Below are 55,762 nucleotides of genomic sequence, written 5' to 3' on the forward strand. Positions count from 1 at the left end.
CAGCCTCATAGGTTGGCGCATAGCTTTCCCAATGTATTTTGTTGCCATCAGCACCGTCAACGTAATCAGTGCCCTTTGTAGGTGTTTTGCCCTGAAGCGAGGCTAGAAACTGAGCCGGCGTACCTAGGTTGCCAGCATCGCGCCACTCCTGATAGGCGCTTTTGCCAACAGGACCGGGTACTGTGCTTGCCGGGCCTATTGGGCCTTGTTTGCCCTGTGGGCCTATCGGACCGCGCAAACTCATACGGAAGTCCCAGGCGCCATTATCATTAAAGTGCAGGTCTCCGTTTGACTCATCAATATAAGCGTCGCCATCCTTGCCAATAGTAGGGTCTGGGGCGCCGGGCGCGTGTAGAATGCGCGAGCCTTCCGAGAGTCCTTCTAGGAAAGAAACTGCGGCAATAATAGGCGCAAATACTTCTAGCAGTTCCGGACCGGTCAACAGCTCATCAGGAGTTGTTGCCGGCCGTGCAGGTATCAGCCGTGTAGCTATCGATTCTATTTGTTCTGCGTACTGACCCATTATTAAGCGAAATAGGTATTTTTGAAATAGCTGTTATTGAAATACTTGGCTTGTGAAGTAGGCTGCTCAGTAGTGGTTTCTAGCTCAGTGCCCTTGCCCGTGTTGATGCGTTGTGCTCGCGCTGTGAAGTAGGCGGCTACATCTGAGCGACCTAGCAGGCTGCTAGGTATGATTAGCTGTTGCCCAGGTGTGAGCACGTCGGTTATAGCAAGGCCGTTTGCGTCGGCTAAGTCATAAGCGGCGCTGAGGTCGCCTAATTCCTGCAGGCAGATATCTAGCAGGCTTTGCCCGTCGCTTACTTGTGTCATAATCTCTCAGCGTTGATGCTGGCATTAGTGAGGTCCGACACTTCTACTTCTAGCACAGTGAAGCCATCACGGACAAGCTGAATTGTGATTTCTCGCGACAGCTGCGAAGCTTGCGCCGGGCCGTAAGGAGATTTGAGGTAACGGGTTACGCCAACGCCTACAAGGGCATCTTCTCGCCACTCACCCTGCATAGTTTGTAGCAGTAGGTCGACATGCTGTGCGTCGGACTCCCCAACGGCAAAGTCACCTTGCGCTGTAAAAGCTAGGTCAAAGCCCTCACCTAGCAGGATATCTAGTACACTCATTCGATAGTGCCGAATTGGGCCGCGGCGCTGCCAGTAGTTTTGACTAAGCCAGCTTTCACGAAGTCGTACACGGCTTTTGATAGCTTCTTAGCGTAGTTTTTGCGGGCCTCTTCTGGGTTTTCGGCCGTGCTCAGCTCATCAAGAATTTTGATGATATCAGTTTCTAGGATGGGAAGTGCTGTGCTTAGGGGCATGACTTAGGCGGTAAGAAGGTTGGGTAGGCGTTTCGCTAAAAGGTCGAATTGAGCTGAGTTGAGCAGCTTGATAGTTGGGCCGCTGTTGGTTGTGAACACCATTGCCTGAATCAGCTTTATCAAGTCCTGAAGCACCGTAAGCAAGCTTTCTTGCTCGGTAGCTAGTCGGTAGTGCGTAATCTTGTCAGCTGAAATAAGGAAGGTATCAACGAGCCTGTTTTCTACTAAGCCTATCAGCACCTCAGCACCTACGGCCGGGTAAATGCCGTTGAGTAGCGCCACGTCAAATACTTCAGCGTCAGCGCTTTGAGGTTGGACGTCGCACGTATCTTCGTCGGGCCGGACAGCGGTAACAATGCCAGAAATGACAGATACCGGTATCTGGCTATTTACCATTTGCTCGAAAAGGTCTTTTACTGAACTCATGCTTTTGGACCTAGTGTGATGTTGCGCCGGCTGCCGCCGGTGCCAAATGATTTTATGACCTTATCGACTGAAAATGAGCCCTCGCGCTCTGGGTAGTCTGGGTCTTGTATTACTACCACGTCGCCATGTTCGACTAGTGGCACACCGAACGTGGTAAGGGTACCGCGGTACCCATCGAATCTGAGCCGGGCTAGCTCTGCCTTGCCGCGGGCTTCTAAATCCTTCTCAGCGACACCCACGAAATTGAGGGTGCGTAGCTCCCCGTCTAGCACGTCGCCAAATTCCTTTACAATGCGCTTGCGGCCGTGCTTCTTGCCTTCAACGTGACTGATAGCCCGAACCTTAATGCGCACGTCCTGTGCCCGTACGTACTGCAAGTCATTGCTTATGACGTTGTGCCGAAACGCGAGAATGTGCTTCGGGGCTTTGTCCTTCGCTTTGTAAGGGTCGCCGGCAATGAGCACCCCGCCACGGAAGAAACAGCGTATGCCGTAGTCCTTCCGGAGCGCGTCTAGTGCCTGTGCACCGGTTGTTTGGTTAAGCGTGAACTTGCCTAGGCTAGATTCTCCTAGGGTCTGAATTTCGAAGCTGTGCCCAGATTCCTTGCGCACATATTCTAGTAAGCCCTGTAGCGAGATAGAGCGCCAACTTTTAGTAAGTGGCTTGCGCTTCAGCAGCCACATATCGTCTTCACACTGTATCTCAGCCGGCGGCCCGGTTTTCACGCCGACTACGTAGCCGGTAAACTCGGTGCGTAGGGCATCATCATAGCCGTACTGCACAACAACCCGGTCGCCAACCTTCACCACGTCGGGCAATAAGCCAGTGCGTAGCACCTGCACTTTCCGCGGAAGGCGAATAATGCAGGTGTCCGTAAGATTCTGCCAAGAGCTTTCTATCTGGATATCATTAACGAAATCCAAGCTCAGGCTACCAATAAGGATTTTGCAGGTAAGCCGTAGCATCAGGAAGCCGTGTTTAGAGTTACCCGGCGCGCGGCCAAACGCTCGACACTAGGCCCGGTGCTCAGTTCTATTGGCTCATCACTTAGGCAGCGTAGCTCATAGGCTTGCAGGTTCGTAAACCCTGGCAGCGCTGGCCATGTGTGCCCCTTAATAACGAGGTTGCGAATACCTAGAATCCGAAACAGCCGGCCGGTTACGGGCAAGGCTTCTGCAGCATCAATCAGCGCTTGCAGGTTTTGCACCTCGCGTGTAGGATAGCGGCGCGAATACCGACCGTCTTTAGGGTCGCTGGCTAGGATGCCCTTAATCGTAACAGCATAGTCACCATTGCTTATATACTCCTTAACGGTTCCGTCTCTGCCTTGTATGTCTGTGGCTATGATTAACTTATCTCTGCCTACTTCAACAATTGGGTCGTCTAGTACAACCTTGTCGCGAAAAGAGGTAGCCGGGAACTCGACACGCGTAAAGACGGGCAAGCCAAGTAGGTTCGTGCCTTCAATTTCAGGAGCTAGGGGCGTGCCGTACAGGTCCGAAGAAACTTCTTCGGGCTTAGGGTCCGGCGGCAACTCGAAACGCATTAAAGGAGAGTAGCCAAAAGCCTCAGTAGCTAGTGCGCGTATGTTGATATTGAACTGCATACTAGCTAGGTAGTCATGGCGTTAGCGTCGTTCAGCACGCTTAGTAGCGCCTGCCGTACGTTATCCTTCATTTGGTCAATACCCTCTTTGGTCGTGACAGCATGAATGGTCGTTTGCCCGAGCTGCTGCACATTGATTGTGATATGGGTAATGCCGCGGCCGGCGCCGGTAGCGCCACCACTCTTACCCTTGGCATCACCTAGGCCAACACCTTTGCTGCTATCAGGATTAAGGGCTGCTTCAGGCTTGGCATTGAAGCGTTCCCACAAATCCTCTAAGCCCATGGTTTTTGTGCCGTTGAAGTCGCGTACGCCTTTGGCAAAACCCTTGCGGTACTTTTCGCCGGCCTCCATCACTTGTACTAGCCCTCGCGACAGCTGCGCCGGGTCGATAGTAAATGCCCCGGCAACGATGTTGGCAATACCCTTGAAAACGGTTGCCACCGAGGCTGCGAAACCATAGAGGAAGCCGCGGAAGCCTTCAAACTTGTTCCAGGCGTACACCACAGCTGCAATCAGTGCCATTACGCCGGCAACGATTAGCCCAACCGGATTTAGCACCATGGCGCCATTGAGCAGCATTTGTGCAGATGCCCACAGCTCAGTTACTACAGCAGCTACTTTGACATAGCTGTTATAGGCCACGATGCCAGCTATAATAGGGGTAAGGACAGTACCGAGCACCTTAAAAGCGGTGCTGTGCTCCTGTACAAAACGGCTGCTAGCCTGCAAGATTTTCATTAGGCTAGTCAGCACGCTCATTACTTCCGTAATAGCAGGCAGCACAGCAGTAATGAATGTGGTTTTAGTGTCTAGCCACTGATTGTTAAAGCGGTTGATTTTGGGCTGAATGCCATTCAAAGCAGCCGACAAACCCGGCCCAAAACGCTTTTCCAGCTCAGCAGCGAACTTGGGCAAAAAGTCCTCAGATAGCACCTTGCCATCTTTCATCAGGTCCATTAGCGCGGCCGCGGGCATGTTCATTGCCTTGGCAGCAATGCCCATAGCACCGGGTATACGCTCGCCTAATTGCCCGTTCAATTCTTCAGCCGACACCTTGCCCTTAGACATCATCTGACCTAGGGCTAGAAAGGCGCCTTTCTGATTCTCAGCGTCTACACCCATTACGGTTGTCGCTGTGGCCAATTGTCGAAAGATGCGTTGTGTTGCCTCGCCTTCTAGTTTGGTGCCCATCATGGCACCTGCAAGCGTTTTGTAGCCCTCCTGAGCGCCCATGGCATCAAGGCCTAAGCGGTCGGTCGTTTGCTGAACAAACGTGTTAGCCTGGGCACCTTTGGCGCCACCACCTGAAGCGAATTCAATTGAACGCCTCATGCCCTCAACTTGGGCGGTCTCCTGCAAGGCACTCGTAATGCTCATAGCGCCGGCACCTAATGCTAAGCCACCGAGTAGGCCAAAACCTATGCCCCGGCCACCGCTTCTACCTACTCGCTCCAAGCGCTCCATTTTGCGCTCGGTTTCCTCAATAGCTCTGTTAGCTCGCGCTATGTCGCGCAAGTTCATAGATATGCTACGCTCTTTGGTAAGCGTATTGAGCTTGATTTCTAGGCTAGTGAGGCTCGTAACAGCACGGTTGCTGCTACTCGATATCTTCGAAGTAGCCGCGGCAACAGCGCTGCCCATGCCGCCGGCTTTGCTCTGCACTTTCTGTGCAGCCTGGGTTACTTTACCCAATGCCGATTCACCCACAGCAGCCGCTTTACGAAGCGGTGCGGTGAACAAATCCTTTAGCGCGAGGGTGTAAGAAAGCAGGTTTGCCATGGAGCATCCAAGTTCCCCCACCTGTGCGCGCTACGCAATTTGGGCTTTTCACCAACGGTTATAAGCCCCGTTACTCACGGCAAAATGTGCCGTTGGGTAATTGTTTGTATTCTCTTTTGTGAAACAGCCTAAACAATGCTGTAAATGGACTTAACTATTTGTTAATGAATAAATTTAACGTAAACCAGGAACTAACCTGGGCATTGTTTTACTTGGTATTATATAGGGAGGTTAGTTACTCACTTATGGTGTAATCAATCTATTCCTTGCTTGTCTCATCTTTTCACCAAAAGCAATTTTCTTATGGCATCGCGTGAAGATTTAATCCGTCAAGAGCAGCTTAATCAGAAAGCTATCATTGAAGAAATGAGGAAGTCAGATGACCAGGCACAAAGAGATCGTGCCGAAAGACTTGAACAGCAGCGGAAGAACCAAGAGGATAACTACAAAAAGTAAAAAGTACTAAACTTCATAAAAAAAGCCCTGGCAGTAGCCAAGGCTTTTTTTATTCTGCCTCATTCTTCATCCTATGAAGCCACTGTGCTTGTCCTGCCTTATCCTGCCAAACTTCGTCGGGCAAGTTCTCTGGGTGCGGAATGCCTAGGTAGTGGCTAATGAGTGCATCAGCTTTACGAATACCGTCGTAACCGTTGCGCTCGTCAACAGGAAGCAGAGTCAGTTTTTTTTAAGTTCTCCGTCTAGCAGCTCGACTAGTGCGACAGCCTGCATGCTAGCTGACATTTTTAGCAGCTCGTTTTCTAGTACTTCCTTGTCGCCACCAACAAAGCAGTTTTCTAGGATAAATTCACCGGCTTCTAGTGGCTTATTCTGAGCTAGAAGCGACATGCCGCGGGCAACTACGGGCCGGTTTGCTTGCTTCAGATAAGCTGTGGCTTTGACGTTGCCGGCTTTGTCTTTCAGCGTTAGCGTGCTGATTTCGCCGTGTTCTTTCTGCAGTTGCTCTAATTGTGACAACATAGGTAATGGGATGGGGTAATTTTATGATGTGACTTAGTTTTTTACTTCCACTGTATGTGCGTAATAATGAGGTCTAATTCTACCTCAATATTCGTGTCGCCTGATTTAGAAGCACGCTTGTTGCCTTTAAATTGGCAGTTTAACAGCTTGTGTGTCACCACCTTGTTAGATGGGTTGACATAAGAAACTGTGATAGGGAAGGGCGGAATATCCTGCACACGGCCGGAAGGTGTAGCGTCTACTAAGCGCTCTAACTCCTTGGCCTCTAGAGTAATGCTCGCTTTTGCTTCGTTCTTGCCGTAGCCGCGGCTAATAGGGAAGATACCGGCGCCGAAGTTGTCAACCATTTCTTGCATATCTTCATAAGAGATAGCCGAAATGCCTAGCACTGTGCGACCTAGCAACTGCACATTGATATCAGCCCAGGTGTAAGCCGTGCCGTTGATAAGGATTTTAGACAGGTCTGCCATAGCTTATGAAATGCTCTTTACAAAGCCGATAGTGCCGACGATTTCACGCGCCGTAGCCATGGGCACAATAGAAAATTCTACTTCTACTACTGAGGTGCTTAGCACGTCCTGTGATGGGTCTATATAGACCTCACAAGCTGAGATTTCGCCGTTTCGAGAAAGATTGGCTTCTAGCGCACCCTTGCCTTTCGCTTCTAGCTCGCCTACTGTTTGGGCCAAAATCTGACCGTCGGCATTGAGTGCCAACGGACCTTTGAGGTTGGGTAGCAGCGCTTGACGTACCACCCGAGCTGCTTTGTTGAAGGTGCGGGTGTTCTCAATGTAAGCGTAGTCACTGGCCACGTCGGTTGCGGCGTGTGAATCGTTCCAATACTGACCGTCAAAGCCAGTGTGAGTGACCGCAAACAGGTAGCCTTTCGCGTTCAAGCCTTCCAAATCTGAGGGCAATACTTGCCCAATTGGTTTGCCGTTAGCTAAGCCTGACTTCAAGAAAGAGCCATCAGAAGCAAGATTGAACTTATCTAGCCACCCGATATTCTCATGTACGCTGGCATAGCTCAGCGTACCAAGTAAAGTGCCGACCGCGGGCACCGTAGGCTTTTGCAGGTAGTCGACGCCGATTACTACAGCTACGTTCTCTGCATTCTGAGCCCGCAAGTCAAGCACGCCGGCTACGTTAGCTGATAAGCCATGGCCACCAAGCACAACAAATACGGGGCGGTGCTGCTCGAATTCCTCAGTAGCTAGTGCCTGTGCTTTGGGCAAAGCAGTTACTACGTCGGCATCTAGGCCACCTTCCATGCTGGCCACGTAATCTGCAGCTGAATCTAGGCAGATAGCGAGCTGCTTAATTTTGCCCTCAGCTTCCGTGAGTAGGCGCTTAGCGAAGGAAGCGGCTTTGTCAGCCATCAGCGACATGCTCACATTGCGACCGACTACGAATAGCCAGAGCACCCCGCCGCGGCTCATGCGGAAGAATTCGGAAGCGTGGTAATGCAGGTCGGCACTATTCGCCGTGTCATAGTCAGCATCAACGCCCAACGCCTCCAATTGGCGCAAAGAGCGGATTTCGTAGGCTGTATTGAGCTGCAAGCCATCGGCTACGGCTACACCCTGGGTCACAAGGCCGCTAATACCGTCTTCTGTCGGGCGCTGACGACCTAGGCCACCGCGGCCCTTGGCAATACGAACGTCGGGCAATTTTGCCATTAATCGAAAGGATAAAAGATAAGGGTTGATGAGGCTGAACTAGACTAGGCTTATTCCTCGTCTTTGATTTCTTCCCCGTCGGTGCCTACTCGCTTGATAGCCTTATCTGTCAGGCTTTTAGCATGTGCTTTGGCCCAGGCCTCATTCTGCGGCAAGAATGGCGTGCCATCAGAGGTCACGAGCAATTCTTTTGCTTTCGGATTTGCCTTGAAATGAGCGGCAAAAGGGTTTTTCTTAGCTGTTGCGTTGGTCTGTTCCGCCATCGTTGCAAGTTGTTTGAGCTGTTATAAGGACTGTGGTAAGCACCACAAAAGCATACTTGATGTAGGGTAGCACCTCATCTGGTATCAGGTCCGGTTGCAAGCGTAGGGCGGCAACCACGGCCAATCCTGCTAGGCAGAACTTCTGAACCTTGCGCCAAAACTTAGGCGTCTCAGAGAGTAAGCGGGTAATGATTTCGAAATTCATCGGGCGGCGCGAATAGCAAGCGAGAAAATGAAGTAGGTAAGACCAGCACCCACGATAGCACCGCAAAGCAGTAGCAGCCACCATGGCCACCCCTCCACCTCATACCATGCGTAGACCAGCAGCCTAGGACACGGTTTGAGTTTAGTAGCCACTACTGCGGTACTGGCTTTGGTTTCAATGTCCTTCCGGACTACCCAGAGTTGATAAGCGTTACCTGTGCGCCACACACGGCCGGAAACGCCTAATGTGTCAAAGCATAGGGTATCTTGCAGTGTGGGGCGGCTTTCAACCCACTGCAGCACTTTATGTCGTGCCGCGGCTCGCTGCACACTGTCGAGCGAAATTTCTACTTGGTGCAAGAGTGAATCTAGCTGCACACTGTCGCGCTGCTCACGAATCACATTGCGCACCGGTATGTACTGAGTCCGAAATTCGATTTGCGGAATTCGTACGGGTACCTCAACTCGTATGGTCTCTTTAGAGAGAATGTTAGGGTGCTCTGTCAGGAACTTCGCCACCTTCTGTTCAGGTGTTGGGCGCTGTAGTACAGCACAGCTAGTGGCACCTAGCAGTAAGGCACAGGCTAGTAAATGTAATTTCATCGGTGTGATGCTTTCGGTATGGATAAAGCGCCACGGATAGCGCCAACATCTTCTTTCAAATCGCTTAGCTTGTCAAGCACTTGCTTGTTACCATCCTCAGCACTGGTAAGCCGGCGGTTCATTTCGGCTTTAACCTCTTTAGCATCAGCTATATGCTTGTCTAGGTCGCTTCGTAATGTTGCTTGGCTATTTTCAATCGTCGTAATCCGGTTTTCGTACCGAATAGCTGAGCCCAGAGCCCCACCACCCAATAGAATGGCAATACCAATACCCCACTTAACCCACTCACTAGTTTGGCTTTGAGTGCTCACGAGATAGTAATAGTGACAGGCTCGCGCCGGTCGATAGCATCTTTTATTTGCGCATAGAGCACGGCGTATGCGTCGCGGCTTTGGCCTACAAAGTCTGTGCTTTGCGTTTTGCCGACGAGTAAACAGCCTTCAGTGTCGGCGGCGGTGTTGCCGCTGTGGATTCTTACCCCTTCGAAACCAGGCACATTGACTAGCAAGGGCATTAGCCGCTTGAAGCGGTTAGAGTAGGTAACTTGCACATTATAAGTGCCTTTGGGTATTGCAGTCTTGCCCCAAACCTTCTCGCCTTTGCGTACCACATCCTCCAACACGTAGCACTCAAATTGGCCGTTGATGGAGAGTTGCCCAATGGTACTTTGGTTGGTGAACGTAGTACGCTTTAGCGCTAAGTGCATAGCTTATTGATTGTTACGATTGGATAAACCCCACTTTGTAGTTCGACTAGCAATAGTTGGCTTGCCGGGCCAATAGCCTAGGTTGTTGCGAGGCCGTGTGCTCTGGCAACTGCACAGCAGTAACCAGAGCGACAAAGCAGCTAGAGTGGCCTTCACGGCTTAGGCCGCGGCTTGACGAATGGCTACAACGCCTTTCTTGTCGGTGCGCATTAGCTTCATGCCGAAGCGCACAGCGTTGTTCATTAGAGCACCCAGGTATTGTGCTTGTGCCTCGTTGATGTACACTTTTGGGGCACCTTCGACACGGCCAATAGCGTTTTCAACCCAGATAAGCATACTCTCATTGTCATCAGCAGCAGCGGCGGCACCTACGGCTTTGGGTGCGCCGGCGGCGGTGAACATAGCTGCCGTGCTGCGCTTGTACCATTTCACGCCCATTAGCTCACCAATGGCACCGGTCAAAAGAGCCGACGTGTTACCGGTCTTGTTGTAGTCTACAAAGTTTTCAATACCGAGCAGCTCGCTATACTGAGTAGCACCAACAAGGCCGTAGCGCTGGCCTTTCATGTCGGTGCGGTCAAGCACCTGACAGGCTTTGATAATGTCGTCTTTCGTTACGGCTTTGCGGTTGCCCGTCAAGCCAGGAAGGGCAGCAGCAGCAGCAGCACCGCTAGTCGTAATCAGAGCACGCGAGGTATCTACATTCGACATGCGATTGAGTGCCACGTTAGCTGCCATTTGGTCAAGAACGGCGCTGTGCAGCGAAAGCGTGCTAGCCCGCTTGTCGTAGCTCACTTCTAGTAGTTCACGGTCGCCTAAGCGAGTCGGATTGGTAGCTAGAAGGTTAAGCGTTACAATCTCGTTGCCACCCTCAATTTCTTCAACTGGCAGCGGGAAAGAAGCCGGGTCAATGATGCCCGTAGGCTCCTGCATTTCCTGTGGAATCTGGTAAGATGCAGCATCAAAGCTAGGTGCATCTACTGCCGTGTTGAGTTGCTTTGTGCGCTTATAGAACTCGTTATTGGGGAACAAGATTTTTTGCAAGTCCCTAGTAAAGAGTGTGGTAAGTACATCTTCGAAGGCAAGGCCGGGCATAGCCACTGGCTTTACACAGGCGCGAAGCACCTGGGCTCCAAATACGACAGCACCACACAAAACCGGGTTAGCACCCGTAGCAGTGCTGATAACAGCACCTAGCATCATGGCAACGATAAAGCCTAGAAACAGCTTGCCAACGAAAAGAAGATTTTTCATGAGTAGATAAAGAATTGATACAGAGTAGGTAGGGCGTATATTTCGCTTGTCGCTTATCAGATGGGCTTATTTGATGCCGGCAACCAAGTTTTGGTACTTGTCTGGGTTGTTGCGCTTCATGTCGAGTAGCCCGCGCTCATCTTCTTTGCTCCACTTGTCAAAGTCCCAATCATTGCGAGAATCAGCACCCGTAGTGCTAGCAATCAAGTTGGTGCGCTGAGCAACCGACGTGCGGCCGGGCATATCACCTAGGATTTTGCTAGTGTTGGTGAAGTCTGCTTTCAGCAAAGAAGTGTAGGTGTCTTTCTGAGTAGCAGTGATTTTGCCCGACGAAATAGCGCTGTTTACTAGCTGCTCAATTTGATTAGCAGTATCGTTGGCTCGCGAGTCTTTCAGCTCTTGTAGCTCGCGCTTTAATCTTTCTAGCTCGGTCTCTTCCGACTTAGGGGCGGCTACAGGCTCAGATGCCTTGTTTTGCAGCTTCTCAATAGCGGCTAACACGTCAGCCTCAGTGGCATTATCTGCCAATTTAACGCCGGCTTTGCCGAGCGCATTTCGCACTTCTTCGAGCTTCATTTCCTCGGTTTGTTTGGGAATTAGTGACATGTAGAATTTGTGCAGCTCGGTACCTGACATAGAGGCATCAGGAGCTACTAGCCCAACTTTAGCGGGCAATACTTCCGTGCAGAAGGCAATAGCTTTCGCTTCTTGAGCGCTTAGCCATGTCTCAGCTTCCATCATCTGTTCCCATTCTTCAACCGACTTGGTAGAAACGGCAACGTACATTTCAGCAGTTGAGCGGTTTAGCGCTTCCTGTGCAGCTAGCACTTTCTTGATTTCCTTTATCTGGCCATCAACTTGGCCGGAAATCTGGTGCATCATGAACTTCGCATGGGCCTGCGCTTGGCGAACATTACCCGCGGCGAAAACCAGCGTACATGCTGAGCCTACTAAGCCCTCGTTCACTGTAGTTACAGTAAGCTTGCTAGCTAGAATGCGAGCACGCATGGTCTGACCTGCCAGCCAAGAGCCGCCGGGCGAATTCAGACGAATAGTGCAGGAACGGGCACCGCTTCTTTCTAGGTTAGAAAGAAACGTGTCGAGATTGGCAGCGTGCCACATCTCTATACCTTCGAAAATTAATAGTTCGCGTTCCATTGTGCCCCAAAACTTCACTTGTGAAGCGTAGGGCGCAAATTGAGCTAGAAGCGAGCGGGTAAAAGCCCCGTTACTCACGGCAAAATGTACCGTTGCTTCCTGAGTCGAATTGGCTAAAAAGGGCTTTTAGAGCACATTTGGGGCACTTATGCCAACCAACCCCGACATAGAAAGAGAAGATAGCCAGCGCAATAGGGCGGAAATCCAAAAGGAGATTTACGCTTTCATTGCGAAGGAACTACGCCGGCCAACTGTACAGGAGTTGTGCGAGGCAACCGGTTTGAGTCCAAAAACCGTGAAAGCGCACTTGAAGCGCATTAAGCTTGGCGACGGTTCCCCTAACCCATTTCAGGCACTCACACCTAATGTGATTCTGAAGCTTTACGAGCGGGCCGTAGGGTTTTCGCACGAAGCTGTTAAAATCCTGACAGTTTCTATGGGTGAGGGCATGGGCTCTCAGGTTCAGGAAGTGCCCTATACTGAGCACTACCCACCTGACACGGCCGCTGCAAAGCTATTTGTGCAGCTTGTCGAGGGCTACAAGGAAAAGACTGAATCTGAATTGAAGGTGCCCCAGGGTATTACCTTCAACTACATAGCACCGGAGGTACAGACCGATGCAGATTGATTTCAAACCTAGCTATAAGCAGCACCTCGCCTGGGAAGCCCTAGAAGATAAGCTTACTGAGGAAGTGATGTACGGCGGCGCGGCCGGCGGCGGTAAAAGCTTTCTAGGCTGCTCATGGAAGGTGTATCGGCGGCTACGCTACCCAGGTAGCCGCGGCATAACGGCGCGTACTCGAATCAACGATATCAAAGAATCTACGCTCGTTACCTACTTCAAGGTATTGGCGGCATGGGGTCTGAAGATGGGCCGTGATTATCGTTACGTGTCGAGGTCCGGTGCGCCTGACTCGCTCATTTTCACCAATGGTAGTCGCGAGATATTTAAGGATTTGGCCTATGCACCTGCCGACCCAGATTACCAGCGGCTAGGCTCATCAGAATATACAGACGCTTGGATTGAAGAGGCTAACGACGGGGTGCCTGAGAAAGCAGCTGAAATTCTAAAAACGCGCATACGTTGGATGCTTCCAGAATTCGACCTTGTGCCTAAGCTGTTGATTACCTGTAACCCTGGGTATACCTGGGTAAGAACGAAGTACGTCTGTGACAATGACGAAAAGCCGGTTGTGCTACGTCCTGACCAAAAAGTTATTCAGGCACTCGTAACCGACAACCCAGATAAGGACTTTGTACGGCTCTACAAAAAAAGCCTAGAAGGCTTGCGCGACTACGACCGGCAACGCTTGCTGTTGGGCGATTGGAACGCTGTTGAGCGCACCGGCGGTGAATTCTATGAGTCTTTTGATAATCAGACGCATACAGGCGACTATGCCAGCACCTATGATGTTGACTTGCCGCTACACATTACACTTGACTTCAACCTAACACCGGGCGTTACACTCAATGTGCATCAGGTGCGCGGCAAAGAAGTAACCCAGATAGCCGAATTCAACAAGCATAATAACACGCCGGCTACTTGCCGTGCTTTTATGGCAAAGTTCGGGCGCCATCAAGCCGAAGTATTCATTTATGGCGACCCGGCCGGAAAGCAAGGCGACACGCGTAACGAGCAAGGGCACAACGACTTTACTATTGTCGTGAAAGAGCTACGGGCTTTGCACCGTGTCACGATGCGCGTTGAAGCGTCGGCACCTTCGGTTTCGATGCGCGGGCTTTGGATGAATGAGATTCTAGCTAAGCAACTAGACGGTATCACGTACCGGGTTGACCGCAAGTGCAACGTTACTATAGCTGACTATCAGAAGGTTAAAAAGGCTAGCGACGGTACCAAGGAAAAGAAAAAGGTTACGGACCCTGCTACCAAAGTAACCTATGAGCCCTACGGGCACAGCACCGACGCTAACGACTACTTTTTCTGTCGGTGCTTTCAGAATGAGTGGCGGGCATTCCAACGCGCCGGTAGCAGCAAACCCACAGTGGGTACTAGGGCCGATGTACAGCAACGAGCATACTAACTATGAGATTCTTAACAGCAGAAGATTACGGTATTCTTATCAAGCAAGAGCAGCTTGAAGTAGTGCTGAAAGACAACCCAACGGCGCTGCTAAAAGCTGAGGTTTTCGCGCAAGGTTTGATCGAAAGCTACCTACGCTCGCGCTATGACGTGGCTAAAATCTTTCTTGATGTGCAGCCATGGGCCGAAGCTAGGCAGTATGCCGCCGGCGCCGTAGTGTCGTACGGCACACCATCTGTTCTCTATGTGGCCGACCGGGCTACCAAGGGTGAGAAGCCGGGCGTCATCACTGAGCCAGCAGCACCCGAAGTAGCAGAGCCAGTAGCCGACCTAGAAACCGAGCCGGAAGCCACAGAGCCCGCACCGGAAGTGGAGCCCATAGAGCCAGCATGGGAAGAAAAAGATCCGCGGTCGGCTGTGCTCGTCACCTACATGCTTGATATCACTTTGTACACCGTGCATTCACGACACGGCCGGGTACAAATGCCAGAAAAGAGAATCGACCGCTACGACCAAGCTATTGAATGGCTCAAAGCCGTGTCAAATGGCAAGCTGTCAGCTGACTTGCCGCGGTTGCCACAAAAAGAAGAAACCGGTCGCTTTAAATGGGGCTCACAGCCCTTTCAAACTCTTGGTTGGTAATTACTTATCACTTGATTTATCAAAATATCCTTTGATAAATCCCATGTCACTAAGGAAAGTTGTTTGTCTGTTTTCATTTTCTTTTTTATGTATATTTTCCATTATTACTTGTTCGATTTCTTGTATTAAAGAGTCTCTCATAAAAGTGGTTCTGAATTTTGTATCATCACCGCTATTGTCAATTTCTAATGCTAGGATTCCTAGTGATTGTAGAGCAATTAATTGCCCTAATGCATACCCTGATGATATGCTCGTGCCTTCAAGTACTTTTATTATATTAAATTTCTGATTATTTATTTTTGACAAATATGCAATATATATTGAGAATAAACCTGTTACCGAATTAAACCTGAGTGAAGTAGATGCTGCTTTATCCAATATCGTATCCAACTCTTCTTTTGTTAAATTACTTTTTGTTTGATTTGAAGATGTAGATTCAATTGCTTCTAAAGATGATCTTACGTTTGAAGATGAGCTGGGTAGATTAGCTTTGCTTTGAAAAGATTCAAATTTATCTTCAAGACTTTTGATGGATGTAGGGACTGCGTCTATCTTTTTATCTAGGGTTCTGCTTATTCTTAATAAATTAGCACTAGAACTATTTATTTCGGTTGATACATTTGTTAATCTTCCTACAAGTTCACCGAAAGAAGAATTTGAAAAATATGCATAAACGATTGAGATTACAGCGAGAAAAATGGAAGTTATTGTAAGAGCAAAAGAGACGTAATCGACTAATTTTTCATTATTTCCAAAATCGATTGTTAGTAGTATGATTATGATTGTAATTAATATACCCGTGATATAAGTGAAATGTGTCTTCATTTTTATTTATTCGTTTTATGATGATTAAACTTACTTAATAATATGAATCTTCACGAACGTTTACGCGCCCAAGTAGGCGCCATCAATACTAAAATTTCCAAATTAGGCCGGCGCTCGGTATCGGAGCGTATCACGGAACACCAGACCGTACGCTTACGGGCTGACTTAGGAAATTGGCGCTTGGCACTAAGTAACGCCGAAAACTTGTATTATCCAGATCGTACCGAATTATATAGACTCTACCGTGAAGCGGTGCTTGATTCGCACCTGACTAGCGTAATGGAAACCCGTACGCTGAACCTTCTATGCCAACCCTTCAAAGTGGTAAGTATCAAGGGTCAAGTAGAAGATGAGAAGCTTACGCGCATGTTTATGACACCATGGTTTTTCGAGCTGTGCAAAGAAGCTATGGAGTCGCTTTTCTGGGGCCCGCGGGTTGTCGAGCTACAGCCGCCGGTTGATGGGGAGTTTTCAGGCATTGAGCTAGTACAGCCTGAAATGGTAATACCCGAATTCGGGCTTATTCGTGACGCACCCGGTAGCCTCAGCGGCATCAACTATCGCGAGGGCATAGAGGCACAGTGGCTCATTCAGCTAGGCAAACCTAAAGAACTAGGCTTGCTGCACAAGGCTATTCCGCACGTCGTTTGGAAAAAGAACAGCATGCAGGCATGGGCCGAATACTGCGACCGTTTCGCGTTGCCAGTGCGCACCTTGGAAATGGATTTGAATAATGAGGACCGGCGCGAGGTTGAAGATATGCTTAAGAATATGGGCCGGGCCGCTTACGCTATCTTGCCTCCTGGGGCTACTAACTTTCAGTATCATTTGCCGCAAAACTTTCAGCAAGGCGTATTTGCTGGCATGATTGACTACCCTAATACTGAGCTGTCAAAGCTCATTTTAGGGCAAACCATGACTACTGAGAACGGTAGCAGCCGTAGCCAAGCGGAAGTACACGAGCGGGTAAGCGAGAAGTACACCAAGGCTGATAAGATGTACCTGCGCAACCTCATAATGTGGGAAGTGTGGGACCGGCTTTTGATTCATGGCTACCCGGTTGCTGGCTTTGAGTTTAAGTGGGATGAAACCGAAACGCTCACCAAAAAAGATCAGTGGGATATCGTACAAGGTATTATGCAGCACAGCGGCTACCGTGTGCCTAGCAAGTACATTGTCGACACCTTCGGCGTTGAGGTTGAAGAAAAGCCAGAGCCTAAGCCCTTGCCAGTGCAGGTGCCGCCAACACCGGCGCCGGGAAAGTGATAGGCGCGGGTGTAACTGCCCTTTACGCTCGCGCCTGCACTCACTCTCACCATGGGGCCGAAGAGTTGCGCAATGATGCGCGAGAAGATGAGGCTAGTTTCTTAGCCGAATTCTTGACGCTTAGCCAGCAAGTTTACGCGGCCACGTCGGGCAATGTGGGCATACAGCTAGGCCTATTCTCGCTCACGACAAATCGATTGCTACAGGCTGTCGAAATCGGCTATGATAGAGAAGATAAGACCGCTACAGCGTTCCTACGGGGAAACGTGCATTTCTTCTCAGCGGCCAAAACCAAGCACCAAGCCATTGAGCTAAGCAAACTGCTACTTGATGAATCCGGACAGCGTAAACCCTGGGGCGAATTCAAAAAGGACGCTTTAGAGCTACACGACCAGTATAACAAGCACTGGTTGTCGGCTGAATACGAGCATGCTATAGCTAGCTCGCAAATGGCTTCTAGGTGGCTTGATTATGATGAGGCTGACTTAGTCGAGTATCAGACCGTAGGGGATGATAGAGTACGGCCCGAGCACCGAGCCTGGGACAAAGTGACCTTACCAAGTACGCACCCTTGGTGGGACACGCATTACCCGCCGAACGGGTGGCGCTGTCGCTGCACAGCTACAGTTGGCGCACCTGGGACTAGGGTAACACCTGATTCTATCCTACCTGCACTGCCTGAGCCTGACCCACTCTTTAGCGGTAACGTTGGCAAGACGGGCGTTATGTTCCCCAAAGAGCACCCATACTATGCTGAGCTTTCCGACGAGGCCAAAGCGGAAGTAGACGAGTTTACTAAGACCCAGAATGGCGAAGAATAACGATAAGGTATTTGCCCAGATTGAGCGCGAGGCGCGAGCTGTTGAAGCGTTCATGAAGCGGGCACCTAAGCAGGTCGGACAGTTAGCCGTGCGTGAATTCGTGGGCAACTTCGCTCGCCAAAGCTTCCAAAACGAAGCGGGTGTAGAGACTCGGTGGCCATCACGGAAGGTGCGACGGTACCGGCGCAAGTCAGGCAAGAAAGCAACCCGCTTGCGCCTGACTGCAGCGGGCAAAGATGATAGGGGCCGGGCTATTCTGGTTAAGTCGGGCAAGCTGCGGCGCTCTATCCGTGTCGACAGTATCGACAGCGAGCGTGTGACCATCAGCACGGACATTGAGTATGCCCAGGCGCACAACGAAGGGCATGTTTATGACAATCGGACCTTGCCCCAACGTCAATTCATGGGCGCGAGCAAGCGCTTAAATGACGAAGTAGTTACTTACCTCAAATCGGGTGTTGATAGCATCCTGAATAAGAAATAGACCATGCTGCATATCATCTTTCCTGAGCTAGCAGAGCGCTTACGCGACAAGGTGCCGGCGCTCGGTACCATTGATTTAGATATGTCACAGCTTGATTATCAAGACCAAGAGCCCATAGCTTACCCGGCCGTGTTTATCGACTTGGAGAACATAGCGTGGCATGACGTCGGGCAAGGCATCCAAAATGGGCAAGCTTTACTTCGCTTCACGGTAGCTGTTGAGGTATCAGAAGAGACCTTTAGCAACACCGGCCGCACAGATGCTATGGAACGCCTAACCATCATTCAGGAGGTGCATAAGGCGCTGCAGCACTTCGGAAATGCGAAATTGGCGCCCATGGTGCGCACTTCGTACCGTCGGGATAGGCCACAGCACCCCGAAGCGTATTGTGTCGCTATGGGCTACGTTACGCAGCTTTACGATAATGACGGGGTACCTGAATATGAGACAATCAGCAACCTAGGTCTAAAGGTGGCTAAGGGCAAACGTCCTGTGACTAATGATGAAGGCGACTTTATTCTTTAAGATTTTTACCCTCGTTTAGTCCTTCTTCTGCTATTAGTTTCTTCACTTGCTCAATTTCGAAATCATACGGATAATCTAAATGATCTATTACTATGCGTGGAAAATAATATTCAATTTGCTTTACTAGCTTCAGCATGAGTGGGTAAACAGCATCTCCCTTTTCTGTCCTGCTTAAAGCAACCCAGTGAGTAGGATAGTAGCGAACCATCATTCCCATGATGTATGCTGAGGCAAAGTATTGGCCTATCTCACAAACGTTTTCTGAATGTTCAAAAGGAGGCACAATATTAACGTCTCCTATACTGGCGAAAGACATACCGCCTTCCCAAGAAGGAACAAGTCTTAAAGGGTTAGTATCTCCGGAAATAGTAGCAGCTATTTTTACGCTGCCTGGCTCATGATGAATAGTGCAGTTAGGGAACAAGGCTGATATATCATTTTCAATATCACCTCTTAAATAAGAGGTTATTACCATATTGCCTTCGTGATTACGATCTATGTCTGAAACTTCAGCATGTACATAAGCATTGTTGCTCCATAATTGAAGTTCGCGTTTCAGGTCTGGGAAGCCAGCTGACAATGCATAAAAGTTAAATGTTTGTCCTTTTGATGGTTGGAGATAACTTATACGCCAATCAACTTTGTTAGACTTTGCTCTGAAGTAAGTCTTGTTATCAACAGCAGTAAGCAGCTCAGAGAAAGTGCCATTTTGAATGACTATTTGAAGGCTTGCAAAATCTTTACTTGCCAGAGCGCTTGGCCAGTTTTTTACTCCTAATCCATGGGAAGGCTTTAGTGCATCTTCACGTAGGTTAGGAGAAAAGATAAGAATAAGCGCTCTGCTCAATGACAAAACACCATAGTAAAGTAGTAAAGGCTTAACAGCAATATTAGAAGTAGAAGCACTTTTGAAGTATTCTCTTCCTAGCCTGAATGATGCTGCTATTTCTTGCACCTTACCGGCATTAGCTTCAATGCCATGGTGTTTTTTAAAATATCGGCTTATTAAATCTCTCGATTCAAACCCAGTTAACGCGTCCCAAGCTTCTTCCATTCTAATAGCGATTATACTTAGTTAAGCCACACATCAGCCAACAGCTCAAAACGCTGTATAGCATATAGGTTGTAGTATGGGTAAAAGCCTTCAAAGCATAAGATATGCAAAGCTTGGCTAGTCTCATCTAATCGCACCGGGTATACGTCGCCTGCTATTGGCCAATCTCCGCTGTGCTGTGCCGGCCGGTCGGCTGCATCAATGCAGCGAGCATAGGTGAGGTAGGGTAGGTGCCGTGTGGCGTCGCTGAGAGTAAGGTTAAGTACGTCGGGCTGCATCATGGCAGCAAATAAACGAAAAAGCCCCGGCCAAATAGGCTAAGGCTTTTGATTTAATGCTATTTGTTGTTGGATTAATGCACTAGTTCGATTTCTGATAGCTCGCGCCCAATTGCGCGAATGCCGTCCAAGATTCTTTCAACTTGCTTAGCTGAAGGCTTCTTTTGACCGCTGATATACTGTGCTAGCAAGCTTTGATTCATGCCGATGCGTTCAGAAAGTGCCTTGGCATTAATCACTTTGTAAAACTCAAAGAATTGGGGTAAGTCGAGTGTTACCCTAATCATATCATCATGAGGAAAGTACTTGTCTTTGCTCGTTTCTTCAATGTAAAGGCTCAATGCAAGAAGCATGTTTGCTTTTAGCTCCTGAAAAGTGGCGCCCGTTGTAGCTATGGGTAAATCCTGAGCATAAGCAGAATAGCCAGTATTCGTGCGCTCAACAATCATTTCAACCTTCTTTGGATATGGTTTCATGTACGGTTGCCGCTTAACGCTGCGGCGGCGGGTATACTATGGTTAGCAGTTTCTAAAGCGAAAAAGGAGGCCGGACTAAGATAGTCCGGCTTCCTTTAGAATCTTGGCAGCTAGTCCTTTACCGACTTCAGCGCTACCGTGACTGGGTACAACGAGCATACCGGGTTTCTCTGGGTGGCGCATTATCATGTGACTTCCTGATTGTCGTGTCACATACCACCCGGCCCGTTCTAATTTTCTGAGTAGCTCGCTGCTTTTCATGTCTCAAAGGTAATAAATTTATTACTTATTGCAAGTATTAGCCACAATTAATTTTCAACAAAAAAGCCCGCTACACGAATGCAGCGGGCTTTTGCGGCTAGACTGACTGTGGCTATTCCTCAGCTTCAGCGTAGATTATGATGTTGCCATTTGGGGCTAATGCGTAGGTCATATGAAGTGAGTTAGGAGCCTAGGCAGCGTTAGCTAGCTGCTGTTTCTGCCTAGGCTGCTTAGCGTAAATGATATCTTCAACTGTGGCAATTGACAGGTCGCGTTCCTCAGCAATTTGGGCTAGTACATACTCCCGACTGTACATGCGAGGTCGCGCTGCATCAGTGTAGCGCTTGCGAAATTCCTCTTTAATCTTGTCGTTACGTTTCTGTTTGTTAGCCTGAAGTGTGCGTACGCGAGCCGTCATAGTTTTGCCTTGTGATAAATTTAGTTAATTGTACTTTCCATATGATTCTAAAGTACAGCTGAGATAACTACAAAAGCAAATAATGTGCAGTATTGCTAACCTTTTTCTTGCATTTTTCGTAGTGGGTCGTTTTCTCGCGCCCATAGCCTTAAATGAGCCCAGAAGGAACAAATGCCAAGCACACATACTGCCTTGTCATGAAACCAAAGAGCCAGCAAACCCCAGGCTAAATGAACAAGTCCTATTATCAAATCACTGTGTTTATATAAGCGCTTCATTTTGTACGTTTTAAGTATAGCGCATTGGCTATGCACCTAGTCTGAGTGGGTTACTTTCTGGGAGTTTAGGCGAATTCAGGTAGTCCATGATTAGTTCTTTGTAGTGCTCGAAGTTGTCGACTACAGCCACTTTGTAGCCCATGGCGCGTAGCTGCTCAATACGTTTGCTCTGAATCGGGCTAAGCTTATTCTTGCCCACTTTGAATTCGAAGTAGAAGCCGTGATAAGAGGTGCCGAAAGGAGACGAGCAAGGCACGCTTAGAAACCAGTCGGGTATACCTGGGATTAGGCCGCGGCTCGTGTCAAGAGCTGCCGTGAGTGCTGACTTTGCTCCATCATTATGAATCATGAAGCCTAGGCCGCGCAAGTGTTGGAACTCTGGTAAGCTGCACAGCTCATTGTGAAACCACGTATGGCAGGTGGATTGGAGCCGTGATTCACGTTGTTTTTCGGTCTCGGGTAGGAAAGACATGTATATAACTATTTAAAGAACGAATAAGACCTTTTTAGAAGAGAGGCCACGAAGGCCACGAACGAGCCTACTTCTCTGCCTATATTTCGTTTTATTACATTTCTTAGAAATGTGATTCTAGGAATAATAGAAAAATGAAATAGTAGCCGGGAAATAAGAGAGTTCGTGGCCTTCATGGCCTGTCGAACTATTAAGCCTTTGAAAATCTGATATTTGTATCACGGAGCCCAGCATAGCCGCCGGAATCCCGTTGCTCATCAGCTGTGAGACCTTCGTAGTAAGCGTAGTCTTTAAGCCAGCCATTGAACTTGCGTTGGCTGCAAGTCTTTTCGTCAAAGCCTGTGAGGTCACGGAATAGCGTCCAAAGTGTACGTTTCCCATACCACTGACCTAGCTTGATTTCGTCCCTTGCAAAGTCTGCGAATTCCTCAGACGTCTTTTGAATAAGCTTGCGCCGGTTCAAATTGATGGGCGGTGCTTTCTTGACACCTTTTGCTAAGTAGCGTTGGCAGCAGCGTAGCATCAGGTTATCAAATAGCATCCATTCGGACTCTTCCCATTCGTCAAACAGCTCGTGCCCGAATTCGTCGCGGGGAGTATGAGCCGCTGAGAAGTAGCTAGCCACCTCAATTTCTACTTTGCGTCCTTCATGGCTCGCGCCTTCACCAACTAGGGTGTCATTGGTATTGATGAGGAACTTTGGCGCGTCGTGAAAGTCGATGTACTGTTGCATACCTCCTTTCATTTCTACTTCCATACCCGTTGTGATGATGGAAAACAGCTTTTCGAAAGGCAGTTTTTTTGCGTCCAAATCATCTAAAACAAGCATGTCAGTATCATGACGCACCCGCTGCCAAGCGAATTGCCGTGTGATATCGAAATTCTTACCATCAAGCTTTACCAGGGTCCGGAGCTTTTCGAGTGCCTGCACTAGAAGTCCCTTACCAGTGCGGCCGGCGGCGCCACCGCGGGTTATTGCCTCATCACATAGTACAACAGCGTAGCACTCCGTACGGGACTTGTGCCGGTGCATCAAGTAGCCTAGGGCACTAGTTAGGGAGTCGAGACGGGCGCTGTTGTCAGCCGTGATTAGCTGTAAATACTTGCCGAATTCGCCGTAGTTGGCCACCTCAAACGAGTTGAACAGATTGAAGCCGGTAAAGTCTCGGTCAATGCACTGAGTAGCCCAAATGCGACCGGGCAAAGCCGAATAGGGGCGCGGGGTAATAGCAGCTTTTGTCACTTCAACCCAGACGTTACGAAAGAAGAAATAGGCAGATTGCTTAGTGTCGCGTACGAAGCTTTCACCGACAACCGGCAAGAATTCTAGGGTGCCATCTTCGAACAGTTGCCGGTGTTCCTTCTGTATCCGGTCCTCTAAGATGATACGATACACGTTATCGAATTCGAATGGCAAAGAGCTTACGTAGTCGCTTACAAACTTCTTGATTTCAGCGCGGGTAACCTCTCTGACAATGTTGTTTTCAATGTGTACGGGCACATAATGCTTTCCTTGTTGGTGCATGGCAAAGCCAGCCGACGCAAGCCAGTTGATGTACTTAGCGCGGCTAATCTGCAGCACGTACACATCTTCTGCTTTCGTCTTGCCCTCTTTGTGCATCACGTCCCAGAACGTGAGCAGTACCCTATCTTCCTCAGCGTAGATAGCTTCTACGGCCGGCTGCAGCACGTCGGCGGGTATACCCTGGGTAGCAGCTAGCATGGCCACTACTTGCCCTGGCTTCTCACGTTCACGCTTCAGGTTGCGTACGGTGTATTGCACTTGCTCTGGCAACACTGGCTTCTTTTGCCCGTCGCGTAACCCATCTTCAATCGTTTTGAAGGCGTTTTTCGTGTCGGTTAGCTCGCGCTGGCCAATGGCTTGTTGCAGTGCCTCGCGTGCCTCATCTTCCCGAAGGAAGCCCGACGCAATGTAGCCACCGCACAAAAACGCCATCTTATTAAGCGTAACGTGCTTGGTACCATCTACAGCGCTGAGCACCTTATTTACAGCTGTGCGAAGCGCTACTTGCCCGTAACCCTCGCCATTACGCGAGGCTTGCCAAGTAGTAGTAGGCACCGGCTTCTTAGGCTCTGGCTCAGCTATAGTTTCCTCAAATACCGGCGCCGTAGGCTTGAAGTATAGTGCAGGGTCATAGGAGACAAAGCGAGGGCGCGAGACGTCGGGTAAGCTATCGATTGTTACGCTGTAGGTCTCTTTATAGAAAGCCTGAAGTGCCCGGAAGCTTTCGGCGTGGTGCTCAGTTGGGATGCGTACGATAGCGCAGAAGCCGGCGCCACCTACGCTCGTGAAGCACGAATAAGTAAATGTATCTTGCTCAATGAGTTGACGCTTTGCTTTCAAGTCAACACCTGGGTTTTTATCAGCGTCAACGTCAAGCGCTACAAAGCCGCTGTGAGCTGTAAGCCCATCTTCACAACGCTTTGAGAAGGTGCCACTAACCGTGAAGTAGGGCACAGTTTTCTTAGCCTCGCGCAACTCGGTTTTCGATTCGCACCGGCGCACTAGCTCAACTTGTGTCCGCCATTTTCCCTCACGTATTCCCCGTAGCACAGACTCAATGGATAAGTCTTTGCCCTGGGTGGTTTGATTGATGTTGGGGAATATTGAGACGTTCATTATGCTTCTATTGATTCATTGCGCTTGCTCAGCTGAATGTGTACCCAGCCGGGTTTATAATTCATCAGCTCAGCGAATTCGTATAGCTCATCTTCTGTCATGTCAGCCCATGACTTTTTCAGGTGCTCGGGGCGTTGGGGCTTAGCTGCTTTGACTTTCACGCTCTTAGGCAAGAAGTCCGTTAGCTCTATGAATTCTGCCTCCTGTAGCTCCATTGTCTCCGAAGCGAAGCGGTGCGCGCACTGTGGGCATTGCGCCACCGACAGATACAGCAGCCGTTCACAGCCGGGGCACATCTTCTGGGGCGGTGAATCTGAGACGCCACTAGCTTTGCGCTTATTCGTAGTGCTTAGCTCGTATTCTTCCGGATGCTCGACAGGCCCAAATTGCCGAACGTTGCCGCCTTGGTCAATTACAGTACAGTATTTCTTGCCCGGCGCCGTTCTAAGCCCGCGGCCAACCATCTGCAGATACAGTGACTTTGATTTAGTCGCGCGGTTCAAAATCACGGTTTCAATAGCTGGCAAGTCGAAACCTTCAGTAAGCAAGTTGACGTTGCACAGCACCTCGAATTTGCCGGCGCGAAAGTCCTGTAGAAGCCGCTTGCGGGTATCCTTATGGGTGTCCCCGTCAACGTGCTCAGCTTGGATGCCGGCGGCTAAGAAGGCGTCACGAACGTTAAGCGAGTGCTCGACATTGATGTTGAACACCACTGCCTTAGTACCTGGGGCGAACTTCTGATAGTTCTTAACAACCCCGTCGTATAGCTCGCGCTTGTCGAACGAGGCGAACAGCTGCTTTTTATCGTAGTCCCCGCGCACAACGTCTACTTTATCTAGCGCCGGCTCTAAGTCCTTCCGTGTGCCGTAGTAGCGCGGCGGCGTAAGGTGCCCTTGTTCTATCAGCTCAGCAACCGTAATAGGGGCAACAATCACGTCGTACACGTCACCTAGGCCGCGCCCATCCATTCGATAAGGAGTAGCCGTGAGTCCGATAATTTTAGCTTCAGGGTACTTATCGAGTAGTTCGATAAACGACGGGCTAACGCTGTGATGTGCCTCGTCAACAAACACCACTTTAGCATTTGGCATGTCACGCTTGATAAGCGTCTGAATGCTGGCCACCTGCACATTCTTTCGGCGCCTGGGTGGGTAGCCTGCCATGATGATACCCGGCGCAATGTCGAACTGTATAAGCCGGTCGGCTGCTTGCTCAACTAGCTCTTTGCGGTGCGCCATGAAAAGAACGGGGTTGCCCTTTTCGTCGCTGCCATGAATCATGCTGCCTGCAATGGTAGTCTTGCCGCCACCGGTGGGCACTACTACTAGAATTCTACGGTGCCCGTCGCGTATGGCTTGGCGTACACCCTCGATAGCCCGTAGTTGATAGTCGCGAAGTTTAGGTAGGCTAGACACTGGCCACCTCCTTTGCTACATAGGGCATCAATACAATACGCTCAGAGGGCTTGCCCTTCTCAACATATGGGTAGATGTGTAATGGTGAGGGCGCTTGACCTAGGTTGACTTGCACCCGCTCAGACCGGATAGGGGAAAGCAAGCGCTGCAAGTAGGCTAGGGTAACGGTAACAGTCTGGTTGAAACCCTCGGGCATGTTGCATGGGTACCACTCTTCAGCCTCGCGTGCCCACTCAGAGTTACTTACAAATAAGCGTATGCGACCATCAGCAAAGCGCAATTCCAGCCCGCTTTTCATTCCACTATAGTTTTTCAAGCGGGTTAGGGCATCTAGTACCGGTTGCCGCTCGAAATCAATAGGGGTGCGCTTGCCCGGCTGAAAGAAGTTGTCAATACCTGGGTGCTCATGAATTAGCAAACGGGCATGTAATTGAGTATTACCCAGGCCAAACACAGCTGCCGTGTCTGAGGCTATAACGCTCACCTCACCTTCATAGCGAGCGAGCAGCGCAAGCAGGATGTTGCAGGAGCTAACAGACAGCAACATGTGCAGGTTAGCACCTTTGCAGCCGCCGGCCGCGGCGCCGCTGGCGAAGTGCGACTGAGCCGCGCAAGTCTCAGCGCAGTTAGATTTTACAGCAAACAACAGCCCTATTAACCCTTGCACCGGCGCTGTTTTCTCGCTTTTAGCCACAGAAGGCAGCGAAAATGCTAGTGAGTTGCTTAGCTGGCTAGCGTTGAGGCCTGTGGCCTCAGCACCCCTAACAGTTGTTGGCAGGGGGAAATCTTCGGCTATTTCGCACATCATACTGTAGCGAGCCTTGCCCTCACCAAGCAATACCAGCTTGCAGCTGATAGGGTCGTACTTGATAGCAACCGGCTTTTTGGGTAGCAGCTTCAGCGTGTCAACTAGGGTGCTTACCGGTACCGCGGCGCGGAAGGGTTGCCCAGGTATTTCTACTTTTACCGACGTGGTAATTGTTGTTTCTAGGTTCGTGGCTGTAAGCTTCAGCCATTGGCCGGCAACTTCCATAAGCACCGTGTCATTTGCGGCGTTGAGAAGGTTATTGCTTACAGCCGGTCTTACTATATCGAGAGCACCCAACAGCACACTTGGCAGAAGGGTTAGGGTGTGAAGATTCGTGTTCATATAATTATTCTGTCTTATCGACTATTTGAAGGGGTTGCGTGCCGCAGAGGTCTTTTAGTATGTTGTTAATCGCTGTTTGACAGCCTCTTACAGTCGAGTAGTTCTTGTGACTGTTGAGTACTACAGTACCATTCCTGGCAATGAGGGAGAATTGAAATGTCCCCGAATCATCAATTGCCTTGTAGATTTCCCAATAAGACCGACCTTGCGCCATGGCTATAAGGATGAACAGCCACAGAGCATGTAGACCAAAGCGGCAAGCAAACCCATGATAACTAGGCGTTTGCGGTCTTTTGCTATCTTCTTTTTGCGCCGACCAACGGGTACTGAATAGGTGCGTGGGTGTGAAATAGCACTAGGCACGGCGCACCTCCTTTCTTATGTAGTGCCCAGGATTGATAGTGAGAGCAATACCCTTGGAGCGCAAGAAGTCGACAACTACAGCGCTACGAACTATGCTAGCTGTATCGTGTAAATTCACGAAAGCCAGCGCGGTAGGTTTCTCGTATACCTGTAGTTGGCTTAGCACTGCCTGTGCATCTTCAGCAGCAAAGAGGACTGGCTTAACCTTGTCTAGCTCGTAATAGTCAAATACTCCCTTGTCAGGAAAGCGCACTTCAGCGCGTTGGGCTTCCCAAGTCTGGCAGTAGGGCAACCCTACTAATGTGCCGGTACCATGGGCCGGGCTAAGTAGCTCAATATCAGCACTGAGGTAGTGCTGTAGCTGCTTAAGAAGCAGCTTGTTTGGAGAATCCATTGTATATTTAAGCCTGTTTTAGTTTTACCAATTGGCGGGTCGCTGTTCCTAGGCAGCGGCCCGCCTTTCTTTTTGGATGGGTAGCCAGCAAAAGCCACCAAAGCAGAATTCTTGCGTTTCCTTGCGGTCAATGACCCAACCCGCCCGACGTGCAGCGCCAATGATTTTGTCGGCTGCTACCTCACACTCTGCTAAGCGTAAGACCCTCGCGGCGCTGTCAAGCGTGTACCATTTGTCACGTTCAAAAAGCCTCAGCAGAAAATCAGCGTATTGGGCGGGTGTCATTGTTTAGAAAGGCAAATCATCATCACCAGCAGGCACCGCGGCTGAAGGTGCAGGAGCCGGCGTGGCTACAGGCGCCGGTGCGGGCGCGGGTGCTGCTTGTGGAGCCGGTGTGGTACCGGTAGTAGCGAATGGGTCGCCACCGGTTAGCAGCGCTTGCAGGTTGATTGGCCGTGCTATGAAAGCAGCTTTTACAGCGTCACTTACTGCCTTGGGCGGCACAGGCACTACAGCGTATTCGGTTTTCAAGCCGGCGCCCGTTTTGGTAATCTTCAGGTCGTAATTCTTGGGGTGTCCCCAATTTGAATCACGGCTTAGCTCAGCAATTGAGGTTTTGATACCAGTTTGGGTTATCTCCCAAATCCCCATTTCGCCCGTTGCATAGTCGTACACCGTGACTGCCCAGAATTCTTTCGGCTTTTGAGGGTTGTTGCCCGGGTCGGTCGGGTTCATATCGGCCGGCGCGGTACTTGGCTTCATGAGGGTGCGTACTGGCTTGTTCTCACGGTTGAAGTACAGCCATCCGATAAGCGGCTGCTTACCTAGGATACGGACACAGTTTTCGCCGTTTTGGGGCTTGAAGTAGGCGCCACCAGCTTGAGGTACTTCGTAGGTTTCTGGTAGAAAAGCGTTCGCAGTTGACATAAAAAAGGAGGTAAAAGGGTTTGAGGAAATGAGAATGAGAAAAAAGAAATGGTCTAAATTGACCAGGGTTAGTGCTTGTGATAGTAGCAGCAAATGCCTATCGACTTAGGATGCTAAGCGCATTGCAGGAGCATTCAGGCGCTTGCTCAACTTGTATTCAATGCAGGCACTGCGACTGTAAGTGGGGCGGGTGCCTAGCTTCGAATACTTCAGTAAGCTTCCTGGTTTATCTCGCTCAGCAATCAGTGTGGTGCGAGATTTAATGCCAGTGATCTTGAGGGCTGTAGCCGTATCTATTTCGTCGTCTACTGACTCTATATAGGCATCTAGCTTAGCCTTGATACCTTGGACTAGTTCAATTACTACTGCTAGATCATCCGGCGTAACAAAGGATAGAGAAGCCATAGCAATTAGTTAGTGAAAGTAACGGGGGTTAGCATTTCGGTTAGCTCGCGCTGAACATCAGCAGTGCCAGCTTCTTTGATAATGCGCACAGCCTCTATTACCACTCTGTTATTTGGCTTAGCAGAGCGCAAAGCACTGTACACGCCTTGTCGGCTGATACCTAGTGAATTGGCTATTTTGTTTACTGAGCCATGGGGCAAGAGCCGCTGCAATTGCTTGTCATTCTCTTGAATCATGTTTAGTATTGTTTACTTTCTATTGTCATTCAGTTGACATTTCAAAAGTAGTTAGCTATACTAACTATATCAAGTGAAAGACTAAAAAAAGTTAGTAATACCGAAATATTCTTTACAAAAGGATAGTATTGCTAAACTAAATACTACAAACACTCACTTTTGACATGGACATTAAGGCACTCCGTAAGAAGAAAAAACTAACACAGGAGCAGTTGGCAACCCAAATAGGGGTTACTAGGTCGGCTATTTCACAGTTCGAAAGTGGAATTAGTAAGCCTTCTTACGAGACGTTAGTAGCACTGTCGAAAGCCTTGGGCGCCGACTTACTAAACCCGCAGAATAATAATACAGAAGAATATACAGAAAGTGCAATTGTGCCCGAAAAGGCACATGATTTGTTGCCGGGTGCTAGAATATTGCAGATTAGTAAGGGCGTTGAACTTCGCTATGTTCCGGCGTTGCCCTGGCGGGCAAGGGCAACGTTTGCGGAAACATGGGGCGACGATTCTGCGAACTATGAGCAGCCAACTACTATACCCGTTATCAACGTGCCAAACACCAAAGAATACGAAAACTGCTTTGCTATAGAAATTGATGGAGATAGCATGCAGCCTCAACTACAGTCCGGAATGTGGGTGCTTGTAGTGCCTATAAGCGAGGCGGATTGGGAGTATATGCCCGCGGGCATTTATGCTGTCCTTTATGGCAATCATTTTACAGTAAAGCGCATTATTGACAACACCCTACGCACTAAGCGCGAGATCGTGCTACACTCTGATAATCCAACAGGCGGCACAATGGCTGTCGAGCGGGTTAAGATTCGCGCCGTGTGGCGCGTTAAGAAGATTATTGATGCAGAAGTGGTGTAATGGGCACAGCTACTTTCAAAATCGTTATTGCGGCCAAATCAGATAGCGACGGGTTTTGGGACGTGCGCTTACGCATCACGAAGGATCGTGTTAAGCGCTTCATGAACATAGGCATACCCATTGACCGCAGGCATTGGAATGAGAAGGCCACCGAGCGCCTGGCTAATTGGGTGCGCCCTGGCAACCATGAAGCCGCACAGCACAACGAAAAGTGCCAGGGTTTACTAGCCCGCGGCCGGGCCTTGGCTAAAGCAAAGCCACTGCTTACTGTAGACGAGCTAAAGGCACGTATGCTCTTGCCAGTGGAAGCGGCTGATCCAGATGCACCTAAAGAGCCCGACTTACTAGACTTCTTTAAGGAGCAAGTAGCCCAGGACGAACGACACTATAACCCAACGACAGTCGACAACCGGCGCACCATGGTTGAAAACCTTAGCCAGTTCACCAAGGGCACGTTGTCGCCAACGGCACTAACCTTGGTCATGGTGAAGGATTTTGACGCATGGCTAAAGAAGACCTTCGACAACGGCCCAGGCACCCGCAACAAGAAAATAAAGGTGCTGAAACTGTATTGTCTCAGAGCTATACGAACGGGTATGCTGAGCGCTAACCCGGTGGAAGGTTTCGAGCTGGCCACTGAGCGCCCAAAGCGCGTGTGGCTAACTGAAGAAGAATTTGCAGCTGTAGAAGCTGTGCAGCTTCCTGAGAAAGCCGACCTAGCCCGCAAGGTGTTTCTTGCCCAATACTACCTGCATGGCAGTAGAGTAGGAGTGGTGCTGCGCCTGAAATGGAAGGACCGGCATAATGGGCGTATCACGTTCATTCCAGATAAAGACGGGGACGCTAAGAGCGTGAAGGAAACAGCTAAGCTTACGGTGCTGCTAGATTCGCTCCTGCCTGCATCGGGCAAGCCTAACCCTAACAGCTACATCTTTCCCTACCTGACAGCAGCCTACGAAAAGCGCGAGGGCCGGCTACAGAAAAAGGAAATGAAAGATGCTACCTCGCGAGTAAACCGACGCTTGTTGGCCGTTGCTGAGAAGGCCGGACTAAAACCCTTTTCTACTCACGTTGCCCGTCGTACCTTAGCGACGTTGGCAGACCGGAAGCTAAAAGGTGACATTGGCGCTGTGGGCAGCATGCTAGGTCACAAGAGCCGACGCACTACGGAAATTTACCTAGCCAGTATGCGACCAGAAGATATAGACGTTTCGGCTGATTCCGTGTACGAATAAGGGCTAGGTATCACACAGGTATCACATTTGGTGAACAGCCCCTAACATATACTGTTCATTCCTCGTCGACAACACAGCTGCAACACTGAACAGGAAGTGTTCACTAGGCATTGTTCAATTGTAGACGTCCCCTACGGACTACTCACCTTGTTCACAACGCCTTGTAAACCCAAAGTTTACAAGGCGTTTTTGTTTTTCATCAAAGCTAGGTTGAGGTTAAACCAGGTGCTGGCATACAAAAGGGCGAAGCCACTCTGGCTTCGCCCTTTTGCGTTGTATCCTGTGATGTTATTTACAAGAAATATAGGTCGATGACGAACCTCGCCTTTAACCATGTGCGCGTAGGCCGCGGTAATTTTTGAGCTGGTGCAGGTCGGAGTGGCACACCCCATAGAAAAGAATGTCGATCTGCACGTCGTGCGGGCCGATGTCGCGCCGTTTGAAGGCCTAGTGGGCTAAATCTGTGGTCGGGCTTTGAGCCGCGTAGGCTTTGGTGGGAATCATGAGCGTTTTTATGGAGTTGATCATGGGTGTTGTTGTACACGCACAAAAATATCTGCCTGCTACCCGCGTGTTTCCACTGCTTTTAAACCAGAATACGTGCTTTTCAAGTAGCACCTCTTCCGTCTCCTAGGTTCCCGGGGCACGGAGGTACCGATCTTTTTTAAGACCACTGGAAGCGGTACTTCAGCCACACTACATCATCTTCCAGTTGCTGTACTTGCTTGAGCTCCAGTTGTGTAGCCGGCGTCTTGCGCAAGTACTCACTTACTTCGAAGGTGGTCGGCGACTTGGGGGTGCCGTCGGCAATGGGTAGCAACAGCAAGCTTAGCTCGTCGATGAGCCCGGCGTTCAGGAGGGAGCCGTTCAGGTGGCCGCCGCCTTCCAGCATCAGTGTCTCAATGGGAAACAGTGCGGCCAGCTGCTGTAAAGCCGAGGCAAAATCCAGCTCCTCTTTGCCGGCAAATACGTACGAAATGCCCTTGCGCTGCAGGTAGTACAGGTACTCGTCGCTGACCTGCTCCGTCAATACCTCAATGATATGGTCGCCGCCCGTCTCGTTGTTTTCCCAACCTAGCTTGCCGTGGGCATCGGCTGCTATGGCGAAGGAAGTCGCGTCTTTATCGCCGATGAATGGCTCGCGCGCAATTGGGTGCGGGGCCGCTTGCAGCTCGGGTTGTACGCCGCCCGAAAAGTCTTTTTCCATTGTCACACGTCCGCACATCCACGCTTGGCTGGTAAACGTCTGGTGGTATTTCTCAAACACCCCGCCGTAGGTGCGGAGCAGCTCGTCGGTCCAGCTGGTAGTAAGAATTCTGCCGTCCACTGAAGACATCATGTGGCAGATGACGTAGGGCTTTTTCATAAACTGATAATGTTCAATCGAGTGAGGGCACCGCTCACGCGGCCTTGCGGAAGGCCAGTGGGCTGATGCCGGTGTGTTTCTTGAAGAAGTTAGCGAAGTAGTTGGCGTACCCGAAACCTAGGTTGTAGGCAATGTCAGCCACGCTCCAGTCGGTGTGTTGCAGCAGCACTTTGGCTTCGCCGATAACCCGCTCCGCAATGTGGGTGGTGGTGGGCTTGCCGGTCACTTCCTTCACCGAGCGGTTCAGATGATTGACGTGCACGGAGAGCCGGTCGGCAAACTCCTGCGCGTGCTTGAGGATGGGCTCCCGCAGCAGCGAGGTAATGGGAAACTGTACATCTAACAAGGTCAAGAACAGGTTGGTAATGCGCTCGGCGGCGTTGGTTGGCGGCCCCGAATACGCGTGAGCCGGCTGCATCTGAGCCGCTTCATGAATGATCGTCGAGAGCTGGTTGCGCAGTAGGTCGTACTTGTGCGGGTAGTCGGTGTCAAGGTCGCGGCGCATACGCACAAACACCTCGGTTAGGTAGCGCCGCTGCTCATCGGAGAGGAAGTACACGGGGTTGCCGTCCACTTTGTAGAGCACCGGGTCTTTCAGGCCCACGCCCCGCATAGCCGAGTGCAGAAAGTCTTCGGTGAAGCCACAGATGTAGCCCTGCTGCTCGCCGGAGCCCTCCACAACCTCCCAGGCATAGGGCACCAATCGGTTGGTAAACACCAGCGCTGGCTTGTCTACGGCGTAGCTGCGCGTGGCGTAGTGCAGCTCATTGGCGCCTTCCAACACCAGCACTACCTTGAAATGGTCCCGTCGGCTGAAGCTCCCCATCACGCGCCTAGCTTCTTCCATGGTCACAACGCCGATAGCGCCATCAAGTCGGACAGGAGCCAGGTGGGAAGCGGTAGACGGGGCAATGAGGCGGGATTCGGTCATGGGAATAGTCGACGCCTGTTGGAGCAGGCGCAGTGCATAATAACCCCGAATAACTGCGTATGGTTGAAAACTCGTCGTCGCCATAAGCCTGAATGAACAAGTATGACGCAGCGCTCAACCTTTATTTATAGCTATTGTACTCCTGGTTGGTAATCGGGCGCTCCCAGTTCACGATGCCTTTTTCCGTGTTGATGTTGAGCGCAATATGCGTCAGGGCCTGCTTGGGTGAAGCGCCGTGCCAGTGTTCCACGCCGGGCTGCGCCTTCACCACTTCGCCTTTGCGCAGCAGCCGGATGGGCTGGCCTTTCTCCTGGTAGTAGCCCACTCTGTTGGTGACCATCAGAATCTGCCCGGCCGGGTGCAAATGCCAGTTGTTGCGCGCTCCGGGCTCGAAGGTCACGTCGCCAATGGTGCAGTCAGTAAGATTCACGCCGGCCAGCATGGTGACCCACGCTGTGTCGGTAAAGTATTCCGCCTGTCCACCCTTCGTGCCGGCCGATGTCTGTGGGGTGTTGGTGGGAGTGCTCATGCGGTCAGATATAGTATGCAGGGCCAAAAAGCGCGAAGATCGATAAGGCAAAGGTCTGGGGAACACGCACCTATATAGGTAAAGTATTCAAACAGCTTCTGATAAAAATTAAGCAGGATCGTGTTGCAAGTCCACAGTAGCTAGCGGCAAGAACTAAGTGAGGACATAATCCTCTGGTTGCAGAGCTCAGCGCATCGGTTCGGACGGCGGAAAGTGCTCTTGCAGGAGGGCCTGAATCTTCTCCTGAGTCAGGGGTTTCGTCAGGGTGCCGGCAATGGGCAGTTGCCGGGCGCGCTCTAGGTCGCGCGGATTCACGGAGGTAGTGAGCAGCACAATAACAATGGCCCGTTGCTGCGGTAAGGGCAGATGCTGGTAAGCCTCCAGAAACTCCAGCCCATTCATGACGGGCATATTGAGATCAAGCAAAATCAGCGCAGGGCAACTGGTACTCACCGGCGTACACACTTGGGTTAGAGTGGCTAGCGCCTCACGCCCATTGGTGGCTACCAACAGGTGCTCGGCAACTTGTAGGCGCGTGAGCAGGAGTTTATTCAGGTAATTGGTGGTCGCATCATCATCGACCAACAGCACACTCGGAAGCTTGAACATGAAGAAAGGGAGGAAAGCATGATCCTAGGTAGCGCTAATAAACGGGAAAATATACGCGGAAGATGTTTCCCTTATCCGGCCAGGTGCTTCGATGCTACTGGTTGTGGCTTTCTGCCATCCTCCAGATAAGTTGGCGAAATTGAGCAGGTTGCTGTGATTCTTGTACCTTCCCGTACGACTTTCCTACCTAGCTTTCTGTATGTCTGCTGCCGTAGTCCCGCTCACCGATTTATTTGCTCCTGCCGACTGGCTTACCTTACTGGATGTATCGCTTACGGGCATTCACCTGGTGCGCCCCGTCTACGTCCAGGCCGGCGCCGACATCGTGGACTTCGCGGTTGAATACCTCAACCCGGCCGCCCAGCGTATGATGAGCTTCGCCGAGCAGCCGGGTGGTACCTTGCTTACGCACTTCCCCCACGCGGTGGCGTCGGGTATTTTTACCTACTACCGGCGCGTATTTGAGAGCGGCGAGACGCTCACCTACCAGGCTCACTACCAGACCGACGGGCTTGATAACTACTTTGAGTTCTGCGCCCGGCGTAGCGGCGAGCACCTGATTGTGAGCATTAACGACACCGCTAATCAGCCCCGCGGCGCTATTAAGCAGAATCTGGGCGGCAGCCGGATGCACAAGCCGCAGGTGCTAGCCGAAGCCGAGCAGCAGCGGGCAGCGCTGCAGCGTATTTTTGCCCAGGCACCCGTAGCTATGGGCCTGCTGCGCGGCCCGAACTTGGTTGTAGAGTGGGCCAATGCCCGCATGGGCCAGATCTGGGGGCGGCCGCTGGAGCAGGTCCTGGGTCATCCGTACTTCGAAGCCCTGCCGGACTTCGCGGGGCAGGGCTTTGAGGAAGTATTGGCGGCCGTGTTGGCTACGGGTCAGTCGTACGAGCAGCAGGAGCAGCCGGTGGACATTACCCAGGCGCAGCAGCGCTATCGGAGCTATTTAAACATTACCTATCTTCCTGATTATGATGCGCAGGGCCAGTGCACAGGCATTCTGATTTACGCCAACGATGTGACCGAGCAGGTGCGCGCCCACCGGCAAATACAGCAGCTCAATCAGGAGCTGGAAACCCGGGTCGAGGAGCGTACGCAAGCCGCGCTGGCCTTGCAGGCCGATGCGCGCGCCGTTGTCCGGCAGCGGGTGGCCGAGCGCGAAGCCTTCTACCAGGTATTTGAGTCTATCCCAGCCGCCGTGTCGCTGCTGCGCGGCCTGCGTCACCGGTTCGAGTACATCAACCCGGTCTATCAGCAGGTGTTTGCCGGCCGGCTTCTGCTTGGGCTCGACTTTGCCCAGGCCCTGCCCGACGCCGAAGAGCAAGGCTACCTAGCTTTGCTCGATCGTGTGTACCAAACCGGCGAAACGTTCTTCGGGGCAGAGCTGCCTTTTGTCTCCGTTCGGCCGGACAGGCCGCCCCAGACGCTCTACTTCAACTTTACCTACCAGGCTATCTGGGAGAATGGGCAGGTAGTGGGCATCTCTAGCTTTGCCTTTGATGTAACTGAACAGGTGCGCGCCCGCCAACAGGCCGAGGCCCTACAAGCCCAGATGCTCGCCGAACGCGAAGCGCAGCAGCGGCAGCTACAGGCGGTATTTGCGCAGGCGCCTGTCGCTATGGGCCTTTATCAGGGAGAACAGCACTGCGTGGTTATGGCTAATAACCTCCTCTGCGCCATGTGGGGCTGCGCGCCGGAGCAGGTGCTGGGCCGGTCGCTGCTGGAGGGGGTGCCCGCCCTGCAAGGTCAGGGCTTTACGGAGCTGATAGATGAGGTGGCCCGAACGAGAGTGCCATTTGTGGGCACGGAAGTACCTGTGCGTCAGGATAGACAGGAGAAAATCCACTACTACAACTTCATTTACCAACCTCTCTACGATGACGCCGGGGCCTTGTTAGGTGTCCTGGACATAGCCACGGATGTGACTGCTCTGGTGCAAGCCCGCCGTATGGTTGAGGAACGGGAAGAATCCTTCCGCTTGATGGCCGACCATGCCCCGGCCATGCTCTGGGTGACGAACCCCGATGGACAGTGTACCTATCTGAACCAACCCTGGTATGACTACACCGGCCAGACCGAGGCCGAAGCCTTAGGCCTAGGGTGGACCGGAGCCGTGCACCCGGAGGATGCTCCAGGAGCCGGCGCCACGTTCCTGGATGCTAATACCCGGCGCGAACCCTTTCACTGTCTTTACCGGCTGCGTCGGCACGATGGTGTGTACCGCTGGACCCTCGATTCAGGCTTGCCCCGCTTTATGACCGATGGGACTTACGCGGGCATTGTGGGCACGGTCATCGATGTGCACGAGCAAAAGCTAGCCGAGCTGGCCCGCCGGCGCCTGACCAGGAAGTTGCGTAAGGCCCGCGACGAAGCCCAGGCCCGGAACGTCGAGTTGAGCACGGCCGTCGAACAGCTGCAGCGCACGAACGCGGACTTGGATAACTTCATCTATACCGCCTCGCATGATCTGAAACAGCCGATTGTCAACATTGAGGGGCTGCTGCTGGCCTTGCAGCACGAGCTGCCTGCCACAAGCCTGGTCGGGGAGGTGCAGACCCTGCTGACGTTCATGCAGGATGCCATTGAGCGGTTTGGGCGCACCATCGGCCACCTCACTGACATCTCGCGTTTGCAAAAGGAACACAACCACCCCGTAGTGGACGTGAACCTAGCTAGGGTAGTAGGCGAAGTGGTGCTGGACCTGACACCGCTCATCGTCGAGACGGGTGCCCGCGTAGCCATTGAAGTGCCCAAGGCCGTCGTCCTGGCTTTTGCGGAGAAAAACCTGCGGAGCGTTTTATACAATCTGCTTAGCAATGCCCTGAAGTACCGCCACCCCGAGCGGGTGCCGCAGGTGCGCATCATGTATCAGGCGCAGGAAGCGTACCACGTGCTGGCCGTGCACGACAACGGCCTAGGTATGGACCTGACGCAGGGGCAGGAAAAGCTGTTCGCGATGTTCCAGCGCTTGCATACGCACGTAGAAGGCTCGGGCATCGGGCTGTATATGGTCAAGAAAATGGTCGAGAATGTCAGGGGCCGCATTGAGGTGCAGAGTCAGCTAAACCAGGGCTCGACCTTCTTGGTGTACTTTCCGCGCTAAGAAGCACTTGATCAGGGTAATACTGTGAGCGTGCCTTTGTACTTGCGGCCGTCGGTGTAGGTAATCAGGTAGTAATACACGCCGGAAGTGCCGCTGCCCGACCAGCGGAACGTGCGCTCCGGGGAATGATACACCTCGTTGCCCCAGCGCGAGAAGATCCTGATGCCGGCATAACGCACGTCGCAGAAGTCGGCAGGTAGGTCGGGGAGGGTGAACACGTCGTTGAGGCCATCACCGTTGGGCGTGATGACGTTGGGAGGCAGGAAGCTCAGCGAGTCGGTGACGGGCACCACCTCAAACTGCACCGTACGGCTATAGGGCAGCTTCTCGCAGGTGGTCGTTTCCTGGAGCTGAAAAACCACCGTGAGCATTTTCGACTCCTGCATGGCGTCGCAGGTGGCTTGCCACTGAAAGAGGCCATCGGCGCGGGCGTTGCCGTTCCGGGCGGTAAAGGTCATGCCCATCGCACCTAGGTCAAAACCCTGGCCCTGGGCGCTGAGTACCAGTGCATTTCGGTCGGCATCGGTGCCCGTGAGCGTGCCGGTGTACGTGCTGCCCAGCGGCACCCGAATAGGAGCAGGCGCGCCGTTCGTGCTGCTGACAGCTGGGAAGCTAGTGGTCAGGATGGCGGGCTCGTTCGGGAGCGGCTCGGCCATGAACGCCAGCCGGACCGTATCGCGCCGGGGCAGGCTGCACCCGTTGTCGGCCACCACCAGATCGAGCAGGTACACCTTCTTTTTCGTGTCGAAGCACTCGGGAAAGCAGAGCATGGCCGTGAGGGTATCGGGTGCGCCGGGAGCCCGCACGGTGCCGCTGGTAGCGGTGGTAAAGCTAGGTCCGGCGGCCGCGGAGCCGGTGAAGTTGACCGGCACCGCCGAAACCGTCAGCCGCGAGTTCGGGTCCAGGTCGGTGTAGCGCAGGCGCACGCAGTGGTTGGTGCCCGGTTTGATCTTCAGCGTGTCGCGGCCCGGATTGTAGGCCCGCGGACTGGCGGCGGTGAAGAGCTGCAAGCCAGGCGTCGTATTCTGGGGGCAGTTGAGCACGTAAAGCTGAAAGTCGCGGCGCGTTTCGCCGATCTTTGTGCCGTTACGATACTCCGAGCAGCGCACGCCAAACACAAACAGCCCGAGCTGGCTCGGGCGCACGGTAAGGCGGCCCGTGCGCGCATCGATACCTAGGGTCGGGTTGCCCGGAATCTGATTCCGGGCCGAAAGTCCGGGTGTCCAGGTGATGGTGCTATAGGTCGCGGCCAGTGGCTGCGGGCCGGGGTTTGCGCTGGTCGAATGGCCGTTCAAGGGCGTCACCATGTCGTACACCAGCGAGTCGCCGTCGGCATCCTGCCCGCCGAAGTCGTAGTAAAACAGCTCGCCCCGGCAGGCATAATCCCCGAGGGGCGGGAAAATGCGCGGCGTAGAATCCACGAAAGGCCGGCCGTTGCGCACCACCGGCGGAAACTCCAGGTAAAACGTCTGACCGGCCCCGGCGGGGTTCACAATGTTGCCAATGATATTGTTGCGGCAGCAGCGCTCCACGGCCACGTAGTAGCCGATTGTGCTGGAGAACATGGCGGCCGGCAGGACAATGTCGGCGCTGTACACAATCTTGCGTGTGACCAGGCTGGCCACGGTGCAGGCCGGATTGGTGTACTGCACGGGCGTCCGGCTCACGCGCTGGAGCGTCACATAGTTACCGATGCGGCCGTTGCTGGCTTTGTCAAAAATGCCGGCCAGCAGCGAAGGGTCTTCCGCGTCGGGGTTGCCGTTCACGACGTCGAAGTACAGATTCAGGAGCAGCGTGTAGTTGCTGCCCGACTTGTGTTGCAGCTCCAGCTCGCCGCCCACAATATGGGTAGCACGCGCCGCTGGTCCGCTGAGGATAAACAGCAGAAAGACAAGCCAAAGCGAGCAAAATGAAAACGCTTTTCCAGACAACTTCACCATAACTAGCAGAACGGCAATGTGCCGCCTGCATAGTTACTGAATTAACCAGTAATTCCCGACTGGCAGCGCCACCCGGCAATCAGTTAACCTAGGTAGAGGTAAACGCGGTTACTGTGTTGTTCAGGATTTGAGCCCTGAAGGCGCCGGCGCTAGTGGTTGGCGAGTGAGCCTAGGGTAAGGCCTGAAACGGCCTGTACCATCTTCTTATCGGCTTTGGGCGGCAGCTTCTCCTGCATCAGCAAGATTACTTGCGGGTATGATTTTTCCTCCGGATAGCGCAGCGGGTCGCACCATTCCGATAAACTCATCAACATGTACTCCATCTTAATCAAGTAGTTGTGTGTGCATAGCAAACAAGTAAGCATCACAAAGCTACAAGCGGCAGTGGGCGGACGCCTACGTAGTTGCCGCTGATTAGGTTGCGGCTTTTTGGTATTCTGATGTTGTTTTCCGGCTAATGCACAAGCATCTTTCTATGGTGCAACAGGCCGTGCGCTGTTAGCCTTACCGGTTCTGGATTTAAGCTTCGCTCTTCCAAGTACTTACCCATTGTGTAGCCACAGCTCTAGAAACAGGCATAGCAGAAGCAGCAGCAGCACCCACAGGGCCCGACGCTGGGGAGCCAGCCGGAAGAATCGCCATTGGAGTCCTATCATCGGCCGCAAAGTACAGGACTGTGGTTTGCGTAACAAGCTGAACAAAAGCCAAATATCAACTCCTCAACTATTTAGCTTAAAGAGGAACTTAGGTGCTTTACCCTGGGAGAGCGGCGCCGTCAGGCGGCAGGGCTAAGCTGATAAGTGGAAAGTGCAGTTCTCAGCGAAACCGCGTTTATTTTTTCATATCATCAACAAAGAATCAAATTTGTTGCAAGTATTGACATAATAAAAAGTAATATCCTGCTTAGATTAGTAGAACTATCATACAAGCAAGCAGGATGAGATTCACGCATAACTCCCCTTTGGGTGGCACCATCGAGCGCATCACCCGCGTCGACGCAATTGTACTACCTTATCTGAAGCCCGTGCACAGCGAAATGGCCCACCATATTCTCATTATCCACGCCGATCCGCAGATGGAAACGCGCTACGAGGGGCGGGCATTGGTAGCTGTTTATCAGTATCAGTTTCCGGGTATTTTTCCTAACTGATTGTAAAATGCCTAGGTTGAATCTGCCAGCAGACACCAGCCCGGTACCTAGGTCAGGCTGATGCCTTCCTGCATGAAGCGGCGGTGAATGCTGGCCAACAGCTCGCTTTTCAGCACCTGCTCCTGCCGGATGTTGTTGATCCAGAACAGCACTTTCAGCTCGTACACCTGCCCGTTGATGCTGTTGAGCAGGATTTCGGGGGCTACTTTGTGCAGGGTGTTGGGGTTGTCGAGGATTTCTTTGCTGATCAGCTCCTTGGCGCGGTCCAGGTCGGTATCTGGACCTAGCTTTAGGCCTAGCTCGACGCGGATGTGGTTGTTGCTCAGCGTCCAGTTGATGACGTGACCCGAGAGTAAGTCGCCGTTGGGCACGATGATTTCGGAGCCGGACAGGGAAATCAGCTTGCTGGCCCGGATGCCGATGTCTTTCACGCGGCCGGTTTTACCGGTTACCTCGATGAAATCGCCCACCTGGAAAGGGCGCTCGAAAATCAGGATAATGCCCGATACGAGGTTGTTGATGATGTTTTGCAGCCCCAGGCCGACGCCCACACCCAACGCACCGACCACAATCGTAATCTTATCCAGGGGCAACCCCGAGGCCATCGTGGCAAACAGGAAGCCCACGGCCAGTAGCACCAGCCGGATGGCTACCAGCCACGAGCCACGGCGGTCGGGGTCGGTGTTGAACTCGTCATCGGTATCGCCAAAAAAGTAGCCTACGTAGCGCTGCAACAGCACCGAGATGTAGATGATAGCGAAGAACAATACGATGTTGGCGATGCTGAACGTGATGCTGCCGAGGTGGTGCGGGGTGGTCAGCAGCTGGTCGAGGAAGAAGTAGAGGGGCCGGAAGATGTTCAGGTTGGAGGTGAACGTCATCAGCCACAGCGCGCACACCACCACCGACAGTACCATGCGCAGGCCCTGCTCAATTTTCTGGAAGTTGAAGCGCGCCGCCGCACCACCCGCCAGGCGGCTGCGCTGCATTTGGAGGTGAAACGCTTCGGTAAGCAGCCGCACGAACGCCGACAGCGAAATGATGTGCGTCAGGCCTAGGATGCCGCTGCTGCTGAATACTTTAGCCAGGCTCAGCCGCCCCGTCAGGTTGCAGAGCGCGGCCAGGGCGTTCAGGAGGATGAACAGCACAACAACCGGCGGCACAAAGGCGGCTAACCTAGGTCCGCGCTGTAGCTCGCGCCGGAACCCGATACCCAGCCCGATGGCTAACACGTTGAGCAGCAGCATGGCCCAGCGCAGGCCGGGACCAGGCTCGTTGGTGGCGTAGGTGAACGTCAGCCCCAAGAATAAGCCCACGATACCCAGCCAATACATAAACTGACGCCGCGGCCAGCTGCGGCCCAGCAGCACGCTCAGCGAAATAAGTAATAATAGCTCCAGCAGGTCGGTGTAAGCGGCCGGCGGAGTCAGGTCGAAGAACGGGGCAAGGCTGAACACCACCACCAGCGTGCCGGCAACGGGCACCGGCCGCAGGTAGCGAAACGGCTGCTTCTCGAAGGCCGTAGCGTCGTTTACCTGGCGGAAGTTGCGGAAAACCCACGCGAAAAAGCCAGCCCCGATCAGGAGCATCCAAACGCCGAAATACCAGTTCTGGCCGAAGTAGTAGCGCAGCAGGCGGCGCTGGCTGGTGTACGACTCCCGCACAAGCTGCCCGGCCGCCGCCTGGCGGTCGGCATCGACGGCGGTAGCGCGCCATAAAGGTTCGTTGGCGGGCTCGAACGTGCGCCGATTGAAGCGCCGCATCTGCTCGCGCACCTCGTCCTGTAGCTCCAGCGCCTGAATGTAGCAATCCGATACGCGGGTTTGTAACTGGGTCACGGTCCGCTGGTTACGTGTCAGGAGTAAGGTGGCGCGGTGCTGTTTGCGTTGCAGGCGGGCCGTCGTGCGACCTAGGGCTGTGGTGGTGTCGGGCTGCCGGGTAATGGCGTGCCGACCCAATGAATCGAGCTGGGCCTGCATGCGCGTGAGCTGCTTGCCTTGCGTAGCCAGCGCCGTGCGCCAGGTGCCGAGCTGCCCCTGCATATCGGTGAGCAGCACCTGAAACAGGTGTACCTGCTTGAGGTTGATGACGCTGCTGTACTGAGTCAGGTTTTGCCGGATGGTTTTCAGGTTGGCTTCCACGTTGGGCAGCTCCTCGGCCAGGTCTTCGGTATCAACCCCGCGCCGCACGGCCCCGCTGATGCGACCTAGCTCCAGGTACGCCTGCTCCACGCGCTGGGCCGCGTCCTGCTCCACGGCCGGCGCGGCCAGTGTGGCGCTAACGGTCGTGACTTTCGCCGAATCCTGCGCCAGGACACGCAGCGGGCTGCACAGCCAGAGTAGCAGGAGTAGTGTTCCTAAGCTTCTAGCAGTTAGATTGTAATGAGAAGCGGCGCTGGGAATAAAAACAGGACCTAGGTTGCGGGCAGATTCAGGTTGAGCGGAGGTGACAAAGGGGAACGTGTTCGTGGAGTGCATCAGCGGGTGAGCGTGTAAGGAGCTGCTAAGCCAAAGGAAAACGGCGCTTTTTGTAAGTGGCGCCTGGAACAACAACCCGGCCATACCAAGGTATTCGGGGCGTGTGTAGCTCCGGTGAACAGTAGTTGGCAGGAGAAATTATTCCCGGCCAGCTCTGCGCAAACGCAGGTTCGGAGCAGCGTCAAAATTACTCATTAGAAATTGGGCGGGCCGTGCAAACCGCCCGTTCGTTCCGTAACTTCCCTCTGCACTATCCTTACTGCTATGCTGGATTTAATCATTGATGCCCGCCCCGCCGACCTAGGTAATGGCTTTGGCGTGCGGCGCATTCTGCCGTATCGGTTGAAGCGCATGCTAGGTCCGTTCATCTTCCTCGACCACGCCGGACCTGTCAACATTGCGCCCGAGCAGATGCCCGCCCTCGACGTGCTGCCGCATCCGCACATCGGCCTTTCCACCGTCAGCTACTTGTTTGGCGGGCAAGTCACGCACCGGGATAGTCTTGGCGTAGAGCAAATTATTCGGCCGGGCGAGGTGAACTGGATGACCGCCGGCAGCGGCATTGCCCACTCCGAGCGCTTTGAAGACCCAGCGGCCCTGGCCGGCGGCGCCCTTGAAATGGTGCAGAGCTGGGTGGCTCTGCCCGAAGCCGACGAAGAAAGCGCCCCTGACTTTACGAACTACCAACCCCACCAGCTGCCTGTTTTCACGGATTCCGGCGTGTGGATGCGGCTCATCGCCGGTGATGCTTTCGGCTTGCGGAACGACGTAAAAACCCATTCGCCGCTGTTTTACCTGCATGTGGTGTTACAGCCGGGCGCCCGGTTCGGGCTGCCGCGAGGCTACCCCGAGCGCGGTGCCTATGTGGCCAAAGGCAGCGTCGAAGTCAGCGGACGGGTGTACACGGCCGGACAGCTGCTTGTTTTCACGCGCGGTATCGATCCGGTGCTGGTGGCCCGCGAAGCTAGCACGCTGATGCTGCTGGGAGGGGAGCCGCTGGGCGAGCGGTTTATCTGGTGGAATTTTGTCTCGTCGCGTAAGGAGCGAATTGAGCAGGCAAAAGCCGACTGGCAAGCTGGCCGCATTGCGCTGCCACCCACCGACAACACCGAGTTCATCCCATTGCCCGCCGATCGTTCCCGGCCCGCATCTTCCGCGCCGCCACCCGAGCCTTTGTCGTGAAGCAATTGATGCAAGGAGAGCCGCCAGCCGAAAAACCTAGGTTGTCATTTCGACCAGCGGGAGAAATCTGGCGTGCTCCCGTTAGAACGTCATGCTGAGCTTGTCGAAGCATGACGTTCTATTTGGATGGAGTTTTACTCAGATAGGAATAATAAAGTCTACCCTGTAGACTGATTCAGGATTATTATAATTATATTACATATGATAATTATGCTAATGAACCTTCCAGCCTAAGTTACCGGAGTCAGGCTACGGATAGGCGTAAATAGCTGTTAACGAATAAGCTAGGTTTATATGAAAAGCTATACTCGTTTGCATTCCGGATGGGCTCTGCGCAGTAGCGGGTTGCTGTTAGTCATCAGCCTGGTTTCGGGCTGCATCACCAACCGGGTAACGACGATTCAGGATGATTGCGACACGCCGCCCGGTACCTCCCGCACCACAGAGGTGCGGACGGCCTACTTCTGGGGCTTCAAGCAGCCCACCGACTTCAAGCCGCCCTGTGATCCGCGCTTCAACCACCTCAACGGCGTCACGGTAAAAGCGACTTTTGGCTACTATTTGCTGGCTACCGTCACGCTGGGCATCGTCGTAAAGCAGCGCTTATCGTGGTGTTGCGCGCCCTTTCACCCGGAGCCCGGCGTCATTGGCGCGCCGCGCTAGTCTCCCTTTACCCTAGGTTTATGGCCCTCCCCGACGGAATTTTGGCCGCGCCGATGACGTCGGTCGCCAATAAGCACCAGAACTTCGAGCAGCCGGTCACGGCTGCCGCGTGCTTCAAGCTGCGCATCCCAATGGGGGTGCCGCTCGGGCAGGAAAGCTACCGCCAAACCACCGCCAATTTTCAATGGCTGATCAACTACGGCATCACCCGGAAGGTGCGGCTGCGGGCAATGGGCAGCAACTGGTCGTTTGCGAAAGTGGCCGTTACGGAAGGCGGCATTATTGATACGGCGGCCCTGCACCAATCCTTCGGGCTAGCCGAATCGATGGTGGCGCCGGCGTACCGGCAAAGAGGCGGCCGCGCTGATAACCTGTGGTTTACGGAATGCGGCAACAACATCATCAGCCTGGAGCGCGACCTGGAAAAACGAGGCAAGTCGCTGCGGGCCTCGGGAGCCAGCAACGGGCAAACGATTGCCGGAGCTAGCTCCACGGGCACGCACGGCGCCGGGTTTGTGGTCGGTGCCGTACACGATACCATCGTGGGCCTGCATCTGGTGTGCGGCCCCGACCGTCATGTCTGGCTCGAACGAGCGTCGTACCCCGTAGCTTCCGACCAGCTGACGGAGTGGCTGGGCGTGACCGAAGTACACCGCGATGATGCCTTGTTTAATGCCGCCGTTGTCAGCTTCGGCAGCTTTGGCTTTATTCACGGCTTGCTGCTGGAAGTGTCCGATAAGTTTCTGCTGGAAGACTACAGCGCCAGGCGCGTGGCCTACAACGGCAACCTAAAGCAGGCCATGACCCAACTTGATTTCGCGGGGCTGAAAACGGCGTTGCAGCTGCCCGCTTCCACGCCCACGCGCCAGCCCTGGCACTTTCAGCTCATCGTGAATCCGCACCAATTTGACACCACCACGGCCGACCCGGCGCGGGGCGCTTACGTGCGTATTCTCTACCACACCCCATACCGCCCCGACTACCCGCACCTGCCCCCGCCCAAGCCGGGTTTCACCTACGGCGACGACACCCTGGGCCTGATCCAGACGGTGCTCGACAAGCTAGGTCCGGCGGCGCCGCTGCTGGTGCCGGCTATGGTAAACAAGCTGTATCCCATGGCCTTAGATGATACCAACGGCGTAGCGGGTACGCTGAGCGAAACGTTCAGCAACACCAACATTCGGGGCAAAGCGGCCAGCATGGCCATCGGCATTGCGGCCGAAGATAGTCCGCGGGCACTGGAGGAAATTGTGGCCGCGAATGCCAGAACGCCTTTCCCCGGCGTGCTGGGGTTGCGCTACGTAAAAGGCACGGCCGCGACCCTAGGTTTTACCCGTTTTCCGGTGACGTGCGTGCTGGAACTGGATGGCATTGAAGCCAAGCTAACCAATGCCTTCTTTGAGCGTATCTGGCAGCGCCTCAATGACCTAGGTATTCCGTTTGCGCTGCACTGGGGCAAAATCAACTTCTACCTGAACGCGGCTCGTTTGCGGCAGATGTACGGCGACGCGGCCGTGGAGAGCTGGCTACAGGCCCGGCGCACCCTCCTGCTCGACGCCCCGACGCGGGAGGTCTTCACCAATGCATTTATGGAGCGTTGCGGCCTGGCAGATTCCGCACTTCCACCAAATAGCTGAAGACAAGTAAGAGCAGTATGGGGTATAGCTAGGTTACGATTGCCCCAATATCAGAGTGGACGAAAGATCCAGCAAAGATGGCTACTCTCTTGTAGTCAATGGGTTGTGTTGTGGGTGGTTCAGTAGCAAGATTGAATCAGGCCGGCGCATTAGGTGCTTGTCAGCGGCGTGCCGTAAATTCGTGTTTTCGCCGCTGTCAACACGGTTGCTGTACTTTCTTTTTTGACTCCGCTGCCCGTTTGCATGACTGCTCCTGCTAGCCCTCCTGAAATCCTTAAACGCCTGCGCACCGAAACCCGGCCTTATCATGATGCGCTGGAACAAAACAGCTTCAATCAGGAGTTGACGGCGGGAACCCTGACGTGGGAAGCCACCGAGCGGTTCCTGGCCAAGATGTACGGATTTCTCCAGCCTTATGAAGCGCAGCTCCGGCAGCACCTGTTTCCTGCCACTTGGGACGTGGCGCACCGCTACCGCGCCCACCTGATTCTGAGAGACTTGGATACTGACGCCGCCAGCCTGCCGCTTTGCCCCGCTATGCCGCCGCTGCACACCTGGCCCCAACTGCTGGGCGCCATGTACGTGGTAGAGGGCTCGACCCTGGGCGGGCAGGTTATCACCCGGCAATTAGCCAAAGCCGACATCTCACTGCGGAACTACTTCAATGGCTACGGCGCGCAGACCGGCCCCATGTGGAAGTCCTTCTGCCACTTGCTGAGTGAAGCTGCCTCCGAGACCAACCAGGACGAAATCGTGCAATCGGCCAGCCGCACGTTTCAACACTTAGAAGCCTGGCTCAATCAACCGTGAGTCCAACTATGAATTATACCGACGAGCGTCTGCTGAACGCCGAAATTGACCTAACGAACTGCGACCGAGAGCCGATTCACATTCCGGGGGCGGTGCAGCCATACGGGTTTTTGCTGTGCCTGGATGAGCAAACCCTGCGCATCGTGCAAGCCAGCGAAAACACGCTGACCATGCTAGGTATTCCGGCCGAAGAGCTGGTCGGTAATAGTATGGAGCGGTTGCTGACCGCGGAGCGCGTCGCCGAGATTGAGCAGTTGCGCGACACGCTTACCGAAAATGCCCGCCTGCTGGGCACCCGCCTCGATTACGTAGACGGGCAACCGTTCTACAAAATCATCCTGCACCGCTACGATCAGCTATTGTGGCTGGAATTCGAGCCTGTAACCGAGTCGCCCGCCAACGGCGTGGATCTGCCCTTTCTGAACGATGCCCTCGGTAAGATGCTGGCGGCCACGAAGGTGCTGGAGTTTTGCCAGTACACCGTGGAGCAGGTGCGCCTCATTACGGGCTTCGATCGGGTGGCCATCTACCGCTTCGCCGAAGATGAAAGCGGCGAAATCATTGCCGAAGCCAAGCACGAAGACCTCGATCCGTGGCTAGGTTTGCACTACCCGGCCACCGATATTCCGAAGCAGGCCCGGGCCATGTATCTCAAAAACTGGCTGCGCTTTATCCCGGATGCGTCGTACACGCCGGCCCGGCTGCTGCCGGTGAACAAGCCGGGCGCCAACCGCCCGCCCGACATGACGTACTCGGTGCTGCGCAGCGTGTCGCCGATTCACCTGGAGTACCTGCACAACATGGGCTCGGCGGCCACCATGACGATTTCGCTCATCCGCGACGGGCAGCTCTGGGGCATGGTTACGTGCCATCATCGCACACCCAGGCTGGTGAGCTACGAGCTGCGCGACCTGTGCCAGTTTATTGGAAAGACGTTCTCGGCCCTGATCAAAACCAAGGAGCAGCACGACGAGCAGGAGTACCAGCTGCGCATCCGCGAAACGCAGGTGCGGCTGCTGGAGCACGTATCCAGCAACGACGACTTCGTGGCCGGCCTCTACCAGCAGAAGCCCACGCTGATGGACGTGTTCGACTGCGGCGGCGCGGCCATCTGCTTCGACGGCGACATCATCACCCTAGGTTTGGCGCCTACCAAAGGCCAGATTCAGGATTTGCTGGCGTGGTTGCAAGAGAACGTGCAAGCGGACGTTTTCTATACCAATTCGTACGCGCAGCTCAATCCGGCGGGGGTGGAGGTCCGGCCTGTGGCCAGCGGCTTTATTGCTATTTCGCTGGCCGATGCGCCCGGCAACTACATCCTCTGGTTCCGGCCCGAGGTGCTGCAAACAGTGACGTGGGCGGGCCAGAGTCAGAAGGTGGAAAGGCTGGCCGATGGGCAGGTCTTCTTGTCGCCCCGCCAGTCGTTTGAGGCCTGGAAGCAGCTCGTGGAAAGCACGTCGGCGCCCTGGAAGGCCATTGAGGTGGAAGCCGCCCGGGAAATTCGCCTGCATATCTCCGATGTGCGGCTGAAGGTGTTCAATGAGCTGCAAGCCAGGGCAGTTACCCTAGGTCGGCTGAACGCCGAGCTGGAGCGCAGCAACGACGAGCTGGATTCCTTTGCCTACGTGGCCTCCCACGACCTGAAAGAGCCGTTGCGCGGCATTCATAACTATTCCCTGTTCCTGCTCGAAGACTACGCCGACCAGCTCGACGCGGAAGGCGTGAACAAGCTGCAAACCTTGGTGCGGCTTAGTCAGCGCATGGAAGGACTGATCGAATCGTTGTTGCAGCTCTCCCGCGCGGGCCGGCAGGATCTGGTGCTGGAGCCCGTGGATGTAGACGACCTGGTAGCCGGCGTGCTGGACCTCATCTCGCCGCGGCTAGAGCAAACCCGGACAACCGTGACGATTGTGGAGCCGCTGCCTACCATTACCTGCGACCGGGTGCGGGTGCAGGAAGTGTTTCACAACCTGCTCACCAACGCCATGCGCTACAGCGACAAGCCCGAGAAAACGGTGGAAGTGGGAGTGGCCTCAGAAAATAAAGCTGAACCGAAACGCATTGTGAACTACGACGATTTTTTCGTGTTTTACGTACGTGATAATGGTATCGGCATCGACCCAAAGCACCACGAGAATATTTTCAAGATATTCAAGCGACTGCACGCCCAGGATAAATACGGGGGAGGAACCGGTGCCGGGCTAGCTATTGCTAGAAAGATGGTTGAAAAGCATGGCGGTAACCTGTGGGTAGAATCTACTTTGGGGCAAGGCGCCACCTTCTATTTCTCTGTTTCAAAACACTTGTAAATGGCTACTTCGCCCCTTAAACCCGTTTTGGTAGTGGAGGACAGCGCCGAAGATTTTACGGCGCTGGGGCGGGCTTTTCGCAAGCACGCACTCCGTAACCCTGTGCTGCGCTGCGAAGACGGTGACCAGGCCCTGGAATACTTGCAAGGCTATGGCAAAGCTATCGGCTGGCCCCAAACGCTGCCTGCCATCGTGCTGCTGGATCTGAACCTGCCGGGCACCGACGGCCGGGCGGTGCTGAGCGTGCTCAAGCAGGACCCACGCTTGCATTCCATTCCCGTTATCATTTTCAGCACTTCCTCCAATGTGCGGGATATTGAAGACTGCTATCAGCTAGGTGCTAACAGCTACCTGACCAAGCCAATAGAATACGCCGCGCTGGAAGAAAAAATCCGGCTGACCATCCATTATTGGCTGGAGGCATCTGAGCTGCCACTCGCGAATTAGCCTGCCTAGTGAAAAAGATTTTACTCGTTGATGACAACGAGCAGGACCGTGTGCTGTACAAGCGCTACCTAGGTAAGTATGGAGACTGCACTCGGTTTGAAACTCACGAAGCAGCCTCCGGCGACGAGGCGCTGGCTTTGTTTCCGAAGCTGCGTCCTGACTGCGTCCTGCTCGACTACAACCTGCTGGATACCGACGGTCTGACGCTGCTGGAGGAACTAACAAAGCTAGCTCCGCCGGAAAGCCTCTGCGTGGTGATGATTACGGGCGGCGGCAGCGAGCAGCTGGCAGTCCGCGCCCTCAATAGCGGTGCCCTGGATTATCTGGTGAAGCAGCAGTTTGACCAGGAACTGCTGTGCAAAACCGTGACGCACGCCATCGAGAAAAACGAGTGGCGGCAGCGCACCGCCCGCCACCACGAGGAACTGAAAAGCGTGAACCGGCAGCTGCGGGCCTCGGTGGAGGAGCTGACGGACGCCCGCCAGCAGATCAATCATCAGAACAAGCTGCTGACCTTGGCCAACCAGGAGCTGGCTGCTACCAACCACGAGCTGGCCCGCACCAACGCCGACCTGGATAACTTCGTGTACGCGGCCTCCCACGACTTGCGGCAGCCGGTGCACAACCTCCACGGCTTGTTTGAGGAGCTGCGCCGTACGGCCACCGTGACCGATACGGAAGCAGAAATCATCTGGAAGCTGCTCGATGACTCACTGCGCGCCCTCACCACCACCATCACCGACCTGGCTGAGGTGGTGCAGGTGGCGCGCCAGTCCGGCACGCAAGCTGCCGAGTCGGTTGTGGTAGCTGAGCTGGCTAACCACGTGCTGCAAACGCTGCACCCGCAGCTGCTGGCCGCACAGGCCGAGGTGCAAACGGATTTTACCGCCTTGCCCGAACTGACCTACGTGCGGAGCAATCTACGCACGATTCTGCTCAACCTCCTGGCCAACGCCCTTAAGTATCGTCACCCTGATCGGCCCGCGCGGGTGCTGCTCCGTACGTACCTGGCGGCGGGGCAGCCCGTGCTCGAAGTGCAGGATAATGGCCTCGGCATGAACATGCAACTGCATGGCAAAGAGCTGTTTCAACTATTCCGGCGCTTCCACCCACAGGCCAGCGCGGGCACTGGCGTGGGGTTATTCCTGGTGAATCGCCTGGTGCAGGCGCAAGGGGGCCGCATCGAGGTGGAAAGTCAGGTAGGGCAGGGCACTACGTTCCGGGTATATCTGCGCAGCGTTGCGCCGGGAATTGTGGGTGCCGCCGCTTCACAGCACGTGACTTCGGGCGGTAGCTGAAAAAACCTAGGTTTGATCTTGCCTAGATCCTTTTACGACTACTTTGCGCGAGTCAGGCGGACCATCTTTACCACATAGTTGCAAATCATGCTCACGGAATTAACGAACGGATTCGGCAAAGTTTATCTGACTATCGAGTATGACGCGGCCAACCGGTGGGTGTATAATAACTGGCTCGGCTACCAGACCTACATCGGCATCATCGCCGGCGCCGATGTCTGTCTGCATCCGCTGCGGGAACACGCGTGCTCGTATCTGCTCAACGACAACCGGCAGGTGATTGGCCCCTGGGACCATGCCGTGCAGTGGATCGTTGAGGATTGGGCCCCACGGGCAAGCAAACAGGGCCTCACGCACTTTGCCCACGTAGTTAGCCCCGAATCATTAGCGGCTCTCTCGGCCGAAGCGATGCACCTAGGTATCGGAGGGCGCTTACAGATGCGTATGTTCAGCGATTACGCGGAAGCCCAAACGTGGCTGCACAAGGCGCAGCAACAGGCCCGTCGCGCCTAAAAAAGAAGAGCAGCCCTGCACAACAAGGCTGCTCTTCTTATTATAGTCCAGTGGTAATGTTGTATAACGCCGACCTAGGTCTACTGCCTCGTAGGCAGGCGATTATTCGCCGCTGGTGAGAACAAAATCGCCGTACATCTCCTTGGTATCAGCATTTTCTAGCACCACATGAATAGCATCCTGGCCGTAGGTGTAAGCGCCGGTAGGGAGAGTGGAGTAGTTGATCTGCTGGGTTTCGTTGGGGTTCAGCAGCCGCGTGTGGGCATCCGCGATTTGCACAAAATTAGGTCCCGTGTACCGGCGCAGCAGAAAGTGGTAGCGCACCTTGACTTGGTCTGGGTTACGAAAAATTACCGCTACTGAATCCTGCGGGGGACCATATTTCGACGGAACTACCAGTTGCAGCCGGTTCGTGGGGCTTGTGTACCAGGTCGGGTCGATTCCATCTTTGGGGTCATTATCCTTGGAACAAGCGCTCAGCAAAGCGCCGCAGAGCAGAAGGGATAAAAAGGTTTTCATAAGAAAGACGCAATTAAAAAACAGTTCAGCTATATAAACGAATATTTCTGAATTGTGTTTTGTTTTGAAGCAATTGGACTGCAATTTAGTACTTAACGAGATAATAGTATAACTATTTTAGTGGCAGTTGGATGCAGCTATTACGCGTTACGGGTCGGCTGTATGTTGCACGCTCTGAGAGGGTAACGTATGGCCGCTAAGCTCTCGGAGCGATACGAGGCAGGAAGCGACAGACCTAGGTTAAATTGTGCGAATATTTAGCAGCTTCACCACATCGGCTTCGGAAATAATGGGCGTCGCGCCCTGGTGAGTAGCCACTAAAGCGCCCGTGGCGCAGGCCCGATGCAGGCATTCCGTAGGGGAGAGCCCCGCTTGCCAGCCGGTTAGCAAGGCTGCCAGAAAAGCGTCGCCACTGCCGATGGTGTCCTTCACCTCAATGGGGAAGCCGGCACTCCGGTGTAGTTGACCGTTGGTGTAGAGTAGAGCGCCCTCGGCACCTAGGGTCACGCAAACGGCTTGCAGACTGAATCGGGCCGCCAACCACTCTATCGCCAGCTCATCGTCGGCCGTCTTGCCAAACCAGCCCATAATTTCGGCCAGCTCGTGGTGGTTCATCTTCACCAAGTTGCTGTTTTCCAGCAGATATCCCACTACCTCACGCGTGTAGTGCGGCGGGCGTAGGTTCACATCGAATACCTTGAACCTAGCCTGTGGTAGCAGTCGGTACAAGGTCGCGCGCGTAGCAGGCGTGCGAGATGCTAGGCTGCCAAATACGAGCATATCGGCCGCACTAATTAACTGAGCCAAAGCCTCATCGTACTGGATGTAGTCCCAGGCAACGGGCTGCACAATCTCGTAAACTACCTCATGGCGGTCGTCGACGTTGGCTTTTACCACGCCGGTCTGATGAGCGGGACCGTGCTGCACAAAATCGGTGCGCAGGTTCCGCTCCTCAAGAAAGGCGAGCAGCTGCCGACCTAGGTCGTCGTCGCCGACGCGGCTGATGAGGTCGACGGATTGGCCGAGCTGGTACAAGTGCACGGCCACGTTGAAAGGTGCGCCGCCAGGCTGCTTGCCCGTTGGTAGTACATCCCAGAGGATTTCGCCCAAGCAAACGATTGACATACAATAAGGTGATGAAATGATGAGATAGTGAATTGGTTGTGCTGCGTTGCCGGGAAATTAGGAAAGTGAGGAGGTACGGCTAGGCGAAAAAGACAAAGCAAGGAATGAATTAGTCCGGAACGGTAAGGCGTGGTTCTACTATTGCGCTACTTATCCGCTTAGTGAACAACCGATGTTTTTTCGGGCTGCTCTAAGCCGCCGCTTCTGGTATGCGCGTTCTACTATAACTACGAGTACGACGCCATGATAACGCGAAAGAAGAAAAAGGGGCCAAACCTGACTGAAATAATAAGCAAGCAAGATAAAAGCCTCGGCCCAGGAAGTTGAGGCTGCTGTGCGTCAGGCGCGGTATGCTTTGCGCGAAGCAGAGTTTGCGGAAGCGCTACGGAGGAATAGCGATAACTAAACCCGCAGGTAGTTCGGCAGGTGCCAGGAGGGCTCTGGGATTAGGAGAAGAAATCACCTGTTTCATAAAGCGAACCAAGGATTAGGCCCACTTTCAGCCGAAAGCCTAGCTGCGCAGGGATTGGCGGTAAGCAAGGACTGGCAGAGTGGTACTTACCATAAACGTTACGGCTGCCTCTGGTAAGAAGGTCAACCCTAATCGAACTCGACAGGAAGGTAAAAGTTGCCCAGAATGAAACCTTTAGGGTTCCGCAATGCGCAATTGGCTGGAATTTTATACCAGTACGATAAAACAAGCACAGGCCCGTCGGATTACAGCTGGCGTAACCCGACGGGCCTGGAATCGTGAAGATCTTTTTCGCTTGCCTATTTGAGCGTGAAGGTAGGCTGCTCGCTCGAAGCGCAACGTACCTGGTTCACGACTTTCCATTCCCCGTCAATTTGCAGCAGGTTCAGGAAATCCGTCACCGGGCCTTTTGCAGATGGTCTTTCCACGCGGGCCACGGCCGCCGTACCCTGTAGGTCGATATAGACGATACGGCCAGGCTGCTGATTCTCAGTGGTTTTTGCGGCGGCAAGCGCTTCGTCGGTCGCACTTTGTGTAACCAAGGTGCCATTTTGCACCCGCATCACCTGAGCCGTAGGCAAGTAAGCCTGACTAGCAGGGCCCGAAGCGTTTGTGAGCAGATAGCCACTCAGCGTTTCTTCAATGCGCGCTATCTGGTACTTGGTTTTGGCCATGAGGCGCTGAGCAAAAGACACAGAGGCGAAGCTGATGAACAGAAGGGCGAGGAAAAGAACTTTGGTTTTCATGGCTTGAAAAGGAAGAAGTGGAAGAGAAAAAAGGAAAGGAAGAGTGGAAAAACGGAGCGTAGAACGGCTGAGGCTAGCCCAGCAAGAGGAGCGAAGTGCTACAGGAAAAGAAGCAGAAAAAAAGGGGCCTACGGTGTCATAGGGAGAAGATAGTAGTTGGATTTTTCCGGCAATTAGAGGCCGTTCCAAGCGGCCGCGGTTCCGCTGGTTTGTCCTCGTTTGGGGAGGTGCTCAACTGAGTAGGAATGCCCGACTTTTGAGCATTAGTGCAACGTCTTGGTAGATGCTGGCAGGTGGCTAAGCCTTGCCTGAGCAAGGAGCGTTATAGACCGACTTACCTGCATCCGGCGACGTTGAAGGGCTGGCGAGTGCCGCCCCGGCTGGGCGGCTGCGATGGCTAGGGGTTGTTTGAAGTAGTGATACAAATGTAACAGAAGGTACTATGCAACGCAAGGTACCTTCGATAAATATT

The 55,762-nt window shown here is 53.2% G+C and carries 59 protein-coding genes (1 of these 59 cut by a window edge); 20 read left to right on the forward strand and 39 right to left on the reverse strand.

What is annotated here, in order from left to right; all coding sequences use genetic code 11:
* From IEX74_RS18750 to IEX74_RS18785, 8 genes are all read right to left on the reverse strand, one after another.
* On the reverse strand, nt 1–442 hold the start of the coding sequence (locus IEX74_RS18750) for a hypothetical protein (RefSeq protein WP_188815564.1). Its footprint begins 674 nt before the window's first position; the window shows 442 of its 1,116 coding nt (coding positions 1–442); it begins with the start codon at nt 440–442; the stop codon falls past the left edge of the window.
* 83 nt (nt 443–525) lie between these two features.
* Complete coding sequence (locus tag IEX74_RS18755; RefSeq protein ID WP_188815565.1) at nt 526–831, reverse strand: LysM peptidoglycan-binding domain-containing protein; 306 nt, start codon at nt 829–831, stop codon at nt 526–528.
* Complete coding sequence (locus tag IEX74_RS18760; RefSeq protein ID WP_188815566.1) at nt 828–1,136, reverse strand: hypothetical protein; 309 nt, start codon at nt 1,134–1,136, stop codon at nt 828–830. Before IEX74_RS18760 ends, IEX74_RS18755 begins: the two co-directional genes overlap by 4 nt.
* Complete coding sequence (locus IEX74_RS18765) at nt 1,133–1,330, reverse strand: hypothetical protein (RefSeq protein ID WP_188815567.1); 198 nt, start codon at nt 1,328–1,330, stop codon at nt 1,133–1,135. The genes IEX74_RS18760 and IEX74_RS18765 overlap by 4 nt, the downstream gene beginning before the upstream one ends.
* 3 nt (nt 1,331–1,333) lie before the next feature.
* A complete protein-coding gene (locus tag IEX74_RS18770) occupies nt 1,334–1,756 on the reverse strand; it encodes a hypothetical protein (protein ID WP_188815568.1) in 423 nt (140 codons plus the stop codon).
* Nucleotides 1,753–2,721: a hypothetical protein gene (locus IEX74_RS18775; protein ID WP_188815569.1), complete on the reverse strand. Its 969-nt coding sequence runs from the start codon at nt 2,719–2,721 to the stop codon at nt 1,753–1,755. The genes IEX74_RS18770 and IEX74_RS18775 overlap by 4 nt, the downstream gene beginning before the upstream one ends.
* The gene (locus IEX74_RS18780) at nt 2,721–3,302 is read right to left on the reverse strand and encodes a DUF6046 domain-containing protein (protein WP_188815570.1); all 582 of its coding nucleotides are present in this window, start codon (nt 3,300–3,302) and stop codon (nt 2,721–2,723) included. Before IEX74_RS18780 ends, IEX74_RS18775 begins: the two co-directional genes overlap by 1 nt.
* Nucleotides 3,303–3,367: 65 nt before the next feature.
* Nucleotides 3,368–5,143: a tape measure protein gene (locus tag IEX74_RS18785; protein WP_188815571.1), complete on the reverse strand. Its 1,776-nt coding sequence runs from the start codon at nt 5,141–5,143 to the stop codon at nt 3,368–3,370.
* 303 nt (nt 5,144–5,446) lie between these two features.
* Here IEX74_RS18785 and IEX74_RS18790 point away from each other — a divergent pair, with 303 nt between their 5' ends.
* Nucleotides 5,447–5,599, forward strand: a complete 153-nt coding sequence (locus tag IEX74_RS18790; protein WP_188815572.1) for a hypothetical protein — start codon at nt 5,447–5,449, stop codon at nt 5,597–5,599.
* A 219-nt stretch (nt 5,600–5,818) separates the two neighbouring features.
* On the opposite strand, the gene IEX74_RS18795 is transcribed toward IEX74_RS18790, so the two are convergent.
* From IEX74_RS18795 to IEX74_RS18830, 8 genes are all read right to left on the reverse strand, one after another.
* On the reverse strand, nt 5,819–6,121 hold the full coding sequence (locus IEX74_RS18795; protein WP_188815573.1) for a hypothetical protein: 303 nt from the start codon (nt 6,119–6,121) through the stop codon (nt 5,819–5,821).
* Between the two features lie 41 nt (nt 6,122–6,162).
* Entirely contained in the window at nt 6,163–6,591 is a 429-nt protein-coding gene (locus IEX74_RS18800) for a hypothetical protein (protein ID WP_188815574.1), read from the reverse strand.
* A gap of 3 nt (nt 6,592–6,594) precedes the next feature.
* On the reverse strand, nt 6,595–7,800 hold the full coding sequence (locus IEX74_RS18805) for a DUF2586 family protein (RefSeq protein WP_188815575.1): 1,206 nt from the start codon (nt 7,798–7,800) through the stop codon (nt 6,595–6,597).
* Between the two features lie 50 nt (nt 7,801–7,850).
* Nucleotides 7,851–8,063, reverse strand: a complete 213-nt coding sequence (locus IEX74_RS18810; RefSeq protein ID WP_188815576.1) for a hypothetical protein — start codon at nt 8,061–8,063, stop codon at nt 7,851–7,853.
* 803 nt (nt 8,064–8,866) lie between these two features.
* On the reverse strand, nt 8,867–9,181 hold the full coding sequence (locus IEX74_RS18815; protein WP_188815577.1) for a hypothetical protein: 315 nt from the start codon (nt 9,179–9,181) through the stop codon (nt 8,867–8,869).
* Complete coding sequence (locus tag IEX74_RS18820; RefSeq protein WP_188815578.1) at nt 9,178–9,576, reverse strand: DUF5675 family protein; 399 nt, start codon at nt 9,574–9,576, stop codon at nt 9,178–9,180. The genes IEX74_RS18815 and IEX74_RS18820 overlap by 4 nt, the downstream gene beginning before the upstream one ends.
* Nucleotides 9,577–9,735: 159 nt before the next feature.
* Nucleotides 9,736–10,830 (reverse strand): phage capsid protein, encoded by a 1,095-nt coding sequence (locus tag IEX74_RS18825; RefSeq protein ID WP_188815579.1) that lies wholly within the window; start codon nt 10,828–10,830, stop codon nt 9,736–9,738.
* A gap of 66 nt (nt 10,831–10,896) precedes the next feature.
* Entirely contained in the window at nt 10,897–11,988 is a 1,092-nt protein-coding gene (locus IEX74_RS18830; RefSeq protein ID WP_188815580.1) for an ATP-dependent Clp protease proteolytic subunit, read from the reverse strand.
* A gap of 148 nt (nt 11,989–12,136) precedes the next feature.
* Between IEX74_RS18830 and IEX74_RS18835 the strand changes: the two genes are divergently transcribed.
* Genes IEX74_RS18835 through IEX74_RS18845 form a run of 3 tightly spaced genes read left to right on the forward strand, consistent with a single transcriptional unit; the run spans nt 12,137 to nt 14,671 of the window.
* A complete protein-coding gene (locus IEX74_RS18835) occupies nt 12,137–12,616 on the forward strand; it encodes a winged helix-turn-helix transcriptional regulator (RefSeq protein WP_188815581.1) in 480 nt (159 codons plus the stop codon).
* Nucleotides 12,606–14,030 carry a terminase large subunit domain-containing protein gene (locus IEX74_RS18840; RefSeq protein WP_188815582.1) on the forward strand — a complete coding sequence of 475 codons (1,425 nt, stop codon included), beginning with the start codon at nt 12,606–12,608 and terminating at the stop codon, nt 14,028–14,030. Before IEX74_RS18835 ends, IEX74_RS18840 begins: the two co-directional genes overlap by 11 nt.
* 2 nt (nt 14,031–14,032) lie before the next feature.
* Complete coding sequence (locus IEX74_RS18845) at nt 14,033–14,671, forward strand: phage protein Gp36 family protein (RefSeq protein ID WP_188815583.1); 639 nt, start codon at nt 14,033–14,035, stop codon at nt 14,669–14,671.
* Here IEX74_RS18845 and IEX74_RS18850 read toward each other — a convergent pair whose 3' ends face one another.
* Nucleotides 14,672–15,496: a hypothetical protein gene (locus tag IEX74_RS18850; RefSeq protein WP_188815584.1), complete on the reverse strand. Its 825-nt coding sequence runs from the start codon at nt 15,494–15,496 to the stop codon at nt 14,672–14,674. It lies immediately after the preceding gene.
* A 42-nt stretch (nt 15,497–15,538) separates the two neighbouring features.
* On the opposite strand from IEX74_RS18850, the gene IEX74_RS18855 reads away from it, so the two are divergent.
* The 4 genes from IEX74_RS18855 to IEX74_RS18870 all read left to right on the forward strand — a co-directional run bounded on the left by IEX74_RS18855 (nt 15,539) and on the right by IEX74_RS18870 (nt 18,592).
* On the forward strand, nt 15,539–16,762 hold the full coding sequence (locus IEX74_RS18855) for a phage portal protein family protein (RefSeq protein ID WP_444542872.1): 1,224 nt from the start codon (nt 15,539–15,541) through the stop codon (nt 16,760–16,762).
* Between the two features lie 266 nt (nt 16,763–17,028).
* A complete protein-coding gene (locus IEX74_RS18860) occupies nt 17,029–17,583 on the forward strand; it encodes a phage head morphogenesis protein (RefSeq protein ID WP_188815586.1) in 555 nt (184 codons plus the stop codon).
* A complete protein-coding gene (locus tag IEX74_RS18865) occupies nt 17,570–18,067 on the forward strand; it encodes a phage virion morphogenesis family protein (protein WP_188815587.1) in 498 nt (165 codons plus the stop codon). The genes IEX74_RS18860 and IEX74_RS18865 overlap by 14 nt, the downstream gene beginning before the upstream one ends.
* Before the next feature lie 3 nt (nt 18,068–18,070).
* Nucleotides 18,071–18,592, forward strand: a complete 522-nt coding sequence (locus IEX74_RS18870) for a hypothetical protein (RefSeq protein WP_188815588.1) — start codon at nt 18,071–18,073, stop codon at nt 18,590–18,592.
* Here the strand turns inward: IEX74_RS18870 and IEX74_RS18875 are convergent.
* The 12 genes from IEX74_RS18875 to IEX74_RS18925 all read right to left on the reverse strand — a co-directional run bounded on the left by IEX74_RS18875 (nt 18,582) and on the right by IEX74_RS18925 (nt 29,124).
* Nucleotides 18,582–19,646, reverse strand: coding sequence for a YaaC family protein (locus tag IEX74_RS18875; protein WP_188815589.1), 1,065 nt, complete (start codon nt 19,644–19,646; stop codon nt 18,582–18,584). The two genes, IEX74_RS18870 and IEX74_RS18875, sit on opposite strands and share 11 nt — an antisense overlap.
* 352 nt (nt 19,647–19,998) lie before the next feature.
* Nucleotides 19,999–20,400, reverse strand: coding sequence for a type II toxin-antitoxin system HicB family antitoxin (locus IEX74_RS18880; RefSeq protein WP_188815590.1), 402 nt, complete (start codon nt 20,398–20,400; stop codon nt 19,999–20,001).
* 75 nt (nt 20,401–20,475) lie between these two features.
* Nucleotides 20,476–20,661: a type II toxin-antitoxin system HicA family toxin gene (locus IEX74_RS18885; protein ID WP_188815591.1), complete on the reverse strand. Its 186-nt coding sequence runs from the start codon at nt 20,659–20,661 to the stop codon at nt 20,476–20,478.
* Nucleotides 20,662–21,385: 724 nt separating this feature from the next.
* Entirely contained in the window at nt 21,386–21,829 is a 444-nt protein-coding gene (locus IEX74_RS18890; protein WP_188815592.1) for a VRR-NUC domain-containing protein, read from the reverse strand.
* 190 nt (nt 21,830–22,019) lie between these two features.
* The gene (locus IEX74_RS18895) at nt 22,020–24,470 is read right to left on the reverse strand and encodes a BT4734/BF3469 family protein (protein ID WP_188815593.1); all 2,451 of its coding nucleotides are present in this window, start codon (nt 24,468–24,470) and stop codon (nt 22,020–22,022) included.
* Nucleotides 24,470–25,885, reverse strand: a complete 1,416-nt coding sequence (locus IEX74_RS18900; protein ID WP_188815594.1) for a DEAD/DEAH box helicase — start codon at nt 25,883–25,885, stop codon at nt 24,470–24,472. The genes IEX74_RS18895 and IEX74_RS18900 overlap by 1 nt, the downstream gene beginning before the upstream one ends.
* Complete coding sequence (locus tag IEX74_RS18905) at nt 25,878–27,035, reverse strand: hypothetical protein (protein WP_188815595.1); 1,158 nt, start codon at nt 27,033–27,035, stop codon at nt 25,878–25,880. The genes IEX74_RS18900 and IEX74_RS18905 overlap by 8 nt, the downstream gene beginning before the upstream one ends.
* A gap of 4 nt (nt 27,036–27,039) precedes the next feature.
* Nucleotides 27,040–27,249, reverse strand: coding sequence for a DUF1508 domain-containing protein (locus tag IEX74_RS23535; RefSeq protein ID WP_188815596.1), 210 nt, complete (start codon nt 27,247–27,249; stop codon nt 27,040–27,042).
* A 141-nt stretch (nt 27,250–27,390) separates the two neighbouring features.
* Nucleotides 27,391–27,792 (reverse strand): hypothetical protein, encoded by a 402-nt coding sequence (locus IEX74_RS18915; protein WP_188815597.1) that lies wholly within the window; start codon nt 27,790–27,792, stop codon nt 27,391–27,393.
* Between the two features lie 48 nt (nt 27,793–27,840).
* Nucleotides 27,841–28,077: a hypothetical protein gene (locus IEX74_RS23280; RefSeq protein WP_229755372.1), complete on the reverse strand. Its 237-nt coding sequence runs from the start codon at nt 28,075–28,077 to the stop codon at nt 27,841–27,843.
* 3 nt (nt 28,078–28,080) lie between these two features.
* Entirely contained in the window at nt 28,081–28,719 is a 639-nt protein-coding gene (locus IEX74_RS18920) for a hypothetical protein (RefSeq protein ID WP_188815598.1), read from the reverse strand.
* Between the two features lie 105 nt (nt 28,720–28,824).
* The gene (locus tag IEX74_RS18925; protein WP_188815599.1) at nt 28,825–29,124 is read right to left on the reverse strand and encodes a hypothetical protein; all 300 of its coding nucleotides are present in this window, start codon (nt 29,122–29,124) and stop codon (nt 28,825–28,827) included.
* 400 nt (nt 29,125–29,524) lie between these two features.
* Between IEX74_RS18925 and IEX74_RS18930 the strand changes: the two genes are divergently transcribed.
* Entirely contained in the window at nt 29,525–30,229 is a 705-nt protein-coding gene (locus tag IEX74_RS18930; protein WP_188815600.1) for an XRE family transcriptional regulator, read from the forward strand.
* Nucleotides 30,229–31,464, forward strand: a complete 1,236-nt coding sequence (locus IEX74_RS18935) for a tyrosine-type recombinase/integrase (protein WP_188815601.1) — start codon at nt 30,229–30,231, stop codon at nt 31,462–31,464. The genes IEX74_RS18930 and IEX74_RS18935 overlap by 1 nt, the downstream gene beginning before the upstream one ends.
* Before the next feature lie 664 nt (nt 31,465–32,128).
* Here IEX74_RS18935 and IEX74_RS18940 read toward each other — a convergent pair.
* The 4 genes from IEX74_RS18940 to IEX74_RS18955 form a co-directional block, all read right to left on the reverse strand.
* Nucleotides 32,129–32,830, reverse strand: coding sequence for a RibD family protein (locus tag IEX74_RS18940; protein ID WP_188815602.1), 702 nt, complete (start codon nt 32,828–32,830; stop codon nt 32,129–32,131).
* Nucleotides 32,831–32,864: 34 nt separating this feature from the next.
* Nucleotides 32,865–33,845 (reverse strand): helix-turn-helix domain-containing protein, encoded by a 981-nt coding sequence (locus IEX74_RS18945; RefSeq protein WP_229755373.1) that lies wholly within the window; start codon nt 33,843–33,845, stop codon nt 32,865–32,867.
* 37 nt (nt 33,846–33,882) lie between these two features.
* On the reverse strand, nt 33,883–34,290 hold the full coding sequence (locus IEX74_RS18950; RefSeq protein ID WP_188815603.1) for a cupin domain-containing protein: 408 nt from the start codon (nt 34,288–34,290) through the stop codon (nt 33,883–33,885).
* A gap of 186 nt (nt 34,291–34,476) precedes the next feature.
* Nucleotides 34,477–34,899 carry a response regulator gene (locus tag IEX74_RS18955; protein WP_188815604.1) on the reverse strand — a complete coding sequence of 141 codons (423 nt, stop codon included), beginning with the start codon at nt 34,897–34,899 and terminating at the stop codon, nt 34,477–34,479.
* Between the two features lie 199 nt (nt 34,900–35,098).
* Here IEX74_RS18955 and IEX74_RS18960 point away from each other — a divergent pair, with 199 nt between their 5' ends.
* Nucleotides 35,099–38,002, forward strand: a complete 2,904-nt coding sequence (locus IEX74_RS18960; protein WP_188815605.1) for a PAS domain-containing sensor histidine kinase — start codon at nt 35,099–35,101, stop codon at nt 38,000–38,002.
* An 11-nt stretch (nt 38,003–38,013) separates the two neighbouring features.
* On the opposite strand, the gene IEX74_RS18965 is transcribed toward IEX74_RS18960, so the two are convergent.
* The gene (locus IEX74_RS18965) at nt 38,014–39,942 is read right to left on the reverse strand and encodes a T9SS type B sorting domain-containing protein (RefSeq protein ID WP_188815606.1); all 1,929 of its coding nucleotides are present in this window, start codon (nt 39,940–39,942) and stop codon (nt 38,014–38,016) included.
* Nucleotides 39,943–40,091: 149 nt separating this feature from the next.
* Nucleotides 40,092–40,265, reverse strand: a complete 174-nt coding sequence (locus IEX74_RS18970) for a hypothetical protein (protein ID WP_188815607.1) — start codon at nt 40,263–40,265, stop codon at nt 40,092–40,094.
* A gap of 614 nt (nt 40,266–40,879) precedes the next feature.
* On the opposite strand from IEX74_RS18970, the gene IEX74_RS18975 reads away from it, so the two are divergent.
* Nucleotides 40,880–41,092, forward strand: a complete 213-nt coding sequence (locus IEX74_RS18975) for a hypothetical protein (protein WP_188815608.1) — start codon at nt 40,880–40,882, stop codon at nt 41,090–41,092.
* Nucleotides 41,093–41,139: 47 nt separating this feature from the next.
* On the opposite strand, the gene IEX74_RS18980 is transcribed toward IEX74_RS18975, so the two are convergent.
* Nucleotides 41,140–43,569 carry a mechanosensitive ion channel family protein gene (locus IEX74_RS18980; RefSeq protein ID WP_188815609.1) on the reverse strand — a complete coding sequence of 810 codons (2,430 nt, stop codon included), beginning with the start codon at nt 43,567–43,569 and terminating at the stop codon, nt 41,140–41,142.
* 264 nt (nt 43,570–43,833) lie between these two features.
* Between IEX74_RS18980 and IEX74_RS18985 the strand changes: the two genes are divergently transcribed.
* From IEX74_RS18985 to IEX74_RS19020, 8 genes are all read left to right on the forward strand, one after another.
* Nucleotides 43,834–44,751: a pirin family protein gene (locus IEX74_RS18985; protein WP_188815610.1), complete on the forward strand. Its 918-nt coding sequence runs from the start codon at nt 43,834–43,836 to the stop codon at nt 44,749–44,751.
* Nucleotides 44,752–45,045: 294 nt separating this feature from the next.
* Nucleotides 45,046–45,414, forward strand: coding sequence for a hypothetical protein (locus tag IEX74_RS18990; protein WP_188815611.1), 369 nt, complete (start codon nt 45,046–45,048; stop codon nt 45,412–45,414).
* A gap of 20 nt (nt 45,415–45,434) precedes the next feature.
* Nucleotides 45,435–47,051 (forward strand): FAD-binding protein, encoded by a 1,617-nt coding sequence (locus IEX74_RS18995; RefSeq protein ID WP_188815612.1) that lies wholly within the window; start codon nt 45,435–45,437, stop codon nt 47,049–47,051.
* Between the two features lie 243 nt (nt 47,052–47,294).
* Nucleotides 47,295–47,861 (forward strand): biliverdin-producing heme oxygenase, encoded by a 567-nt coding sequence (locus IEX74_RS19000; RefSeq protein WP_188815613.1) that lies wholly within the window; start codon nt 47,295–47,297, stop codon nt 47,859–47,861.
* An 8-nt stretch (nt 47,862–47,869) separates the two neighbouring features.
* On the forward strand, nt 47,870–50,170 hold the full coding sequence (locus IEX74_RS19005; RefSeq protein ID WP_188815614.1) for an ATP-binding protein: 2,301 nt from the start codon (nt 47,870–47,872) through the stop codon (nt 50,168–50,170).
* Nucleotides 50,171–50,617 (forward strand): response regulator, encoded by a 447-nt coding sequence (locus IEX74_RS19010; protein WP_188815615.1) that lies wholly within the window; start codon nt 50,171–50,173, stop codon nt 50,615–50,617.
* An 8-nt stretch (nt 50,618–50,625) separates the two neighbouring features.
* Entirely contained in the window at nt 50,626–51,915 is a 1,290-nt protein-coding gene (locus IEX74_RS19015) for an ATP-binding response regulator (RefSeq protein ID WP_188815616.1), read from the forward strand.
* Between the two features lie 87 nt (nt 51,916–52,002).
* Nucleotides 52,003–52,428, forward strand: coding sequence for an STAS/SEC14 domain-containing protein (locus IEX74_RS19020; protein ID WP_188815617.1), 426 nt, complete (start codon nt 52,003–52,005; stop codon nt 52,426–52,428).
* Between the two features lie 102 nt (nt 52,429–52,530).
* Here the strand turns inward: IEX74_RS19020 and IEX74_RS19025 are convergent, their stop codons facing one another.
* The 3 genes from IEX74_RS19025 to IEX74_RS19035 all read right to left on the reverse strand — a co-directional run bounded on the left by IEX74_RS19025 (nt 52,531) and on the right by IEX74_RS19035 (nt 55,290).
* A complete protein-coding gene (locus IEX74_RS19025; RefSeq protein ID WP_188815618.1) occupies nt 52,531–52,947 on the reverse strand; it encodes a hypothetical protein in 417 nt (138 codons plus the stop codon).
* Between the two features lie 240 nt (nt 52,948–53,187).
* Nucleotides 53,188–54,072, reverse strand: coding sequence for a carbohydrate kinase family protein (locus tag IEX74_RS19030; protein ID WP_188815619.1), 885 nt, complete (start codon nt 54,070–54,072; stop codon nt 53,188–53,190).
* A 771-nt stretch (nt 54,073–54,843) separates the two neighbouring features.
* Nucleotides 54,844–55,290, reverse strand: a complete 447-nt coding sequence (locus IEX74_RS19035; protein WP_188815620.1) for a nuclear transport factor 2 family protein — start codon at nt 55,288–55,290, stop codon at nt 54,844–54,846.
* Nucleotides 55,291–55,762: the final 472 nt, after the last annotated feature.

This window comes from Hymenobacter cavernae, assembly GCF_014641455.1.
GTDB lineage: Bacteria > Bacteroidota > Bacteroidia > Cytophagales > Hymenobacteraceae > Hymenobacter > Hymenobacter cavernae.

Excerpts from the sequence above, each read along its gene's own strand:
- IEX74_RS18755 (WP_188815565.1), bottom strand. The coding sequence starts at position 831 with ATGACACAAGTAAGCGACGGGCAAAGCCTGCTAGATATCTGCCTGCAG.
- IEX74_RS18760 (WP_188815566.1), bottom strand. The coding sequence starts at position 1,136 with ATGAGTGTACTAGATATCCTGCTAGGTGAGGGCTTTGACCTAGCTTTT.
- IEX74_RS18765 (WP_188815567.1), bottom strand. The coding sequence starts at position 1,330 with ATGCCCCTAAGCACAGCACTTCCCATCCTAGAAACTGATATCATCAAA.
- IEX74_RS18770 (WP_188815568.1), bottom strand. The coding sequence starts at position 1,756 with ATGAGTTCAGTAAAAGACCTTTTCGAGCAAATGGTAAATAGCCAGATA.
- IEX74_RS18775 (WP_188815569.1), bottom strand. The coding sequence starts at position 2,721 with ATGCTACGGCTTACCTGCAAAATCCTTATTGGTAGCCTGAGCTTGGAT.
- IEX74_RS18780 (WP_188815570.1), bottom strand. The coding sequence starts at position 3,302 with ATGCGTTTCGAGTTGCCGCCGGACCCTAAGCCCGAAGAAGTTTCTTCG.
- IEX74_RS18785 (WP_188815571.1), bottom strand. The coding sequence starts at position 5,143 with ATGGCAAACCTGCTTTCTTACACCCTCGCGCTAAAGGATTTGTTCACC.
- IEX74_RS18790 (WP_188815572.1), top strand. The coding sequence starts at position 5,447 with ATGGCATCGCGTGAAGATTTAATCCGTCAAGAGCAGCTTAATCAGAAA.
- IEX74_RS18795 (WP_188815573.1), bottom strand. The coding sequence starts at position 6,121 with ATGTTGTCACAATTAGAGCAACTGCAGAAAGAACACGGCGAAATCAGC.
- IEX74_RS18800 (WP_188815574.1), bottom strand. The coding sequence starts at position 6,591 with ATGGCAGACCTGTCTAAAATCCTTATCAACGGCACGGCTTACACCTGG.
- IEX74_RS18805 (WP_188815575.1), bottom strand. The coding sequence starts at position 7,800 with ATGGCAAAATTGCCCGACGTTCGTATTGCCAAGGGCCGCGGTGGCCTA.
- IEX74_RS18810 (WP_188815576.1), bottom strand. The coding sequence starts at position 8,063 with ATGGCGGAACAGACCAACGCAACAGCTAAGAAAAACCCTTTTGCCGCT.
- IEX74_RS18820 (WP_188815578.1), bottom strand. The coding sequence starts at position 9,576 with ATGCACTTAGCGCTAAAGCGTACTACGTTCACCAACCAAAGTACCATT.
- IEX74_RS18825 (WP_188815579.1), bottom strand. The coding sequence starts at position 10,830 with ATGAAAAATCTTCTTTTCGTTGGCAAGCTGTTTCTAGGCTTTATCGTT.
- IEX74_RS18830 (WP_188815580.1), bottom strand. The coding sequence starts at position 11,988 with ATGGAACGCGAACTATTAATTTTCGAAGGTATAGAGATGTGGCACGCT.
- IEX74_RS18835 (WP_188815581.1), top strand. The coding sequence starts at position 12,137 with ATGCCAACCAACCCCGACATAGAAAGAGAAGATAGCCAGCGCAATAGG.
- IEX74_RS18840 (WP_188815582.1), top strand. The coding sequence starts at position 12,606 with ATGCAGATTGATTTCAAACCTAGCTATAAGCAGCACCTCGCCTGGGAA.
- IEX74_RS18845 (WP_188815583.1), top strand. The coding sequence starts at position 14,033 with ATGAGATTCTTAACAGCAGAAGATTACGGTATTCTTATCAAGCAAGAG.
- IEX74_RS18850 (WP_188815584.1), bottom strand. The coding sequence starts at position 15,496 with ATGAAGACACATTTCACTTATATCACGGGTATATTAATTACAATCATA.
- IEX74_RS18855 (WP_444542872.1), top strand. The coding sequence starts at position 15,539 with ATGAATCTTCACGAACGTTTACGCGCCCAAGTAGGCGCCATCAATACT.
- IEX74_RS18865 (WP_188815587.1), top strand. The coding sequence starts at position 17,570 with ATGGCGAAGAATAACGATAAGGTATTTGCCCAGATTGAGCGCGAGGCG.
- IEX74_RS18870 (WP_188815588.1), top strand. The coding sequence starts at position 18,071 with ATGCTGCATATCATCTTTCCTGAGCTAGCAGAGCGCTTACGCGACAAG.
- IEX74_RS18875 (WP_188815589.1), bottom strand. The coding sequence starts at position 19,646 with ATGGAAGAAGCTTGGGACGCGTTAACTGGGTTTGAATCGAGAGATTTA.
- IEX74_RS18880 (WP_188815590.1), bottom strand. The coding sequence starts at position 20,400 with ATGAAACCATATCCAAAGAAGGTTGAAATGATTGTTGAGCGCACGAAT.
- IEX74_RS18885 (WP_188815591.1), bottom strand. The coding sequence starts at position 20,661 with ATGAAAAGCAGCGAGCTACTCAGAAAATTAGAACGGGCCGGGTGGTAT.
- IEX74_RS18890 (WP_188815592.1), bottom strand. The coding sequence starts at position 21,829 with ATGTCTTTCCTACCCGAGACCGAAAAACAACGTGAATCACGGCTCCAA.
- IEX74_RS18895 (WP_188815593.1), bottom strand. The coding sequence starts at position 24,470 with ATGAACGTCTCAATATTCCCCAACATCAATCAAACCACCCAGGGCAAA.
- IEX74_RS18905 (WP_188815595.1), bottom strand. The coding sequence starts at position 27,035 with ATGAACACGAATCTTCACACCCTAACCCTTCTGCCAAGTGTGCTGTTG.
- IEX74_RS23535 (WP_188815596.1), bottom strand. The coding sequence starts at position 27,249 with ATGGCGCAAGGTCGGTCTTATTGGGAAATCTACAAGGCAATTGATGAT.
- IEX74_RS18915 (WP_188815597.1), bottom strand. The coding sequence starts at position 27,792 with ATGGATTCTCCAAACAAGCTGCTTCTTAAGCAGCTACAGCACTACCTC.
- IEX74_RS23280 (WP_229755372.1), bottom strand. The coding sequence starts at position 28,077 with ATGACACCCGCCCAATACGCTGATTTTCTGCTGAGGCTTTTTGAACGT.
- IEX74_RS18920 (WP_188815598.1), bottom strand. The coding sequence starts at position 28,719 with ATGTCAACTGCGAACGCTTTTCTACCAGAAACCTACGAAGTACCTCAA.
- IEX74_RS18925 (WP_188815599.1), bottom strand. The coding sequence starts at position 29,124 with ATGGCTTCTCTATCCTTTGTTACGCCGGATGATCTAGCAGTAGTAATT.
- IEX74_RS18930 (WP_188815600.1), top strand. The coding sequence starts at position 29,525 with ATGGACATTAAGGCACTCCGTAAGAAGAAAAAACTAACACAGGAGCAG.
- IEX74_RS18935 (WP_188815601.1), top strand. The coding sequence starts at position 30,229 with ATGGGCACAGCTACTTTCAAAATCGTTATTGCGGCCAAATCAGATAGC.
- IEX74_RS18940 (WP_188815602.1), bottom strand. The coding sequence starts at position 32,830 with ATGAAAAAGCCCTACGTCATCTGCCACATGATGTCTTCAGTGGACGGC.
- IEX74_RS18945 (WP_229755373.1), bottom strand. The coding sequence starts at position 33,845 with ATGGCGACGACGAGTTTTCAACCATACGCAGTTATTCGGGGTTATTAT.
- IEX74_RS18950 (WP_188815603.1), bottom strand. The coding sequence starts at position 34,290 with ATGAGCACTCCCACCAACACCCCACAGACATCGGCCGGCACGAAGGGT.
- IEX74_RS18955 (WP_188815604.1), bottom strand. The coding sequence starts at position 34,899 with ATGTTCAAGCTTCCGAGTGTGCTGTTGGTCGATGATGATGCGACCACC.
- IEX74_RS18960 (WP_188815605.1), top strand. The coding sequence starts at position 35,099 with ATGTCTGCTGCCGTAGTCCCGCTCACCGATTTATTTGCTCCTGCCGAC.
- IEX74_RS18965 (WP_188815606.1), bottom strand. The coding sequence starts at position 39,942 with ATGGTGAAGTTGTCTGGAAAAGCGTTTTCATTTTGCTCGCTTTGGCTT.
- IEX74_RS18970 (WP_188815607.1), bottom strand. The coding sequence starts at position 40,265 with ATGGAGTACATGTTGATGAGTTTATCGGAATGGTGCGACCCGCTGCGC.
- IEX74_RS18975 (WP_188815608.1), top strand. The coding sequence starts at position 40,880 with ATGAGATTCACGCATAACTCCCCTTTGGGTGGCACCATCGAGCGCATC.
- IEX74_RS18980 (WP_188815609.1), bottom strand. The coding sequence starts at position 43,569 with ATGCACTCCACGAACACGTTCCCCTTTGTCACCTCCGCTCAACCTGAA.
- IEX74_RS18985 (WP_188815610.1), top strand. The coding sequence starts at position 43,834 with ATGCTGGATTTAATCATTGATGCCCGCCCCGCCGACCTAGGTAATGGC.
- IEX74_RS18990 (WP_188815611.1), top strand. The coding sequence starts at position 45,046 with ATGAAAAGCTATACTCGTTTGCATTCCGGATGGGCTCTGCGCAGTAGC.
- IEX74_RS18995 (WP_188815612.1), top strand. The coding sequence starts at position 45,435 with ATGGCCCTCCCCGACGGAATTTTGGCCGCGCCGATGACGTCGGTCGCC.
- IEX74_RS19000 (WP_188815613.1), top strand. The coding sequence starts at position 47,295 with ATGACTGCTCCTGCTAGCCCTCCTGAAATCCTTAAACGCCTGCGCACC.
- IEX74_RS19005 (WP_188815614.1), top strand. The coding sequence starts at position 47,870 with ATGAATTATACCGACGAGCGTCTGCTGAACGCCGAAATTGACCTAACG.
- IEX74_RS19010 (WP_188815615.1), top strand. The coding sequence starts at position 50,171 with ATGGCTACTTCGCCCCTTAAACCCGTTTTGGTAGTGGAGGACAGCGCC.
- IEX74_RS19020 (WP_188815617.1), top strand. The coding sequence starts at position 52,003 with ATGCTCACGGAATTAACGAACGGATTCGGCAAAGTTTATCTGACTATC.
- IEX74_RS19025 (WP_188815618.1), bottom strand. The coding sequence starts at position 52,947 with ATGAAAACCTTTTTATCCCTTCTGCTCTGCGGCGCTTTGCTGAGCGCT.
- IEX74_RS19030 (WP_188815619.1), bottom strand. The coding sequence starts at position 54,072 with ATGTCAATCGTTTGCTTGGGCGAAATCCTCTGGGATGTACTACCAACG.
- IEX74_RS19035 (WP_188815620.1), bottom strand. The coding sequence starts at position 55,290 with ATGAAAACCAAAGTTCTTTTCCTCGCCCTTCTGTTCATCAGCTTCGCC.